The sequence below is a fragment of the Collinsella aerofaciens ATCC 25986 genome (assembly GCF_964239575.1).
GTDB classification, from domain to species: domain Bacteria; phylum Actinomycetota; class Coriobacteriia; order Coriobacteriales; family Coriobacteriaceae; genus Collinsella; species Collinsella aerofaciens_BQ.
On the sequence record NZ_CAXSQQ010000008.1, the window covers coordinates 1 to 57,377 of the forward strand.

At 60.3% G+C, this 57,377-nt stretch carries 50 protein-coding genes and 1 tRNA gene (1 of these 51 running past the window's edge); 31 read left to right on the forward strand and 20 right to left on the reverse strand.

What is annotated here, in order from left to right:
- Window positions 1-285: 285 nt before the first annotated feature.
- On the reverse strand, window positions 286-1,458 hold the full coding sequence (locus tag ACESUZ_RS05630; RefSeq protein ID WP_035136612.1) for a Fic family protein: 1,173 nt from the start codon (window positions 1,456-1,458) through the stop codon (window positions 286-288).
- A gap of 576 nt (window positions 1,459-2,034) precedes the next feature.
- Between ACESUZ_RS05630 and ACESUZ_RS05635 the strand changes: the two genes are divergently transcribed.
- Complete coding sequence (locus ACESUZ_RS05635; protein WP_055285321.1) at window positions 2,035-2,571, forward strand: PTS sugar transporter subunit IIA; 537 nt, start codon at window positions 2,035-2,037, stop codon at window positions 2,569-2,571.
- 236 nt (window positions 2,572-2,807) lie between these two features.
- Window positions 2,808-3,365: a hypothetical protein gene (locus tag ACESUZ_RS05640; RefSeq protein ID WP_368144668.1), complete on the forward strand. Its 558-nt coding sequence runs from the start codon at window positions 2,808-2,810 to the stop codon at window positions 3,363-3,365.
- 478 nt (window positions 3,366-3,843) lie between these two features.
- On the opposite strand, the gene ACESUZ_RS05645 is transcribed toward ACESUZ_RS05640, so the two are convergent.
- From ACESUZ_RS05645 to trxA, 8 genes are all read right to left on the reverse strand, one after another.
- Entirely contained in the window at window positions 3,844-4,512 is a 669-nt protein-coding gene (locus ACESUZ_RS05645) for an HAD family hydrolase (protein ID WP_373198945.1), read from the reverse strand.
- 104 nt (window positions 4,513-4,616) lie between these two features.
- Complete coding sequence (gene hypE, locus ACESUZ_RS05650; RefSeq protein ID WP_373198946.1) at window positions 4,617-5,651, reverse strand: hydrogenase expression/formation protein HypE; 1,035 nt, start codon at window positions 5,649-5,651, stop codon at window positions 4,617-4,619.
- 84 nt (window positions 5,652-5,735) lie between these two features.
- Window positions 5,736-6,848, reverse strand: a complete 1,113-nt coding sequence (hypD, locus tag ACESUZ_RS05655) for a hydrogenase formation protein HypD (protein ID WP_373198948.1) — start codon at window positions 6,846-6,848, stop codon at window positions 5,736-5,738.
- Window positions 6,848-7,108: a HypC/HybG/HupF family hydrogenase formation chaperone gene (locus ACESUZ_RS05660; protein WP_373198950.1), complete on the reverse strand. Its 261-nt coding sequence runs from the start codon at window positions 7,106-7,108 to the stop codon at window positions 6,848-6,850. The genes hypD and ACESUZ_RS05660 overlap by 1 nt, the downstream gene beginning before the upstream one ends.
- Window positions 7,109-7,239: 131 nt before the next feature.
- Complete coding sequence (gene hypF, locus ACESUZ_RS05665) at window positions 7,240-9,708, reverse strand: carbamoyltransferase HypF (RefSeq protein WP_373198951.1); 2,469 nt, start codon at window positions 9,706-9,708, stop codon at window positions 7,240-7,242.
- Window positions 9,709-9,824: 116 nt separating this feature from the next.
- Window positions 9,825-10,337 (reverse strand): nickel-responsive transcriptional regulator NikR, encoded by a 513-nt coding sequence (gene nikR, locus ACESUZ_RS05670; RefSeq protein ID WP_373198953.1) that lies wholly within the window; start codon window positions 10,335-10,337, stop codon window positions 9,825-9,827.
- Window position 10,338: 1 nt separating this feature from the next.
- Entirely contained in the window at window positions 10,339-10,587 is a 249-nt protein-coding gene (locus tag ACESUZ_RS05675; RefSeq protein WP_006235225.1) for a hypothetical protein, read from the reverse strand.
- A 231-nt stretch (window positions 10,588-10,818) separates the two neighbouring features.
- Window positions 10,819-11,139 (reverse strand): thioredoxin, encoded by a 321-nt coding sequence (gene trxA / locus ACESUZ_RS05680; protein ID WP_035137123.1) that lies wholly within the window; start codon window positions 11,137-11,139, stop codon window positions 10,819-10,821.
- Between the two features lie 136 nt (window positions 11,140-11,275).
- Between trxA and ACESUZ_RS05685 the strand changes: the two genes are divergently transcribed.
- The gene (locus tag ACESUZ_RS05685) at window positions 11,276-11,851 is read left to right on the forward strand and encodes a hypothetical protein (protein WP_373198955.1); all 576 of its coding nucleotides are present in this window, start codon (window positions 11,276-11,278) and stop codon (window positions 11,849-11,851) included.
- 64 nt (window positions 11,852-11,915) lie between these two features.
- Here ACESUZ_RS05685 and ACESUZ_RS05690 read toward each other — a convergent pair whose 3' ends face one another.
- Window positions 11,916-13,175, reverse strand: a complete 1,260-nt coding sequence (locus ACESUZ_RS05690) for a GHKL domain-containing protein (protein ID WP_373198957.1) — start codon at window positions 13,173-13,175, stop codon at window positions 11,916-11,918.
- A 17-nt stretch (window positions 13,176-13,192) separates the two neighbouring features.
- Window positions 13,193-13,915: a LytR/AlgR family response regulator transcription factor gene (locus ACESUZ_RS05695; RefSeq protein ID WP_373198959.1), complete on the reverse strand. Its 723-nt coding sequence runs from the start codon at window positions 13,913-13,915 to the stop codon at window positions 13,193-13,195.
- 292 nt (window positions 13,916-14,207) lie between these two features.
- Between ACESUZ_RS05695 and nadA the strand changes: the two genes are divergently transcribed.
- Genes nadA through ACESUZ_RS05715 form a run of 4 tightly spaced genes read left to right on the forward strand, consistent with a single transcriptional unit; the run spans window position 14,208 to window position 18,075 of the window.
- Entirely contained in the window at window positions 14,208-15,233 is a 1,026-nt protein-coding gene (gene nadA / locus ACESUZ_RS05700) for a quinolinate synthase NadA (RefSeq protein ID WP_373198960.1), read from the forward strand.
- A gap of 56 nt (window positions 15,234-15,289) precedes the next feature.
- Window positions 15,290-16,666: an L-aspartate oxidase gene (locus ACESUZ_RS05705; RefSeq protein ID WP_373198961.1), complete on the forward strand. Its 1,377-nt coding sequence runs from the start codon at window positions 15,290-15,292 to the stop codon at window positions 16,664-16,666.
- 3 nt (window positions 16,667-16,669) lie between these two features.
- Window positions 16,670-17,530, forward strand: coding sequence for a carboxylating nicotinate-nucleotide diphosphorylase (gene nadC, locus ACESUZ_RS05710; RefSeq protein WP_373198963.1), 861 nt, complete (start codon window positions 16,670-16,672; stop codon window positions 17,528-17,530).
- Window positions 17,530-18,075, forward strand: coding sequence for a transcription repressor NadR (locus tag ACESUZ_RS05715; protein ID WP_373198964.1), 546 nt, complete (start codon window positions 17,530-17,532; stop codon window positions 18,073-18,075). Before nadC ends, ACESUZ_RS05715 begins: the two co-directional genes overlap by 1 nt.
- Before the next feature lie 92 nt (window positions 18,076-18,167).
- Here ACESUZ_RS05715 and ACESUZ_RS05720 read toward each other — a convergent pair whose 3' ends face one another.
- Complete coding sequence (locus tag ACESUZ_RS05720; protein WP_373198966.1) at window positions 18,168-18,353, reverse strand: DUF362 domain-containing protein; 186 nt, start codon at window positions 18,351-18,353, stop codon at window positions 18,168-18,170.
- Window positions 18,354-19,010: 657 nt separating this feature from the next.
- Here ACESUZ_RS05720 and dnaK point away from each other — a divergent pair.
- From dnaK to ACESUZ_RS05745, 5 genes are all read left to right on the forward strand, one after another.
- Window positions 19,011-20,903 carry a molecular chaperone DnaK gene (gene dnaK, locus ACESUZ_RS05725; RefSeq protein ID WP_373198968.1) on the forward strand — a complete coding sequence of 631 codons (1,893 nt, stop codon included), beginning with the start codon at window positions 19,011-19,013 and terminating at the stop codon, window positions 20,901-20,903.
- 2 nt (window positions 20,904-20,905) lie between these two features.
- On the forward strand, window positions 20,906-21,748 hold the full coding sequence (locus ACESUZ_RS05730) for a nucleotide exchange factor GrpE (protein WP_373198970.1): 843 nt from the start codon (window positions 20,906-20,908) through the stop codon (window positions 21,746-21,748).
- Between the two features lie 108 nt (window positions 21,749-21,856).
- Window positions 21,857-22,822: a DnaJ C-terminal domain-containing protein gene (locus tag ACESUZ_RS05735; RefSeq protein WP_373198972.1), complete on the forward strand. Its 966-nt coding sequence runs from the start codon at window positions 21,857-21,859 to the stop codon at window positions 22,820-22,822.
- 72 nt (window positions 22,823-22,894) lie between these two features.
- Window positions 22,895-23,311 (forward strand): heat shock protein transcriptional repressor HspR, encoded by a 417-nt coding sequence (locus ACESUZ_RS05740; RefSeq protein WP_117746523.1) that lies wholly within the window; start codon window positions 22,895-22,897, stop codon window positions 23,309-23,311.
- A gap of 312 nt (window positions 23,312-23,623) precedes the next feature.
- A complete protein-coding gene (locus ACESUZ_RS05745) occupies window positions 23,624-25,924 on the forward strand; it encodes a hydratase (RefSeq protein WP_373198974.1) in 2,301 nt (766 codons plus the stop codon).
- A gap of 473 nt (window positions 25,925-26,397) precedes the next feature.
- On the opposite strand, the gene ACESUZ_RS05750 is transcribed toward ACESUZ_RS05745, so the two are convergent.
- The gene (locus tag ACESUZ_RS05750) at window positions 26,398-27,066 is read right to left on the reverse strand and encodes a hypothetical protein (protein WP_195232853.1); all 669 of its coding nucleotides are present in this window, start codon (window positions 27,064-27,066) and stop codon (window positions 26,398-26,400) included.
- A gap of 195 nt (window positions 27,067-27,261) precedes the next feature.
- Here ACESUZ_RS05750 and ACESUZ_RS05755 point away from each other — a divergent pair, with 195 nt between their 5' ends.
- From ACESUZ_RS05755 to ACESUZ_RS05770, 4 genes are all read left to right on the forward strand, one after another.
- On the forward strand, window positions 27,262-27,972 hold the full coding sequence (locus tag ACESUZ_RS05755) for a hypothetical protein (RefSeq protein WP_373198976.1): 711 nt from the start codon (window positions 27,262-27,264) through the stop codon (window positions 27,970-27,972).
- A gap of 446 nt (window positions 27,973-28,418) precedes the next feature.
- Window positions 28,419-31,046, forward strand: a complete 2,628-nt coding sequence (clpB, locus tag ACESUZ_RS05760; RefSeq protein ID WP_373198978.1) for an ATP-dependent chaperone ClpB — start codon at window positions 28,419-28,421, stop codon at window positions 31,044-31,046.
- A gap of 133 nt (window positions 31,047-31,179) precedes the next feature.
- Window positions 31,180-31,374, forward strand: coding sequence for a hypothetical protein (locus ACESUZ_RS05765; protein WP_229055616.1), 195 nt, complete (start codon window positions 31,180-31,182; stop codon window positions 31,372-31,374).
- Window positions 31,375-31,696: 322 nt separating this feature from the next.
- Window positions 31,697-33,049 (forward strand): ATP-binding protein, encoded by a 1,353-nt coding sequence (locus ACESUZ_RS05770; protein WP_373198980.1) that lies wholly within the window; start codon window positions 31,697-31,699, stop codon window positions 33,047-33,049.
- A 73-nt stretch (window positions 33,050-33,122) separates the two neighbouring features.
- On the opposite strand, the gene ACESUZ_RS05775 is transcribed toward ACESUZ_RS05770, so the two are convergent.
- From ACESUZ_RS05775 to ACESUZ_RS05785, 3 genes are all read right to left on the reverse strand, one after another.
- Complete coding sequence (locus ACESUZ_RS05775; RefSeq protein WP_373198982.1) at window positions 33,123-34,619, reverse strand: hypothetical protein; 1,497 nt, start codon at window positions 34,617-34,619, stop codon at window positions 33,123-33,125.
- Between the two features lie 233 nt (window positions 34,620-34,852).
- Window positions 34,853-35,860, reverse strand: a complete 1,008-nt coding sequence (locus ACESUZ_RS05780; RefSeq protein WP_373198984.1) for a DUF5692 family protein — start codon at window positions 35,858-35,860, stop codon at window positions 34,853-34,855.
- 63 nt (window positions 35,861-35,923) lie between these two features.
- Window positions 35,924-36,586: a TetR/AcrR family transcriptional regulator gene (locus ACESUZ_RS05785; RefSeq protein WP_138340865.1), complete on the reverse strand. Its 663-nt coding sequence runs from the start codon at window positions 36,584-36,586 to the stop codon at window positions 35,924-35,926.
- Window positions 36,587-36,774: 188 nt separating this feature from the next.
- On the opposite strand from ACESUZ_RS05785, the gene ACESUZ_RS05790 reads away from it, so the two are divergent.
- From ACESUZ_RS05790 to ACESUZ_RS05830, 9 genes are all read left to right on the forward strand, one after another.
- Complete coding sequence (locus ACESUZ_RS05790; protein ID WP_373198986.1) at window positions 36,775-39,552, forward strand: FAD-dependent oxidoreductase; 2,778 nt, start codon at window positions 36,775-36,777, stop codon at window positions 39,550-39,552.
- Window positions 39,553-39,648: 96 nt separating this feature from the next.
- Window positions 39,649-40,077 (forward strand): hydrogenase maturation nickel metallochaperone HypA/HybF, encoded by a 429-nt coding sequence (locus ACESUZ_RS05795; RefSeq protein WP_373198987.1) that lies wholly within the window; start codon window positions 39,649-39,651, stop codon window positions 40,075-40,077.
- Between the two features lie 402 nt (window positions 40,078-40,479).
- Complete coding sequence (locus tag ACESUZ_RS05800; protein WP_154518426.1) at window positions 40,480-41,469, forward strand: PTS sugar transporter subunit IIB; 990 nt, start codon at window positions 40,480-40,482, stop codon at window positions 41,467-41,469.
- Between the two features lie 18 nt (window positions 41,470-41,487).
- A complete protein-coding gene (locus tag ACESUZ_RS05805) occupies window positions 41,488-42,306 on the forward strand; it encodes a PTS mannose/fructose/sorbose transporter subunit IIC (RefSeq protein ID WP_271739911.1) in 819 nt (272 codons plus the stop codon).
- 16 nt (window positions 42,307-42,322) lie between these two features.
- Window positions 42,323-43,243, forward strand: a complete 921-nt coding sequence (locus ACESUZ_RS05810; RefSeq protein ID WP_271739910.1) for a PTS system mannose/fructose/sorbose family transporter subunit IID — start codon at window positions 42,323-42,325, stop codon at window positions 43,241-43,243.
- 120 nt (window positions 43,244-43,363) lie between these two features.
- Window positions 43,364-43,762 carry a DUF956 family protein gene (locus tag ACESUZ_RS05815; protein ID WP_373198988.1) on the forward strand — a complete coding sequence of 133 codons (399 nt, stop codon included), beginning with the start codon at window positions 43,364-43,366 and terminating at the stop codon, window positions 43,760-43,762.
- A 292-nt stretch (window positions 43,763-44,054) separates the two neighbouring features.
- Window positions 44,055-44,130 (forward strand) — tRNA-Arg (locus ACESUZ_RS05820).
- A gap of 257 nt (window positions 44,131-44,387) precedes the next feature.
- Window positions 44,388-45,536: a DNA (cytosine-5-)-methyltransferase gene (gene dcm, locus ACESUZ_RS05825; protein ID WP_117763364.1), complete on the forward strand. Its 1,149-nt coding sequence runs from the start codon at window positions 44,388-44,390 to the stop codon at window positions 45,534-45,536.
- Window position 45,537: 1 nt separating this feature from the next.
- Entirely contained in the window at window positions 45,538-46,752 is a 1,215-nt protein-coding gene (locus tag ACESUZ_RS05830; protein ID WP_195361543.1) for a type II restriction endonuclease, read from the forward strand.
- Here ACESUZ_RS05830 and ACESUZ_RS05835 read toward each other — a convergent pair.
- Window positions 46,657-46,989 (reverse strand): AAA family ATPase, encoded by a 333-nt coding sequence (locus ACESUZ_RS05835; protein WP_368146379.1) that lies wholly within the window; start codon window positions 46,987-46,989, stop codon window positions 46,657-46,659. The genes ACESUZ_RS05830 and ACESUZ_RS05835 overlap by 96 nt on opposite strands.
- A gap of 783 nt (window positions 46,990-47,772) precedes the next feature.
- Here ACESUZ_RS05835 and ACESUZ_RS05840 point away from each other — a divergent pair.
- The 5 genes from ACESUZ_RS05840 to rpiB all read left to right on the forward strand — a co-directional run bounded on the left by ACESUZ_RS05840 (window position 47,773) and on the right by rpiB (window position 52,527).
- Window positions 47,773-48,711, forward strand: coding sequence for a sugar phosphate isomerase/epimerase family protein (locus tag ACESUZ_RS05840; protein WP_373198990.1), 939 nt, complete (start codon window positions 47,773-47,775; stop codon window positions 48,709-48,711).
- A 3-nt stretch (window positions 48,712-48,714) separates the two neighbouring features.
- A complete protein-coding gene (locus tag ACESUZ_RS05845) occupies window positions 48,715-50,091 on the forward strand; it encodes a PTS transporter subunit EIIC (RefSeq protein WP_271748624.1) in 1,377 nt (458 codons plus the stop codon).
- Window positions 50,092-50,273: 182 nt separating this feature from the next.
- Window positions 50,274-51,059 (forward strand): DeoR/GlpR family DNA-binding transcription regulator, encoded by a 786-nt coding sequence (locus ACESUZ_RS05850; RefSeq protein WP_229055615.1) that lies wholly within the window; start codon window positions 50,274-50,276, stop codon window positions 51,057-51,059.
- Between the two features lie 265 nt (window positions 51,060-51,324).
- Window positions 51,325-51,978 (forward strand): ribulose-phosphate 3-epimerase, encoded by a 654-nt coding sequence (locus ACESUZ_RS05855; RefSeq protein WP_195361539.1) that lies wholly within the window; start codon window positions 51,325-51,327, stop codon window positions 51,976-51,978.
- A gap of 72 nt (window positions 51,979-52,050) precedes the next feature.
- Window positions 52,051-52,527, forward strand: a complete 477-nt coding sequence (gene rpiB / locus ACESUZ_RS05860) for a ribose 5-phosphate isomerase B (protein ID WP_373198992.1) — start codon at window positions 52,051-52,053, stop codon at window positions 52,525-52,527.
- A 99-nt stretch (window positions 52,528-52,626) separates the two neighbouring features.
- Here rpiB and ACESUZ_RS05865 read toward each other — a convergent pair whose 3' ends face one another.
- A complete protein-coding gene (locus tag ACESUZ_RS05865; protein ID WP_368151691.1) occupies window positions 52,627-53,610 on the reverse strand; it encodes a LacI family DNA-binding transcriptional regulator in 984 nt (327 codons plus the stop codon).
- Window positions 53,611-53,704: 94 nt separating this feature from the next.
- Between ACESUZ_RS05865 and ACESUZ_RS05870 the strand changes: the two genes are divergently transcribed.
- On the forward strand, window positions 53,705-53,887 hold the full coding sequence (locus ACESUZ_RS05870) for a hypothetical protein (RefSeq protein ID WP_373198994.1): 183 nt from the start codon (window positions 53,705-53,707) through the stop codon (window positions 53,885-53,887).
- Window positions 53,888-54,064: 177 nt separating this feature from the next.
- On the opposite strand, the gene pknB is transcribed toward ACESUZ_RS05870, so the two are convergent.
- Window positions 54,065-56,011 (reverse strand): Stk1 family PASTA domain-containing Ser/Thr kinase, encoded by a 1,947-nt coding sequence (gene pknB, locus ACESUZ_RS05875; protein WP_373198996.1) that lies wholly within the window; start codon window positions 56,009-56,011, stop codon window positions 54,065-54,067.
- A 132-nt stretch (window positions 56,012-56,143) separates the two neighbouring features.
- A protein-coding gene (locus ACESUZ_RS05880) for an FtsW/RodA/SpoVE family cell cycle protein (protein ID WP_373198997.1) crosses the window boundary here: on the reverse strand, window positions 56,144-57,377 show its 3' portion. It continues 1,637 nt past the right edge of the window; 1,234 of the gene's 2,871 nt are visible here — the last part of the coding sequence; its start codon lies beyond the right edge, outside the window — the gene reads right to left on this strand; it ends in the stop codon at window positions 56,144-56,146.

Consider the following 57,377-nt stretch of genomic DNA (forward strand, 5'->3'; position numbering starts at 1 on the left):
TTGTCGCAGCCCCGACCCGCGGTCACGAGCGGGGGCTCCTGTCGTTTCCGTGCCCTCGGATTGGGTCATAGTGTCTGTCCGTTCTCTACCTGCGGCGTCGTCTTGCTCCGAATGCGGCCCGTTCGCTGTCGTTGCCGAAACATCGGCGATGCCGGAGTAGTCATTGGGGACGTTCATAAATGACTACTCAGGAATGAGCGTGGATAATCTCCCGGTTTTGGCCTGTGTGCGGGCTCAAAGTGGGAGATTATCCACGCTCGTTTTAATTTGCCTGGGCTGCGATGCCTATCTAATCGGCTCGGCGTCTTCCCTGAGAATCGAAAGATACTCTTCATACCCGTACTGCCGGTATCTCTGTCTTGACTCGTCGAGAGGACGGAGGATACCCAATTCTTCAAATGATTTGACGAGCGAGCTCGCGGTACTCCTGCCGATATCGAGTTGGGCAGCGATGAATGCGGTGTCGACGATGGGGTGCTCTTCAAGAATGCCCAACAGCCTTTGCCCGTTTGCAGCAGTCCTTCCGAGATTTTCGGTAATGGTTGCTGTGGAACGGTTATGGAGGTCAACAAGGTTTTTTAAGGACCCTACCGAGTCCTTCGCACTTTCGAGAAGACTGTTGCAGAAAAACTCTATCCATTCCTCGTAAGTGCCTCTCTCCCTTACGGATGTGAGTTGCCGGTAGTACTCGCTTCGATTTTTCTTGAACTGGAACGATGGATAGAACAAGCAAGAATGAAGAACGCCATCATTGATGAGCATAAGTGTAATGAGAAGCCTGCCCAGGCGACCGTTTCCGTCTAGGAATGGATGGGCAGTTTCAAATTGGTAATGGACGAGCGCCGCCCGCACAATCGGATCCATTTCGACTTGAGGCTCATTGATAAAGCGTTCGAGGTCCTGGAGCGTGTTACTCAAATCTTCAATGTTTGGAGGGACAAACGATGCGGTTGCAATGGTGCAGCCTGAGGGGCCAATCCAGTTTTGTGAGGAGCGCAGCTCGCCTGGATTCTTCTCCGTTCCGCGCACTCCGTCCAGCAGGACCGCATGAACTTGCCTAAGAAGTCTCGTGCACAAGGGCATCTTTTTGAGCAGTTCTACGCCGCGGTCGACAGCACGGACGTAATTCACGACGTCTGCGACATCTTTATGATGGAGTTGTGTTTGCGATGGACTAAGTAGGTCGTCAAACGTGCACTGGGTTCCCTCAATTTGCGAAGAAAGGAGTGCTTCTTTGCGCACGTACATTGTCAGATACATGTCGGCGTTGGGAACAAAGTAGAGCATGCCTTCAAGCTCTCCAAGCTTTCGTGAGCATGCGGAAAGCGTGCGATAGGTTTCCTCGGTGAGGTTTAGCTGCCTCAATGATTGCAAGGGCGTTGGAAAAAACGAATAGTAAGCCAATTTCCCCGATAGATTATTGCGGAGCGTTCCCTGGCCGTTCTCCTCGATTTGCATCGCGCCCTCCATATCTTTAGTGCCGGAAACTCGTTATTAGGCTAATCATATCAATTCTAATAACGAGTTTAAGGATTAAATAGTTATTAGAATTGATGTAAACAATCTAATGATGAGAAGTCGTTATTACTTGACCATGGAGCTCGGCTTGGTACAAGGGGGGTTATCCAAAATGAGAGCGGATAATCTCCCGTTTTTGGCTCGGTGACGGCCTCAAAGTGGGAGATTATCCACGTTCGCTAGTTAAGCGTCCAAAAATCCACACTCGCCAAACGTACCAAAAAGGACAGGTTTATTTTGGCACGCTTCGGTCGGCGTCAGGAAGTGTTAGGGACAAGGCGGCGACAGGACTCGAGAGCGAAAAGAAGTGTCGGGTTTGGTGCGCCCGCTTCTGCCCGTCCCGTGCGCGGGCGATACCCGGCTTATCGACCAGCGATGCAAAGGAGATGCTCGTCCCACGAGCACTACCGGGAAGGGCTCGCGATTCGAGTCCCCACCTTAGCATTTGAACCATTTGGCACTATAATTATCGTAGGCATGCGCACAACGTTGCGCTTAATCAAGAGGAGAAAACGTATGGGTCTGTTTGACATGTTCAAGAAGAAGGCTGAGCCCGCGGCTGCCGCTGCTCCGGCCTCTATCTCTGCTTCTGCTGGCGCCGACGTGCTGTGCTCGCCCGTCAAGGGCAAGGTCATCAAGATGGCTGACGTGCCCGATCCCGTCTTTGGTGGCGAGGTTCTGGGCAAGGGCTGTGCCGTGTGGCCCGAGGACGATCTGGTCTACGCTCCCTGCGACGGTAAGGTGACCGTCACCATGGGTCACGCCGTGGGCTTGCAGTCCGATAGCGGCATCGAGGTTCTGGTGCACGTTGGCGTCGATACCGTCAACATGAACGGCGACGGCTTCGAGGGCTTCGTCAAGGCCGACGACGTCGTGAAGGCCGGCCAGCCCATTCTCAAGATCGACCGTGCCAAGATCGCTGCTGCCGGTTACAAGGACTGCGTCGTCGTGGCCGTGTCCAACACCGCCGAGTTTGCCGATGTCGAACTCGCCGTCGAGGCCGACTCCGCTGTCGCCGCCGGTGACGCCATCGTTAAGGTCGTCCGCAAGTAAATTGCGGCATCCAAAGGATGTGCAAGGGTGGTCGGGTTTTCCGGCCACCTTTTTTATTGCACCGCGGGAAAGCGTTTTATTGCACGTTGGGCGGGCTTGCAAACCGTTCGGACGCTAAAACGAACCGACCGTGCCTTCGCGTTGCCGAGGGTGTTCATAAGCGGATAGTATGGGCTTACTTATTACAACGTGCGCCGCGTCTGGGAAGCGCAGTGCCGCTCATTGGGAGGAACAACATGAAAAAGAAGCTGCTGCTTGCACCCCTCATGGCCGTCTTGGTTGCATGTGTGGTCGTGCTTTCCGGCTGTGGAGGTCCTTCGGTTGAGGAGCTCATCACCGAGGATCTTACGACTCAGTTTGACGAGGTCAAGAACGGTGGCGACGACTTCCTCTCTGGTCTGGAGGAGGCTTCGGGCGACGAGTTCGAGCAGCTGGGTATCGATCCCAAGGAGTATGCCAAGACCTATCTCGAGGGCTTTGACTACAAGATCGGCGACGTGACGGTCGACGAAGACAAGGGTGTCGCGACCGCCGAGGTCTCCATCGCCTGCAAGTCTATGAACAAGATCGTCGAGGACTTCTCCACCCAGTATCAGGAGAAGGTCGCTGCGCTTGACACGGTTCCTTCCGATGACGAGCTGTACAAGATGGCCGGTCAGGTTATGGTCGATGTGACCAAGGCCACCGAGCCCAGGAAGACCACGGTTATCTTCAAGTACACCTGCAACGACGATGGCGAGTGGTCTGCCGACGACTCCGTCAACTCCGAGATGATGGATGCAATGCTGAGCTAGGGGGTTACGCGGTTCTACGAACCGCGTAACCAGTTGACGCTGCGCGCCGCCCAGGACGACAATTTGTCATTCAAAAGGCGAGGCATGACCAGAAGGTCTATGCCTCGCCTTTTTCATGCCAACTTGTTCGTCCTGGACGTCGCTCGCTGTCCATCCTCTACCTGCGTCGTTGCCATGGTGCGGCGCTTGTAGTCATTGGGGACGTTCTTAAATGACCAGGCGGCAGTTGGGGACACTCCTTGTGCCAGCGTTGCATCGAGTGCTTGGGAAACCGCGACCCGGTTTTTGGCCGAATAGTGGGTCGCATTTTCCGGATGGGGTGGGTTGCGGAAAGTGCGACCCGGAATATTGTTCTGAAACGGGATGCGGTTTCCCTGATGTGCCTCAAACGGAAAGCATATCCCATTCCGGAGCTCCAAAACGGGATGCGCTTTCTGCGCGGAAGAATTGTCGCAGCTGCGTTAAGCAGTGTCGCTCGTTACTCGCCCAGGATCAGCGCTGCGAGCTCGTCCTGGGTGTCCACCACGTAGTCGGCGCCGGCGGCTTCCAGCTCTGCGCGGCCGCGGAAGCCCCAGCTGACGCCCGCACTCTTAAGGCCGGCGTTGTGACCGGTCAGGATATCGACATTGGAATCGCCCACATAGAGCGTGGTCGACGGATCGGCGCCTAGCTCTTTCATCACATGCAGTGTAACAGGCGCCTCGGGCTTGGGCGGAAACGCATCGACGCGGCCCTGCACCAGCGCAAAGCGCTCGGAACCAAAATACTTCTCGATAAGCGGAGCCGCCGAGACGTGGTCCTTGTTAGTGAGCACGGCAAGTTGCACACCCGCGGCGCGCAAGCGGTCGAGCATCTCGATCGTGCCGGCATAGGGGGCGGTGTGGTCCTCCTTGTGCTCGCCGTAGTAAGCCCTAAACTCGGCAAGCGTCTGCTCAAACATGCGGCCGTCGCCCGCATACTCGGCGGGCATAAAGCGCTCAACCAGCTTGAGCATGCCGTTTCCCACCTTGTAGCGGTACTCGTCGACGGCAAACGTAGGCCAGCCGTGCGTCTCGCAGGTATGGTTGCCGGCGGTCGCCAGGTCCTCGAGCGTGTTGAGGATGGTGCCGTCCAGATCAAAAATCACATGGGAAAAAGCTGCTGCCATGAAAGCTCCCGTCATTGGGTTCCAAAACGCACCTCATAATACTGGGCATGCGTGCCGGGCATGTTTGGAATCTGAATATCTTTAATAGCCCTGAGCCTTTGTCGTTAGCAAATCCTCGGCAGCTGCTCTCCCACGAGCATGTCGAGGATGCGGGTCGAGCCCCAGCCGGTGCGCACGCGCACGGCGGGACGGGCGCCCTCGGCAAGTGGCAGCACGCGACCGATGATGGCGGCGTTTTCGCCGTAGTGGGCGGCGCGCATGGCGGCTAGGGCCGCATCGGCCTGCTCGGCCGGCACGACGGCAACCATCTTGCCCTCGTTTGCCACCTGCAGCACATCGTAGCCGAGCATCTCGCAGGCGGCCTGCACGTCGGGACGCACGGGCACGGCATCCTCGTCGACCTCCATGGCAACATTGCTGGCCTGGGCAAACTCGTTGAGTGTGGACGCCAGGCCACCGCGCGTGGGGTCGCGGAAGCAACGCGTGCCGGGTGCTGCGGAAAGCACATCGGCAATCAGGTGGTTGAGCGGCGCGGCGTCGCTTTCGATGGTGCTCGAAAACGCCAGACCCTCGCGCTGACTCATGATGGCGATGCCGTGGTCACCCAGTGTGCCCGACACCAGGATGACGTCGCCGGGCCGGCAGTTTGCGCCGCTGAGCGCCACGCCCGCGGGTACCTCGCCCACACCGGCGGTATTGATATAGACGCCGTCGGCCCCGCCGCGCTCGACCACCTTAGTGTCGCCCGTGATTATGGACACGCCCGCTTCGTGCGCCGTTTCGGCCATCGTCTGCACAATCTGGTGGAGCTTATCCATGGGATAGCCCTCTTCGAGGATAAAGCCGCACGATAGGTAGCGCACGTTGGCGCCCGAGGTCGCGACGTCGTTGACGGTTCCGCATACAGCGAGGCGGCCGATGTTGCCACCGGGGAAGAACTGCGGCGAGACTACAAAGCTGTCGGTCGACATGGCGATGCGCCCGCTCGCGGGCAGCGCGGCGACGCCGGCGTCGTTGCCTTCGAGCAGCTCGGGCGACCCAAAGGCATCCAAAAAGACCTCATCGATGATGCGCTTCATCATCTGTCCGCCGGAGCCGTGGCCCAGCAGGACGGTGCTATCGGTAACGCTATGGGACATATCGAAAACTCCAATCGTGGGTGGAATTATATGGGTGAGGCGCAGCGTCGACTGGTCCGCCGTTCGTTAGAACGGCGGAACCTATTAGCCTCGGTAGCGGAAATATGCTGCGCAGCTGCCCTCGGAGCTCACCATGCAGGGGCCGACGGGATGCTCGGGCGCACAAGCGTGGCCGAACAGGGGGCAGTCGCTCGGCGTAATGGCCCCGCGCAGCACGTCGCCGCAGCGGCACCCGCGTGGCTCGACCGTCGGCTCGATGGACACGTCAAAGCGCATGCTGGCATCAAAGTGCGAAAACTCGGGACGAATGGCGAGTCCCGAAGCCGCAATCGATCCCAGCCCGCGCCACGTGGTATCGCACGGCTCAAATACCTGCTCGACCAGCTGGCGCGCTACGGGATTGCCGTCGGCATTGACGCCGCGACGGTAGGCGTTGTCAATCGCCGGCCTGTCCTCGACAACCATCTGGACCAGCATGCAGATGCCCTGCAGGATATCGACGGGCTCAAATCCCGTGACCACGCCCGGGGTATTGAATTCGTCGACCAAAAAGCCAAAGGGGGCCAAGCCCGTGATGGTGGCGACGTGGCCCGGCAGGATAAAGCCGTCGATGGCGGTCTCGGGGTCGTTGGCGATGGCGCGCAGCGCCGGCGGCGTGGTCTTGTGGGCGCAATAGACCGAGAAGTTCAAAAGCCCGCGTGCCTCGGCCTCCAAGATGGCGACGGCGATGGTGGGCGTCGTAGTCTCAAAGCCCACGCCCATAAAAATGACCGGGCGATCAGGGTTTTGCTCGGCAATGTCGAGCGCGTCGAGCGGGGAGTACACAATGCGAATATCGCGCCCCGCCGCCTTTTGCGCAGCGAGCGAGGTGGATGATCCGGGCACGCGCATCATGTCGCCAAAGGTGGTGATGATGGCGCCGTCTATGTTGGCGAGCGCGATTGCGTGGTCGATGTCGCGGTTGGCGGTGACGCAGACGGGGCAGCCCGGGCCGCTCAGCAGCTTGAGCCCTGCCGGCATAATGGAGCGAAAGCCATAGCGCCCGATGCTCACGGTATGCGTGCCGCAGACTTCCATAAGGTTGATGGTGCGGTCGCCGACAAGCTCATGAATGCGCTCGATGAGCTCGCGAGCCAGCTTGGGATCGCGGAATGCCGAGAAATCGATACCGGAGCGAGCCGGCTGCTCGGGCGCCACTAGTAAGCCTCCGCCGGGTTGGTGGCCAGCTGGTCTTCTTCGACCAGCTCGGACATGGCATTAACAAGCTCGAGCGTTTCCTGTGCTTCCTGCTCGTCGACAATCTGGATGCCAAAGCCGGCGTGTACGAGAATATAGTCGCAAACCTGCGCCGTCGGCACGAGTCGCAGCGACACGGGGCGCTCGATGCCCATCATGTCGACGGTGGCCTTGAGGCCGTCGTCGCGTTTGACTACTTTACCGGGAACGGCAAGGCACATATTGTTCCCCTTGTATACGCTTTGCGCTGGATGAGCGCTCAATAATCCATCAGTTGATGGTAGCGCTCGCGGGGTTCGCGGGCAAACGCGTTACGCCTGTGAGACGGCGGCTTGCGGGCTGGCCGAACAGCCTATTGTGGCGCGACCTGTGCGAGGCGAGTGCGTGCGACTGCTGCCTGACCGTAGGCGATGCAGCCGTCATTGACGGGTACGGTGTGGGGGACAAGGACAGTAAAGCCTGTGCTTTTGAGCTCGCGGGTGAGAAGCTGAAGCAGAAGTCGGTTCATGAACACGCCGCCCGAGAGCGCGACGGTGTCGATGCCCTCGTGCACGCAGATATCGCTGGCGATGCGCGCCGAGGAGCGCGCGACGGCGACATGGAAGTCGAGTGCGAGCCTGTCGGCGGGCGCTCCGGCTTCAATTCCTCCCAAAAGTGCCTCAAAGAGTGCTTTCTGGTCCAGAACATAGGGGCCGTCCAGCCACGATGGGCCAGATGCGAAATAGCCGGCGTTGTCGTCGGGAAAATGGGCGATTTCGTTGTCGAGCGCGCGCCAGGCGGCGGCTTCGAGTTCTATGGCGGGTTCGCCCTCGTAGGTTGCCTTGTCGCAGATGCCCAGAATTGCTGCCGCGGCATCAAAGAGACGCCCCATGCTGCTGGTACGCGGGCTGTTGATGCCGCGCTCGATCATGGTGGCTGTCACGCTGCGCGTTTGTTCGTCGAGGCTGTCCAAAAGCCGAGCGGCACCTGGGTGCTCGAGCAGGCCGAGCTCACTGAGCAGGGCGAAGGCGTTGCGGCGGGCGTCGCGCACGGAGGCCGCCCCACCGGGGAGCGCCCAGGTGCGCAAATGCGCGGCGCGCTCAAAGCCGCCAAGGCTGGCAACAAGAAACTCGCCGCCCCAAATGGTCCCATCGGTGCCGGCGCCGGTGCCGTCAAAGGCGATGCCAAGGACGCGCGCGTCGGTTGTAAGCTGGCCCGCGGCGATGGCTTCGGCCATTATGCTCGCGATATGCGCATGATGGTGCTGCACCTCGACGAGCGGCAGATTGCATTTTCGCGCCTGCTCGCGCGCCCACTGGCCCGATAGATAACTGGGGTGTACATCGCAAGCCAAGGCGGCGGGCACCAAATCAAAGAGATCTTCCAAGCGCGTGCGCGCAGCGTTCCAGGCATCGAAGGTCCCGCCGTTTTCAACATCGCCGATATGCTGCGACACAAAACAGGTTGCCTCGCCGCTCGTCCCTTCACGCGTGAGCGCAATCGTGGCCTTTTGTTGTGGCCCGCAGGCGAGCACGCAGGACGGAGCGCCGTCGAGCTCCGGCAGCGGCAACGGCCGAGGCGCATATCCGCGAGCGCGGCGCACGGGCATAATGGCGCCGTCGACCACGCGCACTACAGAGTCGTCGTAGCGCGAGAGGATCGCGCGGTCGTTACCGAGCAACGCGTCGGCAATGCCGGCGGCAACGAGGTGTTCCCAGGCAAGGTCGTCGTCGGTCTCGATGGGTTCTTCGCTCAGGTTTCCGCTGGTCATGACGAGCGCGTGCATACCGCGGGCTTCTGCCGCGGCAAGTAACAGATGCTGAAGCGGGGTGTAGGGGAGCATAACACCGAGCTCAGGAAGGTCGCGCGCGACGGACGGCGCGAGCGCGAGGGCGTCGGGGGAGCCGCCGCTCTCGCAAACAGCACGTCGGCGCAGCAGCACAATGGGACGGATACTGCCGGCGAGAAGCTCGCGCTCAGCGTCGTCGATATGACACAGGCGCTCGGTATCAGCAAGACTGCGTACCATGACGGCAAGTGGTTTGTTGCTGCGGCGTTTGCGACGGCGCAACTCGGCCACCGCCTGCTCGTTGGCAGCGTCACAGGCTAGATGGAATCCGCCCAGGCCCTTGATGGCGACGATGCCACCGCTGGCCAGCAGCTCAACGCAGCGCTCGATGATAGCGTCGCTGGCCTCGCGTGTGGTGCCGACGGCCGGTGTCGCGGACGAATTCCCGCACGCATTGCCGTTTACAGCCTCGCGCCACGTAATATGCGGCCCGCAATCAAAGCAGGCATCGGGCTGCGCGTGAAAACGCCGGTCGAGTGGGTCGACATACTCCGCAGCGCACTTGGGACACATGGGAAAACAATCCATCGACGTGGCCGCTCGGTCATAGGGCAGCGATCGGATGATGGTAAAGCGTGGGCCGCAGTTAGTGCAGTTGATAAAAGGGTAGTGATAGCGTCGGTCGGCGGGATCGAACAATTCGCGCAGGCAATCGTCGCAGGTAGCGATGTCGGGCGAGACGAGCGTCGTGTGCGCGGTCTGGTCCTGCGATGCTACGATGCGAAAGCCCTGTTCATCGGCGGCATCCCAACCGTTGGCTACCAGGTCCACAACCTCGACATGCTCTACGCGGGCTGCCGTAGGCGCATGCTCAGAAAGCGCGGCGACAAATCCGTCAACCGCCTCGGCACAAGCGTGCGCCTCGATATGCACGCCGTCGCCCGCATTGAGCACCCATCCGCAAATGCCATACGCAATGGCCTCGCGATACACAAACGGCCGCATGCCAACGCCCTGCACAATGCCCGTCACATGAATATGCACATGCCGCATGCGACACCCCTCATCAAAACCGACCAAAAAAGGACAGGTTTGTTTTGGTAGGTAAAACGCTAAACCTGCCAAAACAAACCTGTCCCTTTTTGGCAGGTGCGCTGCGGGAAATCCCGCTACAGCCCCAGGCTCTGCTTGGTGGCGGCGCACGTGAGCTCGCCGTGCTTAACGCCGCGCAGGCCCAGCAGGCGATCGGCTAGTTCGTAGACGCGCTCGCCGCGACCCTTGAGCGCCAGAATCTCCAAGCAGTTGTGGTGATCCAGATGCACGTGCATGGTCGATACGATCTCGTTGGTGTAGTCGTGCTGCACCTCGTCCAGACGGCGCGTCAGATCGCCGGTGTGATGGTCGTAGATCATGGTGAGCGACCCGATAACGTGCTCATCGGGCGTGCGCATCTGCTCCTTGGCGATCGAGGCGCGAATCAGGTCGCGCACGGCCTCGGATCGGTTGGCCACGTCGCCGCGGCGTGCGATCTGCTCGTCAAAACGGCGCAGCAGGTCGTCGGGTGCGGTAACCGAAAAACGGACCAGCTCGGAGCCGGAACCACTACAGTGGCAGCCCGCGTCACCGTCCGCCCCGTGCGGATGCTCGTGCTCGTGCCCGCAGCTGTGCTCGTGTTCGGCCACCTTACACCAGCTTCACGGAGCCGACGGAGTTGTGGTCGGCCTCGATGGCCTCTTCGTAGCCCTCGAGCGCGTCATGCGCCTCGTGCAGCGCGGCCATGGCGGCCTCGAGCTTGGCGCCGATGCGCTCCATGTCAAAATTCTCGGTCGCATGCAGCAGCTGATGGCTCCACTCGTGAGCGAGCTCGATGGTGTCGTCGACCTGCTTGACGCTCATGGCAAGCTGGCTCATGTTCATTCCGACGTCATGCATGGAAAATCTCCTTTTGTATGGGGCAGTTCAGTGGTTCAGATTTTACTACGCCCGCTCTGTGCGCAGCTGCATAAGAAAACGGGTGCGAGTCTGTGCGACCCGCACCCGTTCACTGGGGGCTGTTTGTGACTACCATACTATCCGTGGTTGCACTCGGTGCATCCAGAAGTCCGGCGAGCGGTGCAAAAGCGCTCATGGACGGCAGGCAGACGGCAACATGTAACAAGCGTATTACAGATGCTTCTCCAGCAGCGCCTGCAGCCTCGCCTTGGGCAGAGCGCCAACCGAGCGGTCAATCTCCTCGCCGTTCTTAAACACAACCAGCGTGGGGATGCTCATGACGCCATACTTCATGGCCAGGTCCTGGTTGTCGTCGACGTTGCATTTGGCAACGGCAAGCTTGCCCGCCAGCTCATCGGCAACCTCGTCAACGATGGGCGAGAGGGATCGACAGGGCCCGCACCACGGTGCCCAAAAATCGACCAGCACGGGCAGACTGTCGTTAACGATGGAATCGAAGTTCTCGGGGGTAATCTGATTAATGTCAGCCATGGTGACCTCCATAATGCGACGCGGCTCGGCCGCGTAAAACTCAGTACGACCGTGCTTATACCCAGCCGCCCGCAAAGCAACCACTCGCGGGCAGCTCTTTTATATAATGGTGGGCACGCAAACGATTGGAGAGCGCATGTCCACGTCACAAAGCCAGAAAAAAGAAGCCATCGCCCAGGCGGCCGAGCAGGAGCTCGCATCGCTCGCGGGTCGCGGCGTGCGTATCGCGGGCAACGCGTGCTCGCCGATCGTACTAGTCAAAGGCGACTTGGACGAGGCCGAGCGTTCGGGTGGCGAGCTTGCCGCCGGCCCGGATGGCGCGGCGTTGCGCAAGGCGCTTGGGGCCATCGGCTACGCGCCCGAGGATTTTTGCGTGCTGGCAAGCGTCGCCGGCGTGGGTGACGGAGCGGTCGCGGTGGGCGAGGCTCTGCCGTGCGAGCTGTTCCGCGAGGCGCTCGAGGCCTTGGACCCCGAGGCGGTGCTACTGCTCGACAACAACGCGGCCGATGCCATGCGCGAGACCTACGCCGATATGCTCGTGGCGATCGATGACTTCGACACCGCCATGCTCAAGCCCGGCCTGGTCGCCCATGTGCAGGGCCGCCGCGTGCTCGCGCTCGACGGCTTTGAGGCGGCACTCACCGACAAGGCCGCTAAGCAGCGCATGTGGGCCTATATCAAGCAGCTGACTCCGGCGACCGCTCCGCTGTAGCGGATTGGCGCCGGCGAGCGATTGCCTGGCGGGCAAGGCACGCCTCGAGATCGGCGCCGCACTTCTACATCACAGCGCGCAGCTCAAACCGATCGCCGTTAATGCGGAACTGGCAGTTACCATTCATGCGTTCGACGGCAAGCTTAATGCTCTTGGTTCCAAAGCCGTGTCCGGTGTGCCCGGCTACGGGCATGCCGTCGACCATGCGCGGCGCGCGGTCAAACGTATTGGAAACTAACAGCAGCAGCTGGCTGTCCTCTAATCGCAGGTCAAGGTCGACGAATCGCTTTCCTTGGGGTGCGGCGCTTGCGGCGGTGATAGCGTTTTCCAAGGCATTTGAGAGCACGCTAAACAGGTCGGCGTCGCCTACGTGGATGGTTTCGGGTACGGCGGCGCGCAGGTTGGCGGTAATGCCGTTTCTATTGATATCCGAGTTAAATGACGAAAGCGCGATGTTTACGGTCTCGTTGGCGCAGAAGCGGCGTACGGCGGTGCGATCGCCGGCTTCGCAGAGTTCATCGATGCGTTTGAGCGCCTCGTCGGTGTGGCCCTCCTCAATTAAAGCGGCCAGGCCGCGTAGGAAGTGGCGCATGTCGTGGCGCAGAATCGACAGCTCGCGCCCAGATTGACGCCAAGCCTCGAGCTCTTTGATGGCGGCGCTGTCGCGGGTCTCGAGCATCCAACGCTCTCGCTCGGCGGTTTCCTTTTCTTCGTATTCGCGCAGGTAAACGGCAAGAAACATAAGATAGAAGGCACAGAGCGCAAATGCCAAAAACTCAACCGTCACCACCGAGCCCGAGTGGAACAGCGTGGTGTAGACGTTGGTGGCATAGTCAAAGACGTAATAGACGAGCGGCAGGATTAAAAGGATGCCCAGCTCGGTGGTGCTTTTAATCGCCAAGCGCGGACCGATGTCGCCGGCCCAATGCAACAGGACGGCAAAGACGGCGAGTGTGGTCGCGATACGCGCCAGATAGTACGCAATCTGCGAATCGGTTGCGGCAAAGGCGGCGATGCCCATCCAATTGCTGAACTGGCAGCTCAGATAGGCACTCGTAATGCCGAGCGCGGCAAGCAGCGGGCTCAGGCGGTAGCGCGCACACAAATAGATGATGAGCGGCAGATGCACGACGAGCGGATATACCTGGCGGGCGAAAAGCTCGCCGCCGACGGCATTGGCGAGGCCAAATGCGCATCCGGTTACGGCACCGACCAGCACCAGTTCAAGCGCATGACGCCGGTTGATCTCGATACCGCACAGCGCCGCCGAGGCAAAGACGCCAAAGAGTAGCGTCGTGGCGTGGTGGATTGCCCAAAGGATCATTTCGACCGAGGAGACCATCAGCGCCTCCCGCCCTCAAAGCGCACCGCAAAGTAGGCGTCTTGGAATCCCTGCTTGCAGCTGCGCGAAAGCGGGATGCACGCGCCGGAGCGCATGACGATGTCCGTGCGATCGAAGTGGTCGATGTTGCGCAAGTTGACCTGGTAACTACGGTGGCATTTAAAGAAGGTGGCATTTTGCGCCAAACGGTCCTCGACGCTGCGGAACGACTCGAGTGCCTCGATGTCGCGTCCGTCGCGCAGGTGGAAGACCACGTGCTTGTTGCGCGCCTCGGCATATTCGATGTCGGACAGGCGCAGGGCGTGGTAGCCAAAGGAAGTTTTGATCACGAGCTCGTCGGTTGCCGCCGGGCGCATGCTCGAAAGCTCGTCGAGTAATCGCGCTAGGCGTTCGTAAGTCACGGGCTTGAGCAGATAGTCGAAGGCGCGGACCTCGTAGGATTCCAGCGCGAACTCGGGCGACGAGGTGAGGAACACCAGGCGCACGGCGGTGTCGGCCTGGCGCAGTTCGCGTGCGGTGTCCATGCCGTTGACGAGCGGCATGATCATATCGAGCAAGATGATGTCGGCGCGCGATGCGGCATGGCGGGCCAGCAGGTCCTCGCCGCGCGTGACGAGCGCAACATCGACCGCCGTGCCCGTCTCGGTCGACCAACGGTCGATCATCCGGTGCAGTCTATCTAGAAAAGCGACATCATCGTCGCAGGCAATAATCTTGAGCATTCGGCCCCCTTAAGTAGTTCGATTTTGCCACATCGGGCACGCGCCGCTTGCGGGGGTGCGGACCGTTTGCGCCCCACGGCGTGCAGCTCGCGCCAAGCGGTGTTGCGGTGGCGAAAGATGCCTCCTGCGCCATCGAGAGCTCAGCTATCCTCAGCTTGCCAGTTCGAAAATGGACCTGCCACATGATTGAATCTTTATTTCAACTTTACACCTAGGTTTACAGCTGTCTTGTCAGCTGTAAACCTAGGTGTCATACTAAAGCCCCAAGATTCGCCAAAAGAGAGGGGCCTTGATGGCACAGAGCGCGAACATGGATGCATCGGAGCTTGCACGCGATATTGCGGCCGGCCTGGCATCGGCAACGACGGCAACGGAGCGCGCGGCGCTGGTGCCCGCAGAGCTCGTCGAGGCCATTCAGCAACTAAAAACCCAACGTGACGCGGTGATCCTAGCGCACTATTACGTGGCGCCCGAGGTGCAGGCCGTGGCTGATTACGTCGGCGACAGCTTCTACCTGGCTAAGCTCGCTAAAAGCCTGCCGCAGCAGACCATCGTGCTGTGCGGCGTGGAGTTTATGGGCGAGAGCGCCAAACTGCTCAATCCCACTAAGACCGTGCTGCTGCCCGAGCCGGGCGCGGACTGTCCCATGGCGCACATGGTCAAGCGCGAGACGGTCGACGCGGCGCGCGCCGAGTACGGCGACGACCTGGCTGTCGTCTGCTACGTCAACTCCACGGTCGAGATCAAGAGCTGGAGCGACGTGTGCGTCACCAGCTCCAACGCCGTCAAGATCGTGTCCGAGCTGCCGCAGCAGCATATCCTGTTCATTCCCGACCAAAACCTCGGTCGCTTCGTAGCCGAGCAGGTGCCGCAAAAGCACGTCATCCTCAACAACGGCTACTGCCCGCGCCATCACATCATCACCGTCGAGCAGATCGTCGACGCGACGGAGGCCCACCCCGACGCGCTCGTGCTGGCGCATCCTGAGTGCAAGGCCGACGTCCTGGCCGAGGCCGACTACATCGGCTCCACCGCCGGCATCATCAAGTATGCCGAGGAGTCCGACGCGAGCGAGTTCATCATCGTGACGGTCCGCGGCGTGCTCTACGAGCTCGAGCGCCGCTGCCAAGGCACCGGCAAGAAGTTCTACTTCCCCGCGGTGCAGCCCACCTGCGTCAACATGGACTTCATCACGCTCGAAAAGCTCGTGCGCTGCCTGGAGACGGGCGAGGGCGAGGTGCAGATCGGCGTGTCGGACGAGGCTGCCGACCAGGCAAAACTCACGCTCGACCGCATGCTCGAGTACGCGGCGCGTTAGAACGATGTGACATAAGGGGCAGTCCCTTATGCCACATTACAAGGGAGAGGATTCCTGTGGAAACCAAACAATACCCCGACATGGAGTGCGACGTCGTTATTGCCGGCTGCGGCGTAGCTGGCTTGTACGCGGCTCTCAATCTGCCGACGAGCACGCGCGTGATCATGCTCTCCAAGGGCGCTGTCGACGAGTGCGATTCGATGCTCGCGCAGGGCGGCATCTGCGTGTTGCCCGAGGGCTCGGACTACGATGCCTTCTTTGAGGACACCATGCACGCCGGCCACTACGAGAACCGCCGCGAGAGCGTCGACATCATGATTCGCTCGAGCCGCTCGGTCATCAACGACCTGCTAGCGATGGGTGTGGATTTTGAGCGCAAGGCCGATGGCAGCCTCGACTTTACCCGCGAGGGCGCGCACAGCCGTCCGCGCATTGCCTTCCATGCCGATATCACCGGCAAGGAGATTACGACCAAGCTGCTCCAGGCCGTTCGCAAGCTGGATAACGTGCAGATTTTGGAGCACGTGGCCATGACCGACATCCTGACGGCCGTGCGCGATGGGGCCACGGTGTGTGCCGGTGTCGTCGTCGTTTCCGTGGACGAGGACAACTCGGTTCGTCCCGCCGACGAACTGGCAAATGCCGCCGAGGGCGTGCATGCCGGCGAGCCGTTTAAGATCCATGCCCGCCACACGCTGTGGGCGACGGGCGGCATCGGTGGCGTATACGACCACTCGACCAACTACCCGCAGCTCACGGGTGACGCCTGCTACATCGCTCAGGAGCATGGCATTAAGATGGAGCACCTGGACTACGTGCAGATTCACCCCACGGGACTGTTCTCGCCGCAGCCGGGCCGCACCTTCCTGATCAGCGAGAGCTGCCGCGGCGAGGGCGCGATTTTGCTCAACGCCGCCGGCGAGCGCTTTACCGACGAGCTTCAGCCGCGCGATGTGGTCGCTGCCGCCATTCGCGAGCAGATGAAGCAGGATGGCACCGAGCACGAGTGGCTGAGTTTTGCCCCCGTCGAGCGCGATGTGGTGACCGGGCACTTTGCCAACATTCGCGCGCGCTGCCTGGAGGACGGCCGCGACATCTTGGACGAGCCCATCCCCGTTACGCCCACGCAGCACTACTTTATGGGCGGCGTATGGGTCGATAAGGACGGCCGCACCTCGATGCCCGAGCTCTACGCCGCGGGCGAGACGGCCTGTAACGGCGTTCACGGCAAGAATCGCCTGGCTTCAAACAGCCTGCTCGAGGCGCTGGTCTGGGGTCGTCGCGCCGCGTGGTACATGCGCACCGGCGAGTCGCTCGCAGTGGAGCAGGCGGGCAATCCCGCGCTCGATGGCCGTCATCGCGCCCTGAGCGCCGACACCCTGGCAATCGATGATTTGGCCCGTGCCGCCGGCACGCAGGCCGTGGAGGAGTAGACCATGAATCCCATTACCATGAAGCTCGTCGTCGATGATCTGATTCTGCAGGCCCTGCGCGAGGACATCACGTTTGAGGACGTGAGCACGGCGAGCGTGTGCCCCACGGCGCGTCCCGCCACGGTGGAGCTTATCGCCAAAGCCGATGGCATCATCGCCGGCCTGGACGTGTTCGCTCGCACCTTTGAGCTGCTGGATTCGCAGAGCTCGGTGCTGCTCGACGTTGCCGATGGCGACGAGGTGCACGCCGGCGACCATGTGGGTCAGGTGCGCGGCGACGCGCGCGTGCTGCTTTCGGGCGAGCGCGTGGCGCTCAACTACCTGCAGCGTATGAGCGGCATCGCTACCTATACGCACAGCATGGCCGCGGCGCTCGAGGGCACCAAGACCGTGCTTGTCGACACGCGCAAGACCACGCCGGGCATGCGTGTGTTTGAAAAGGCGGCAGTCGAGATCGGCGGTGGCAGCAACCACCGCTATAACCTGTCGACGGCTGTCATGCTCAAGGACAACCACATCGACGCCGCCGGTGGCGTGGCACGCGCGATCGAGATGGCGCGCGCCCATGCGTCGTTTACCACGACGGTCGAGATTGAGTGCGAGAACCTGGACATGGTGCGCGAGGCCGTGGAGGCCGGCGCCGACATCATCATGTTCGACAACATGACCCATGACGACATGGCCGCCGCTATCGAGCTTATCGCCGGTCGCGCCAAGACCGAGTGCTCGGGCAACGTGGACGCCAACAACATTCGCGCCCTGGCCGACCTGGGCGTTGACTTCATTAGCTCGGGCGCCCTGACGCACTCCGCGCCGATCCTCGACCTCTCGCTTAAGCACCTGCGTCTGCTGGACGGTAAATAATGAACGCCCGCGAGCGTCGCCGTGCCATCATGGCCGTGCTCGAGGGAGCCAAGGGACCCGTATCGGGCAGCGCGCTTGCCCACGAGGTGGGTGTGAGCCGCCAGGTCGTGGTGCAGGACATCGCCCTGCTGCGCGCCGATGGGCACGATATCGTGGCGACCAACCGCGGATACGTGCTGCAGGAGGCCCCCAGCAGCCCCGCCGTGCCTACGCGTCTTGTTAAGGTGCGCCACAGTGTGGAGCAGGCGGGCGACGAGCTCACGAGTATCGTCGACGCGGGTGGCGCCGTGCTCAACGTGATCGTCAACCATCGTGTGTACGGCAAGATCACGGCCGACCTGGACATCCGCAACCGTCGCGATGTTGAGCGCTATCTGCGCGATATCGAGAGCGGCAAGAGTTTCCCGCTACTAACGGTGACGAGCGGCTATCACTTCCATCGCATCGCGGCGGAGGACGAGCAAACCCTCGACGAGATCGAGGTCATGCTCAAGGAGAAAGGCTACTTGGCGGAGCTAATGCCCTACGAAGACGATTTGTCCTAGTAACGACGAATGCAAAAGGAGGCCTCCGCGGCGATGCGGAGGCCTCCTTTTTTGTGCACGGTGTACTTTTGAGTGTGCAAGTGGGGGAGTTGTTACTCCTCGACGATCTCGGTGATCGCGCCGGCGGGGCAAGCGTCCTGGCAAGCGCCACAGGCGACGCAGGAGTCCTCGTCAGCGACGGTAGCGACGCCCTGGAGCTCCAGAACGCCAGCGGGGCAGGAGTCGACGCAAACGCCACAAGCGATGCACTCGTCGGCATCAATTACGGGATGAGCCATGGTAGTTTCCTCTCTGTTGACCGACGCTACAGACGATGCGCGCCGGTTTGATTCGGGCAAAAACATACCACGGGAGCGACCGTTTGCAATACCCTCTGGCCGGCATCTTCATACCGTTCGCCGAGTATGCCAAGGTTTACTAAAAAACGTGCAGGTGGGGCCGTTGAGCTGCGCAAATGTTAGCTAAAGGTGACTTGAAATATTGAGCTATTGAGCGCGCCTGCGGAAAGGGCATCCCGTTATTTGGCCGAAAACCGGGTCGCAGTTTCCGGTTAGGCCCGCTAGCGGAAAATGCGAGCCGGTATCAGCTCTCAAAACGGGATACGGTTTCCGGTTGAGTCTTCAGACGGAAACTGCGACCCGGAATCCACGCTCAAACCGGGACGAGCTTTCCACAAGGCAGCCCCAGGCGCCCCCGGACCCAAACCTCAGCCATCTCTACATAGATCTCGATAGATTTGCCGAGAACTCAATCAGCGCATCTACCTGCGCATTTAAGAACCTAAACTCTCAGCAATAAGAAATCTTATATGAATTGACTTAGATTTTGTATATTCCGACCCATAAGGGGATACACTACATCCTGAAAGACAAGCCGAAACACCGCTCGGCAGACCGTCGAGGCGGCGCGAACGCACAAGAGAGAGGGAATTTCTAATGAGTAAGATTCTTGGTATCGACCTTGGTACTACTAACTCCGCTATGGCCGTCCTCGAGGGCGGTTCTCCGACCATCATCGTGAACGCCGAGGGCGACCGCACCACCCCGTCCGTTGTTGGCTTCCGTGCTGACGGCGACCGTGTCGTGGGTAAGGCCGCTAAGAACCAGGCTGTCACCAACCCCAAGAACACCGTGTTCTCCATCAAGCGCTTCATGGGCCGCAAGTACTCCGAGTGCACCTCCGAGATCAAGACCGTGCCGTATGAGGTCAAGGAGGGCCAGGGTGGCCGTGCCGTCGTCAACATCGAGGGCAAGGATTACACCGCCGAGCAGGTGAGCGCCATGACGCTCGCAAAGATGAAGGCCGACGCCGAGAAGTATCTGGGCGAGACCGTCACCGACGCCGTCATCACCGTCCCGGCCTACTTCAACGACGCTCAGCGTCAGGCCACCAAGGATGCCGGTAAGATCGCCGGCCTCAACGTCAAGCGTATCGTCAACGAGCCGACCGCTGCCGCTCTTGCCTATGGTCTGGACAAGCAGGGCACCGACCAGCGCATCCTGGTCTTCGACCTGGGCGGCGGCACCTTCGACGTCTCCATCCTCGACCTCGCCGACGGCGTGTTTGAGGTTCTGTCCACCTCGGGCGACAACCACCTGGGCGGCGACGACTGGGATCAGCGCGTCATCGACTGGATGGCCGACAAGTTCCAGCAGGAGAACGGCGTCGATCTGCGTCAGGACCCCATGGCCCTGCAGCGTCTGAAGGAGGCTGCAGAGAACGCCAAGAAGGAGCTCTCCGCGGCGCAGCAGTCCACCATTAACCTGCCGTTCATTACCATGAACCAGTCCGGCCCGCTGCACCTCAACTACACGCTGACCCGCGCCGAGTTCGAGAAGATCACCCGCGACCTGCTCGAGCGTTGCAAGCAGCCTGTCACCAACGCCCTGCGCGACGCCAAGCTCAAGCTCTCCGATCTGACCGAGGTCATCCTCGTCGGCGGCTCCACCCGTATGCCCGCTGTCCAGGATCTGGTCAAGACCATGACCGGCAAGCAGCCCAACATGTCCGTGAACCCCGACGAGGTCGTTGCCGACGGCGCTGCCGTCCAGGGCGGCGTGCTCACCGGTGACGTCGAGGGCATCCTGCTGCTCGACGTTACCCCGCTGTCGCTGGGCGTCGAGACCATGGGCGGCATCATGACCAAGATGATCGACCGCAACACCACGATCCCGACCTCCAAGACCGAGGTCTACTCCACCGCTGCCGACAACCAGACCAGCGTCGAGATCAACGTGCTCCAGGGCGAGCGCGAGCTTGCCCGCGACAACAAGTCGCTCGGTAAGTTCCAGCTGACCGGTATCCCGGCTGCCCGCCGCGGCGTGCCGCAGATCGAGGTCACCTTCGACATCGACGCCAACGGCATCGTCAAGGTCTCCGCTAAGGACAAGGGCACCGGCAAGGAGCAGCAGATCACTATCTCCGGCTCCACCGCTCTGTCTGACGACGAAGTCGATCGCATGGTCAAGGACGCCGAGGCTCATGCCGAGGAGGACAAGAAGCAGAAGGAAGAGGTCGAGGTCCGCAACCAGACCGATAGCCTTTGCTACTCCACCGAGCAGACCCTCAACGAGCTGGGCGACAAGGTTTCCGCCGATGTGAAGTCCAAGGCCGAGGCCGCTATCGCCGACGCCAAGAAGGCGCTCGAGGGCTCTGACGTCGAGGCCATCAAGGCCGCTGGTGAGTCCCTGCAGTCCGTGGCCTACGAGCTGGCTCAGGTTGTCTACGCCGACGCTCAGCAGCAGACCGACGGCGCCGCCGGTGCCCAGCCTGCCGACGATGACGTTGTCGACGCCGACTACGAGGTTGTGGACGACGAGGACAAGTAATCATGTCCGCCCGTAAAGCTCGCATGGAGGCGGCTGCCGCTGGCGCCGCCCCCGTTGACTCTGAGGAGAAGGACGTGAAGATTCCCGTAGAGGCCGTCGACGATACCGAGGTCAACGAGACCGAGGCCGCCGAGGCTGCCGAGAACCAGGTAGAGGATTCCAACAAGGAGGCGACGATGACCGAGGACGAGATGGTGGAAGCTGCTATCCGCGCCGGTGAGGAAGCCGCCGATAACGACTTTAAGCTCAAGTTCGAGCAGGCCCAAAAGGAGCTCGCCGACGTGCGCAGCGAGCTCGATGCTGCGGCAGAGGCCCAGAAGGCCGCCGAGGACAAGGCAAAGGACGCTACCGAGCGCACCGCCCGCCTGCAGGCCGACTGGGAGAATTTCCGTCGCCGCACCGCCAACGAGCGCATTGCCGAGCGCGAGCGCGCGACCGAGAAGCTCGTCACTGCGCTGCTGCCGGTGGTTGACGATATCGAGCTTGCAATCGACCATGCCCGTAGCCAGGAGCTTTCCGACGATTTTAAGCAGTTCGTCGATGGCGTTGACGCGGTGCATGCCAAGCTGCTTGATGTGTTTGCGCACGAGGGCGTTGAGCCCATCGACCCCAAGGGCGAGGCGTTCGATCCGCTCGAGCACCAGGCCGTGGGGCGTGTCGAGGACGCATCGCAGTACGACGAGACCGTCAACGACGTGTACCAGAAGGGCTACCGCATGGCGGACCGCATCCTGCGCTCCGCGATGGTGACGGTGACCTACGGTGGCGATAAGCGCCCCGCACCGGAGCCCGAAGCGGCGCCCGAGGATGCCGCGGCCGATACGGCCGAGAGCGCCGAGGAGTAATTGAGAAGGGCCCCGGGGCAACACCCGGGGCCCTTTCTGGCCTAGTGCCATATGAAAGCATGAGCCGCCGTCCGCAGGGGCGGCGGATATAACAGGAGAGGAGCTACGATGGCTGCAGGCAAAACCTTCTATGACATCCTGGGCGTATCCAAGAGCGCCTCCGACAAAGAGATCAAGAGCGCGTTTCGCAAGCTCGCGCAAAAATATCACCCCGATGCCGGCGGCGACGAGGCCAAGTTTAAGGAGATTAGTGAGGCCTACGAGACGCTTTCGGACGTGAAGAAGCGCAAAGAGTACGACCAGATGCTCATGTTCGGCGGCATGCCGGGCGCGGGCGGCGCGTATAGCGGTGGCTACGGCGCCGGTGCCGGCGCGAGCGGTTGGGGCGATATCTTCGACAGCATCTTCAGCGGCAACGGCGCCTGGGGCAGCGACTGGGGCTCGGGCTTTGCCGGTGCCGCGGGTGCTGCCGGTGCGGGCGCGGGCCGCAACCGCGCACGCAAGGGCGGCGACCTGTCGCTGACCGTCGATGTGACGGCCGAGGACGCGTTTCGCGGCGTGACGCACAAGGTTACCTACCGCATTCCCTCGACGGGCGAGCAGCAGACCATTACGGTCTCGGTGCCTGCGGGCGCGGTCGACGGAGGCAAGCTGCGTTACAAACGTCGCGGCGAGTACGGCGTTGCCGGCGGCGAGCGCGGCGACCTGGTCGTGACCACGCACGTGGAGGAGCATCCGCTGTTTAAGCGCAAGGGTGCCGACGTGACCATGGAGGTGCCGATCTCGGTCTACGAGGCGGCGCTCGGCTGCACGGTTGATGTGCCCACGCCCGGCGGCGCGACGGTTCGTCTGAAGGTGCCCGCTGGCACCCAGACGGGCAAGAAGTTCCGCTTTAAGGAAATGGGGGCGCCCGACGTTAAGCACCGTGGCCGCACGGGTGCGCTGCTCGTCGAGATCAAGGTGCAGGTTCCCTCGAACCTGTCCGACGATGAGCGCGATGCCATGACCAAGCTGCGCGAGGCCGACACGCGCGATTATCGCGAGAAGGTCAACCGTTACAAGGCGACGTTCTAGGGCGGTCGTGGCGCACGCCCGCGCCCGCGGGCTTATGATGGACGATAACGAGACGGAAAGGGGTCAGGTAGCATGGCCGAGGACAATAGGAACAAACCGCTGTACATGATCAGCGTGGCGGCCGAGCTGACCGGCATGCATCCGCAGACTCTGCGCGTCTACGAGTCCAAGGGCCTGGTGAACCCCCAGCGCTCGGGCGGCAACACGCGCCTGTATTCGCGTGCCGATATCGAGCGCCTGGAGCTCATCAACCAACTGACCGACGAGGGCATCAACCTCGCCGGCGTGGTGCGCATCCTCGATATGAAGGAGCGTGCCGAGGAACGTGAGCGCGAGAACGAAAAGCTCCGCGCCCGCGTGCGCCAGCTCGAGGACGAGCTGCACGAGTACAAGATGCAGAAGAAGATCACCGCCCTGGCCCCGCGCGACGGCTCAGTCAACCCCGAGCAAGTCATGCGCAAGCTGCTAGGCGCGGGAACCGATCTTTAGTTACGGCGGCTCTACGACGCAAATCCTAACAATATGAGAGTGGATAATCTCCCACTTTTGGTCCGCTTGAGGGCTAGAAACGGGGGATTATCCACTCCCATTTTTGGCTGGCGCTTGGGGACGTTCCTTTTGTGCCGGCACTTTGGGACACTCCTTGCACCAAGTCTGATGTCACTACACCGGGCTCGTTCTATGCTTTACCGAGATAAAGTGAACGTGCAGATTCGTGACCCACTTGCAACCGTTCTATGGCACGATATTGAACGAATGTATGCTATGAGCCCAAATCTTTTGGGCAGAGTGGGAGACAGTATGGTCAAGCTGTACGAGGACGGCATCTACCTGCGCGGCGGCAGCGAGGTTGTGCCTGCGGCCGAGGCTGCCGAGCGCGGTATTACGCAGACGCCCGAGGACGCCAAGCGTGGCACCATCGCGTATTCGATCCTTCAGGCACACAACACGTCCGGCGACCCCGAGGCGCTCAAGATTCGTTTCGATGCCATGGCGAGCCACGACATCACCTTTGTCGGCATCATCCAGACGGCGCGCGCCTCGGGCATGGAGCAGTTCCCACTGCCCTACGTGCTCACCAACTGCCACAACTCGCTGTGCGCCGTGGGCGGCACTATCAACGAGGACGACCACGTCTTCGGTCTCTCGGCTGCCAAAAAGTACGGCGGCATCTTCGTTCCGCCCCATATCGCGGTCATCCATTCCTTTATGCGCGAGAACTTCGCCGGCTGCGGCAAGATGATTTTGGGCTCCGACTCGCACACCCGCTACGGCGCCCTGGGCACCATGGCCGTGGGCGAGGGCGGCGGCGAGCTGGCAAAGCAGCTGCTGCGTGACACCTACGACGTCGCCTATCCCGGCGTCGTCGCCATCTACCTCACGGGCGCCCCGCGTCCCGGCGTCGGCCCGCACGATGTGGCGCTCGCCATCATCCGAGCCGTCTTTGCCAAGGGCTACGTTAAGAACAAGGTCATGGAGTTTGTGGGCCCCGGCATCGCGAGCATGACGACCGACTACCGCAACGGCGTCGACGTCATGACCACCGAGACCACCTGCCTTTCCTCAATCTGGGCAACCGACGAGGACACGCACGCGTTTTTGACCATGCACGGCCGCGGCGACGACTACCGCGAGCTCAAGCCCGCCGATGTCGCCTACTACGACGGCTGCGTCGAGGTCGACTTGTCGAGCATCAAGCCCATGATCGCGCTGCCGTTCCATCCTTCCAACGGCTTTGAGATCGACGAGCTCAACGAGAACCTCGAGGATATCCTGCACGAGGTCGAGCTCGAGGCCGCCAAGATCGGCGAGGGCAAGACGCACTTTAGCCTGCTCGACAAGATCGTCGACGGTAAGCTGCACGTGCAGCAGGGCGTTATCGCCGGCTGCTCGGGCGGCAACTACGACTCCGTGGTCCAGGCTGCCCGCGTGCTCAAGGGCGCCAACACCGGCTGCGGCGAGTTCTCGCTGTCGGTCTATCCCACGAGCCAGCCCGTGGCGCTCGAGCTCACGCGTCGTGGCTACATCTACGACCTTATGGAGGCCGGTGCGATCGTGCGCACGGCGTTCTGCGGCCCGTGCTTTGGCGCCGGCGATACGCCCGCCAACAACGGCCTGTCCATCCGCCACACCACGCGCAACTTCCCCAACCGCGAGGGTTCCAAGCCGGGCAATGGCCAGCTGAGCGCCGTGGCCCTGATGGACGCTCGCTCCATTGCGGCGACGGCTGCCAACGGCGGCGTCCTGACGCCGGCGACCGATCTGCCCGAGGAGACTTGGGACGAGGCCTGCGAGTACACCTTTGACGACGCGCCGTACAAAAAGCGCGTGTATTGGGGCTTTGGCAAGGCGGAGCCTGCCGACGAACTGGTTGAGGGTCCCAACATCAAGCCGTGGCCCGCGATGGAGCCCCTCGGCGACGATATCCTGCTCAAGGTGTGCTCCAAGATCATGGATCCGGTCACCACGACCGACGAGCTCATTCCCTCGGGTGAGACGAGCTCCTTCCGCTCCAACCCGCTGGGCCTGGCAGAGTTTACGCTCAGCCGCCGTGACCCGGCCTACGTGGGCCGCTCCAAGGAAGTCGACGCCGTTGAGAAGCGCCGCGTGGCCGGCGAGGCCGCGGGCGACCTGGCGGCGCTCGATGCCGAGCTTGCCGGTGTTTTTGAGGCACTGGCCGGCGCGGGTGTCGCTGCCGATGCCAAAACGACCGAGTACGGCTCCATGCTCTATGCCAAGAAGCCCGGTGATGGTTCTGCCCGCGAGCAGGCCGCGAGCTGCCAGCGCGTAATTGGCGGCCTGGCCAACATCGTCCACGAGTACGCTACCAAGCGCTATCGCTCCAACGTGATGAACTGGGGCATGGTGCCCTTCCAGATGGAGGCCGAGCCCAACTTTGAGGTGGGCGACTACGTCTTTGTGCCGGGTATCCGTACCACGCTCGACGGCGACCTGCAGAACATCGCCGCGTACGTAGTGCGCGCCGATGGTGCGGTCGAGCAGATTGAGCTCTATATTGCCGATATGACGGCAGAGGAGCGTGCCATCGTCAAGGCCGGCTGCCTGATCAACTACAACAAGTTCAAAGCCGCTGCCGAGTAACGCACTTAATTGTCCGCCCGGGGCTTACCCTTTCCCGCCCGCTCACGCGCTTCGCGAGGGTCGCGTTCGGGAAAGGGTAAGCCCCGGGCTACATTTCTGCGTTCTCGTTGGGCCTTGAGGGACGCTAAAAATAGACTTGTTTGATGCCGCCTCTTTTTATTGGGGCGGCTTCTTTTTGTCGAAGACCGCCACAAAGGGGACAGACGCCTTTGTGGCGGCTCGATTCGTCTTAATCTGTAACATCTTGGCCGCTAAAAGTGGGCTTGGTGTTACAGATTGAGACAAACAATCGCCGCCGATCATCTCATCTCAATCTGTAACATCTAGGATCGAAAAGGGCCGCTAGATGTTACAGATCGAGACAGTCGAGTGCCAGAGTCGAAAACCACCACAAAGGCTCCTGTCCCTTTCGTGATGGTGGGGGGCGAGCTCGATGTTGCCGTGCTCGTTGAACGACATTCTAATGAGCGTCCCTACAGGATTTCATCCGGGCTGGCGGGTTTGGTTGTTTTGGGGATGCCGAGTTTGGATGACGCGAAATCGTCAACATTGTCCTTAATTCCGTCTTTGGTGTAGACAGTGACCATATAGGTGCTGTGTCCGAATTCGCCCTTGTCGCGTGTTGCCCAGGCATCCCAGTAGGCGGCCCCGTTTCGCCCTTTGATTTTTCCGACACGGCGGAGTTCTGTTCGCTTTAATTTCCGGTTGCTATAGATGGTTCGACCGGCTTCCGCGGTGAGCCCGCACTGTCCAAGCAGCTTGTCGAGGACTTGGTTCATGTGGCGCTCATCGGTGTTTGGTGCGTAGTCGTAGGCGAGGGTGATGGAGTCGAGTGGCTGGTCGTCGATCAGATAGTTTAGCGCCTGAGGTTCAAGGCAGAAATAGGGGGAGCATCCGTCGACCTTGCCGAGCAACGGTAACTTGGACTGCCAACTTCCGGTGGGAATTGCATATTCGTAGAACACGCCACGGCAGACAAAGGAGAGCGAGGTGGCACGCGAGCCGGCGTCGATCATCCCGCAAAGATCGAAGGGCGAGGCGATACCAAAAGAAAAGGGCGTGATGACGATAAGGAAGAGCATCACGATGGGTATGGCGAGAATGGCGATGACGTTGCGACCGGTGGAATGAGACGGCTTCATATGCGCTCCTCGAGACAAAGATCTGTTGAGGATAGGCAGAAATGGATATGTTCAGAGAACAATTCAAGTTTAATCTCATGGCGCGAGATGGTCGACCGTTAGCGTCGAAAACCACCACAAAGGTGCCTGTCCCCTTTGTGGTGGTGAGGAGCGCGCGGCTTCTTTTGGTAATAGTGTTAGCTGGCGGTATCATTAGTGCAGGTGGCGAAGGTTTGCATTGTGGGGTGTTTTGCCGTGAGCCGTTCTACCCGTATTGGATTGATTGTCTTGGCGCTTGCGATCGCTGTGGTTGGCGCGGGCGCTGTCGGTATGGCATTTCTACCTGCTGCGGTGACGGAGCCGTTGGTCAAGCCTGTGGCTCAATCTGTCGAACTTCTGACCGGCGACGACAAGCCCGAGACCATTACCGTTGATTTTGATGAGCAGCCGGCTGTGCTGGGTATTAGCAATTATCCGAGTATTCAGCTTGGGGCCATGCGCTATACCACGGATACAAGCCTGATCGATAGGGCGTCCGAGCTACTCAAGGGCAAAACATTTAAGCGTTGGTACGGATATGCGTCCTATCGGGCAAAAGCGAACGACATGGTTGGCGGATGTCACTCTTCCATCGAGCTGGACACTGCAAACGGCGCAAAGTTATGTGATGTCTCGTACGATCCGGGTTACGAGGGCAATGAGGGTCCGGGTATTTACATCATGGCCGGCGATGCAGCCTATGTCATGGAGGGCGACCAGGCCGAGCTCAACGATTTTATGGGTCAGTGTATCCAAGATGCCTATGAACAGACCTGCTTGCCCGACCCGCAGACTGCACGCGATAGTGGGTCTGCCCGTATATGGCTCTTCGAGGATGAGATGCCCTGGAGCGGCGAATCGGGAAGCACGGGTTCGGCAAGTAAATAGAGACTGCAACCACCACAAAGGTACCTGTCCCCTTTGTAGTAGTTCTCGGTTTGTCTCGATCTGTAACATCTTGGCCGCTAAAAGTGGGCCTGGTGTTACAGATTTAGATTTTCGATTCGGGTGTCTTCTGTTCGTCTCGATTTGTAACAGATAGAGCTCTATTTGCCGAGTAGATGTTACAGATTGAGACAAACGGGTGCCGCTGAACAATTCGTCTCGATCTGTAACATCTGGAGCCAGAAACGGTCGATAGATGTTACAGATTGAGACGGTAGCGCACCTGTGCGGCGGCGGGCCGACATCTTTACCCCTATCTCTCAATCACTCAGAAAATCTTATATATAGAGACTTAGATTTGTGTATAAGATCGCGCAAAGCTGGCAACAATACTTCTCGAACAACGTGAAGCCGCCCCGTAGGGCGGCCGCCCCAAGAGAGGTGATTCCATGAGAATCGATAAGCTAGCAATGACGTCGCGCGAGGCGCTGCAGACCGCCATGAGCACGGCCGCTGACGCGCAGGCCGGCGCGGTGGAGCCGATTCATCTGCTGTCTGCCCTGCTCGGTGCCGGCGAGCGCAATATCTCCGTGATCATCGAGCGCATCGGTGCCGACCCGGCTCAGCTCGCACGCTCCACACAGGATGCCATCGACCACGCGCCCAAGGTTTCGGGCGAGGGCCAGCAGATGGGCCTGTCCAACGAGCTCGTCCGCGTCATCGAAAAGGCCGAGAAGAAGGCCACCAAGATGGGCGACAGCTTTGTGGTGACTGAGCATCTGCTGATGGCGCTTGCCGAGGACAAGGGCGAGGCGGGCCGCGTGCTGCGCGACGCCGGCGTCACCAAGGAGCGCATCGAGCAAGTCTACGAGGAGCTGCGTGGCGATGACCGCGTGACGTCTGCCGAGGACAAGACTCAGTTTGAGGCACTGGAGCAGTACGGTCGCAACATCTGCGATCTGGCCCGCGCCGGCAAGCTCGACCCGGTCATCGGCCGTACCGATGAGATTCGCCGCACCATCCAGGTCCTGTCCCGTCGCACCAAGAACAACCCCGTGCTCATCGGTGAGCCGGGCGTCGGCAAGACGGCCATCGTCGAGGGCATCGCCCAGCGTATCGTGGCCGGCGACGTGCCGAGCACCCTGCGCGACCGCGACCTTATCGAGCTCGACATGAGCGCGCTGGTCGCCGGCGCCAAGTACCGCGGCGAGTTCGAGGACCGCTTGAAGGCCGTACTCAAGGAAGTCCAGAAGTCCGAGGGCAAGGTCATCCTGTTCATCGATGAGCTCCACACCATCGTGGGCGCGGGTGCCACCGAGGGCTCCATGGACGCCGGCAACATCCTCAAGCCGGCGCTCGCCCGTGGCGACCTGCACGCGATCGGCGCGACCACGCTCGACGAATACCGCAAGTACATCGAGAAGGACGCGGCGCTCGCCCGTCGTTTCCAGACCGTTATGGTGAGCGAGCCTACCGTCGAGGACACCATCTCGATCCTGCGTGGCCTCAAGGAGAAGTACGAGATCTTCCACGGTGTGCACATCACCGATAGCGCGCTCGTGGCCGCTGCTGACCTCTCCGATCGCTATATCGCCGACCGCTTTCTGCCCGACAAGGCCATCGACCTGGTCGATGAGGCCGCAAGCCGCCTGCGCATGGAACTCGACAGCATGCCGGTCGAGATTGACGCCACCACGCGTCAGCTCACCCAGCTGCAGATCGAGGAGCAGGCGCTCATGAAGGAGACCGACGACGCCTCCAAGGAGCGTCTGGAGGCCCTGCGCCAAGAGATCGCCGAGGTCCAAGAAAAGCTCAACGTGCAAAAGGCCGGCTGGCTCAACCAGAAGAACGCCATCGACCACGTGCAGGAGCTTAAGGGTCAGCTCGACGAGGCCAGAAGCGAGGAGGAGCGTGCGACGCGCAACGGCGATTTGGGTCGTGCGTCCGAGCTGCGCTACTCCGTGATTCCGGGCCTGCAGCAGCAGATTCAGGATTCCGAGGCCGCGCTCGAGGCGCAAAAGCAGCAGGACGGCGAGGGCCTCAACGAGCAGGTGACCTCCGATGAGATCGCCGAGGTCGTGAGCGCCTGGACCGGCGTGCCCGTGTCCAAGATGATGCAGGGCGAGCTCGACAAGCTCAAGGGCCTGGAGGGCGAGCTGCATAAGCGCGTCATCGGCCAGGACGAGGCCGTCTCCGCTGTCGCCGCGGCCGTGCGCCGCAGCCGTGCGGGCCTCTCCGATCCGGACAAGCCCATCGGCAGCTTCTTCTTCCTGGGCCCCACCGGTGTAGGCAAGACCGAGCTCGCCAAGGCGCTGGCCGAGTGCCTGTTCGACGACGAGCGTGCGCTCGTGCGTATCGACATGTCCGAGTACATGGAGAAGTTCAGCGTCCAGCGTCTGATCGGTGCGCCCCCGGGATACGTGGGCTACGACGAGGGCGGCCAGCTCACCGAGGCCGTGCGCCGTCGTCCGTACTCCGTAATCTTGCTCGACGAGATGGAGAAGGCCCATCCGGATGTCTTTAACGTGCTGCTGCAGGTGCTCGACGACGGCCGCCTGACCGATGGCCAGGGTCGCCAGGTGTCCTTCAAGAACACGATTATCATCATGACGTCTAACGTGGGCTCCAAGGCCATCGCCGATCTGTCCGGTAAGGACGAGGAGGAGATGCGCCATCAGGTCGACGCCGCCATGGCTCAGACCTTCCGCCCCGAGTTCCTCAACCGTATCGACGATATCGTGGTGTTCCATCCGCTTGGCATGGCGCAGATCGAGAAGATCGTCGACATCCAGCTTGCCGACGTCCGTGCACGCCTGGCCAAGGAGCGCATGACGCTTGCCATCACCCCGGCGGCCAAGCAGATGCTCGCCGTGGGTGGCCTGGACCCCGTGTTCGGTGCCCGTCCGCTCAAGCGCCTGGTCCAGCGCGAGGTCGTGGACGCCATCGCCGCCGCCATCATCGACGGCACGGTGCGCGAGGGCGATCAGGTGACGGTCGATGTCGACAAGGACGGCGGCTTTACCGTCGTTTGCGACAACACGCCGGCGGCTACCTATGAGGTTCCCGACGCCGAGTAGATTTTGGGCCATGCCTTAAAATCTGCCAGCCGCCTCTAAACGCCAAGGGTGGCGGATCCAATTGGGTCCGCCACCCTTTTTCGTGCGACAATCGATGATGTTGAGCACGATTGCATGGCAAGGAGATATGCAGATGATAGACAAGAACAAGACGAACACGTCGGCGACCGATGCTGCACCCGCCGCACCCAAGCCTGCACCTAAGCCGGCACCCAAGCCGCGCGACCCCTACATCCGTGCCGAGAACGAGGACGATGACGGCTACGATCCCTACAGCGACCGACGCCCCGAGCGTGAGCCAATGTTCGAAGCCGACCCCTGGCGCTGAGTGCCACCCAAAAGGCCACCAATAAGTTGCGGTGAAATAGGGACTGTTTTGCGGTTTGACCAGCAAAAACAATCCCTATTTCACCGCAACTGCGTTAGGGATTTTTCTACAGGGGGAGGGTAGTCAAAAAAGCCCCGTCCCAAATCGACTGTCCAGGGAGTCGCATTCGAGCTCGGTTGTCCTCTTAGCCACTCGATATCCTTCGGAGCAATAACGGTGATAAAACTTGCTTAAGTGCTAATCAAACTACACACAATCTTGCTCTCTAGCTAATCAAGAATCAGTATAATTTTGATTAGCTAGAGAGCAAGATTGGAGAATAATGGCATTCAACGACTTGATCGCCCAGAAAATAAAGGACTTTGAACAGCAGGGGGTTCCGCAGGTCTTTGAGCGAGACCTTGATCTAGGAAACCCACAGGAGCCAAAGCGCGACAACATCGTAAATGTGATTGTGGGGGCCCGCCGTTGTGGAAAGACGTATCGCCTGTATCAGGAGATGTGGCGGCTTCAGAACCGGGGCGTCGAGCTTGACCGGATGCTTTACTTCAATTTTGAGGATGAGCGCTTGCGCCCGTATGAGCCATCGCTGCTGGCGGACGTGCTCGACACGTTCTATGCGCTGTATCCTGTTGCTCGAACCGAGGGCGCTTACATTTTCTTTGACGAGATCCAGGAAATTCCCGAATGGGGTGCGTTTCTGCGGCGTGTAGTTGATACGGAGAAAGCGACCGTCTATGTGACGGGATCTTCTTCCAAGATGCTGTCCTCAGAACTTAAGAGCGAGTTCAGGGGTCGTTCTCTTGTGCGAGAGCTTTTTCCGTTGAGTTTTTCGGAATACGTTCGATATAAGACGGGGAGCGTTCCCGAGCCAGATGCGACCTTTTCCCCGAGCGATGCAGCGCTGCTTCGACATCATCTGATCGGGTATCTTGAACAAGGGGGATTCATCGCGACACTTGAGCAGACGCCTGCAGACGCGATTCAGCTGCTACAGGAATATGCTTCGCGAACGGTCGCCATGGACGTCGTTGAACGTTACGACGTCAAGAACCCTCGCCTGGCATCGCTGTTCTTGACGCGGTGTATGGCATCTTCGGGACGAGAGCTGTCAGTGAACAAAGTGTACAACGAGTTCAAGAGCAGACAGATACCCGTCAGTCGTAATTCGCTCAGCGATTTACTTGAGTATTATGAGGACGCCTACCTGTTATTTTCTGTGCCGGAGTTCACGCGTTCACTGGCAAATAACATGCGGTCTGCGTCTAAGGTCTACGCTGTCGACCCTGCGATGTTTGGAGCATTCTCTCCCGCATCGGCATTGGACCAGGGCCAGAGGCTCGAGACCGCAGTGTTCAATGCGCTAAGAAGAAGGACTCCCGCGGTGAGGACCGGCTCGGTCTGCCGCCTGCTAATCAAAGAGAAGAGCAAAAGCCATGAGGTGGACTTTGTGGCTGGGGACGCGCTTCTCATGCGGGCTTATAGCCTGATTCAGGTGAGTGCGGATATGGCACGTGAGAAAACGCGCGAGCGCGAAATTGCCGCGCTTGATGCCTCGATGGCCCATTTCGATCTTAGCGAGTCGGCAATCGTTACCATGGATGAACAGACCGATATTCCATGCGAGCACGGTGTGGTACACGTTATGCCCGCATGGAAGTGGCTCCTTGCCTAATCACCTATGGACCTGTGGGGTCAGGACCTCCTGGCTCCCTCATCACGGTTGGGGAGCACCTTGCTGCGCCAGGCTAGTCCTGGGCTTTGATACTCGGCAGGAGAATCTGGGCGAGGTAGTCGGTCTCGAGTTTGGTCGCGGCGTCGGCTTTGCCGTCTTTGCCGACCAGTACGTTCTTGATCTGGCTATAGGTGTAGCGGTTGCCGGTCGTAAGCTCGACAAGCTCAATGGCCGTGTCCACGGGGTAGGTTGACACGGGGTTCTGCGTCTGTCCGTTGATGGTCTGGGGCACCACGTACGGATAGACGGGGCCGCTGGCGTAGACGGTATAACCGTTGCCCAGGCTGACCGTGCCCAAAACCGTATCGCCGTCATCGGGCGTAAAGGTCTCGCCATCGCGCACGGCGACGAGCGTCACGAGCGGCGTATTGGCGTCGTCGCCCAGATAGATGCATAGCGTGCTGCCGTTTTGCCAAGTTGCGACCTTGCCGTACCACTCGACGGGAATATCGAGCTGGTAGAGGTCGGTTGCCTTGTGGCGAGCGTCAGCATCACGGGATGCCTGTGCCTTTTGCGCGCTCACGGCATTGACGGCGGCGTCGCGCCGCGCGGTTGCTGCCTGCTGGAGCACCTTGGCAGCCGCGGCGGAGCTCGCACCGCCCTCTTCGGCATACTTGGCGGCGGCATCGATCTGGTCGTCAGTCACCGTGTCGGCCGAAGGCACCTTGAGCTTAAAGGTGGCCTGGGCACTTAAATCCTGTCCATCGCTCTTAACGGTGACCTGCGTCTTGGTGGTCGGGACGGTATAGATGGTGCCGTCGGCCGCGATGGGGGAGGCAGCGATGGAGAACGTGTAATCGCCGGGCAGCAGTTTGATGCCGCGGCCGCGCTCGTCAACATAGAGTGTTTCGCTCACGGAGGAGCCATCAGCGTCCTGACCGCTCACCTGTACGGGAATCTTGGAGCCGGTGGAACAGTCGAGGCCCGCGGCATGCACGCCAATCTGCACTGACATCATCGTGTGGGCATTGGCGGCGACAGCGGCAGCCTGCTCTTGCTGATATCCGTTCCAGGCGGCATAGCCTGCGCCGCCTGCGACGAGCGCGACGGCCACGACACCGGCGACCATCAGATTGCGGCGCTTGGGCGACATCTTGCGATGGCGAACCTCGGCCTCGCGTGCTGAGGGAACGGACGGTAGGGGGATATCGCCCATGGCGATGGTCTCGTCCACGGCAGGCGCAGAGCCCAGGCCGGGAAGCTCGCGGGTCAGCGAATCTTCGGCCGGCAAGCTGTCGAGCAAGATGGTTTCCTCGCTCGTGTCGGATTCGGGCTGGTCGTCGGCCTCGCATTCGGTGTCTTCGTGATCTGCCTCATCTTCGGCAGGCTCAACGTCGTCTGCGTCCTGATCATCGGACTGCGCCTCGGCTTCCGACTCATCCTGCACATCAACGCCCGAATCGTCAAACGCAATCTCATCGAGTGAAATCCGGTCTAAGCTCTCCAAGGCCTCAGCGCAAGCTTCTGCATCTTGGGCCGCATCCTCTTGGCCCATCGTCTCATCTTTCATATATCCCCCAAGCTCAATATCGGGACAACACTGTACCCAAAAATGGAGCCATATAAAGCGCGTGCGAAATATAAGATCCGATTTAACTCGAGCGCATCGTTCGGCCGCATCCTCGCGGCAGCAAAAGGCCCCCGGAACGCGAACGAATCACATTCCGGGGGCTCTGCAATGCGTTGAGTTGCGCGGAGCCGGCTATGCTGCTTCGCGCTCAAGCGATGTCTGCGTCAGGCGCGTTACTCGGCGTGCGCGTAATCAACCTTGGCGCGGCGAGCGGTAGCCTTCTCCCAATCGCTGGTGCCCTCAAAGACATCCTGCTTGTAGGGATTGCGACCGAGCTTCTTGGCGCGGTAGGCGATGTAGATGATCGCGGCGACGTTGGCGATCAGCGCGGCAATCGAGACCGCGGTAGCGGCGCCGGGGTCGAGCGTGGAGTGGGTCACAAAGATGGACTCCTCCTGGAAGTACGGGAACACTTGGGCAAACATGCACCAAATGGCCAGCGTAAAGGCGCGGTTCTGGATCCAGCCGCCCTTGTTCCAGATAAAGGCGGCGACGGTGGGCGCCAGCAGCAGCGCAAAGCCGCAGAACCAGGAGTGGGTGGGCAGGCAGTTGTAGGTGTAGCAGAAGTTCCAGATATCGTAGGCGATGATGTAGACCCAGGTCATGTCGGGCCACAGCATGTCGGTCTGATCCTCGGAGGCGTAGACGCTCCACCAACCGGTCATGCAGAAGATGTTGATGATACCGGCAATGCCGTTGAACACGTTGTTCCAGCCGGCCAGCTGCGTAGCACCTTCGGAGGTGACCCAGGTGGACTCGCCCAGGACAAAGAAGTGATAGGCGCTCTCGAAGTCGGATACGACGGCAATCATGATGTTGATGGCGACGATCACAAACGGCCATGCGCGGAACCAATGTGCCTTGCCGATCTTGCCCCACTGGTACTTAATGGCAATGAAGCCCCAGCAGCCGGCCAGCGCCGCGTATACCTTGGCGTAGTGGAACCAGCTGTTCTGGTACACATGGGTGGGGTTGGTGAGCGCCCACTCGGCACCCTGCGAGACGCCGATGGCGATGGCGGCGCAGTAGATGGTCATGGCCAGCGGAGCCACGCCAAAGATGATTGCCGCGCCCAGCTTGGTGCGGCGGCCGACCTCGTTGAGCACGATCAGGCCAATAAAGACCATGGCCCAGCCGGCCCAGTGGATAAGGGTATCGCTACCCCAAACATCGAACAGCATGCTGCTCTCCTTTCACACGCCCGCGGCCCCTCTTCTGATCGCGGACAGTTTGGCCAAATGTCGTCAGTTCTGGGGCTTGCGCTCCGGATACTTGGCGGTATAGCCCTCGATGTGGAGTGTCGAGGCGATGATTTCCTTGACCGTCTCGTCGGGCACATCGGGGTGCGTGCGGATATACATCAACAACCCCATGATGAGGGTGTAGAACGTCTCGTAGACATGGTCGATGCGTAGCTCATGATGGGCGACAAAGTCCACCACGGTGGTGTCGCAGATATACTGCGCCACGCGCTGGACCACGTTGTGCAAAAAGCCGCCGTAGAGCGCGCCGCTGCTCGAGGTAAGCGTGCTCGGCAGCTCGTGGCCGCTGGCGACCAGGCGCTTAAAGAGCGGGGCGACGGTGTCGAGCGCGCCCTCGATATCACCGACGGTGCGGTCGGCGTTCCACCGCTCGAGTTCGGAGATAAAGCCGTCGATCGCCTCGTCCATAACAGCGGTGACGGCGGCGTCCATGTCGGCGAAGTAATGGTAGAACAATGAACGCGTGCAGCCGGCTCGCTTGGTCACGGCCGATACCGATAGGTGGGACACGCCCAGCTCGGAGCTTACGGTGCGCACGGCATCGAGGATCTCGCGACGGCGTTCGTCGCCCGTCAGGCGCTTTGCCGCGCTATCGGATGCGGGGACGGCATCGACCACAGAGGTACCTGCTGTGTTGTTGCCCATGTTTTGCCGCCTTTCATCCTCTTTTGCCTGACCGTTCGCCTAACAGTCTTGAATATTGTTGACGGTTCGTCAATACTATTTTTGACACAATGTCAACAATGGCGGGTGAACGGCATGGGGCATGCCCGGCCTGCAAAAAAAGAGGGGCGCTGCGGCCTCGTCGGGCTGTGGCAAGAGAAGGGACAACCATGATTCTCAACGGACCGGGGATTAGCTACACCGAGCCCGACATCGGTTCGGAGTTCGTGCCGCCGCTGCCGGAGCATCCGCGCGAGGCCATCGTCAAGCTGTGCGAGCACTGCACCAACCGTCTGCTGCATCGCGACGAGCTGTTGGGCTACGAGTACTGGTCGTTTGCCGAGGCCGCGACCGACGAGCAGGCCGAAGTGCTCTGCAAGATGAAGATGCGCCGTCCCTATACGCTGCCCGAGATGGCCAAGCTCACCGGCATGCCCGAGGCCGATATCGAGAAGATGCTCGACGACATGAGCTACACGGGTCTGCTCGAGTACAACTGGGAAAACCCCGAGCGCGCCAAGCAGTGGGTGCTGCCCATGCTGGTGCCGGGCTCTGCCGAGTTCCTCAACATGCGCGTGAGCCAGCTCGAGGAGCACCCGGTCTATGCCAAGTTCTTTGAGCAGGCGTCCAAGGGGCCGCTGTCCAAGGCTACGCCGATGGTGCCGCCCGGTGGCGCCGGCATCGGCATGCACGTCATTCCGGTCGAGAAGGCCATCGACGCCGCGAGCACCTCGGTGCCGATCGAGCATATCGAGCACTGGCTCGACAAATACGATGGCAAATATGCCGCCAGCACCTGCAGCTGCCGCGCGAGCCGTCGCGTGATGGGTGAGGGCTGCGCCGACGACTCCGCCGACTGGTGCATTGCCGTGGGCGATATGGCCGACTATGTGGTTGAGACCGACCGCGGCCATTACGTGACGCGCGAGGAGGTCTACGACATTTTGCGCCAGGCCGAGGACAACGGCTTTGTGCACCAGATCACCAACATCGACGGCGAGAACAAGATCTTTGCCATCTGCAACTGCAACGTCAACGTGTGCTATGCCCTGCGCACCTCGCAGCTATTCAACACGCCCAACCTGTCGCGCTCGGCCTATGTCGCCAAGGTCGAGAAGGACAAGTGCGTTGCCTGCGGTCGCTGCGTTGAGGTGTGTCCGGCCGGCGCCGCCAAGCTGGGCCAGAAGCTCTGCAGCAAAAAGGCGGGCGGACGGGTCCCCGAGTATCCGCGCCAGGAGCTGCCCGATGCCACCAAGTGGGACCACACCAAGTGGTCGCCCAACTACCGCAACGACAACCGCATCGAGACGCATGAGTCCGGCACCGCTCCCTGCAAGACGGCCTGCCCCGCGCATGTCGCCGTTCAGGGCTATTTGAAGCTCGCGGCTCAGGGTCGCTATGACGAGGCCCTAGCACTCATTAAGCGCGAGAACCCGCTGCCCGCTATCTGCGGCCGTGTGTGCAACCGCCGCTGTGAGGATGCCTGCACTCGCGGCCGTGTGGACGCCGCCGTGGCTATCGACGAGGTCAAGAAGTTCATCGCCCAGCGCGATCTGGATGCCGCGACCCGCTATGTCCCACCTGTGGTGACCCCGACGCGTGCCGGCGGCTTCGACCAGAAGATCGCCATTATCGGTGCCGGCCCGGCCGGTCTGTCCTGCGCTTTCTACCTGGCCGAGAAGGGCTATAAGCCCGTCGTATTCGAGAAGAACGAGCGCCCGGGCGGCATGCTCACCTACGGTATTCCCAGCTTTAAGCTGGAGAAGGACGTTATCGAGGCCGAGGTCGAGATCATTCGCCTGATGGGCGCCGAGTTCCGCTATGGCGTGGAGGTCGGTCGCGATGTGACGCTCGACGAGCTGCGCGAGCAGGGCTTTAAGGCCTTCTACGTGGCTATTGGCTGCCAGGGCGGCCGCCTTGCCGGCATTCCGGGCGAGGATGCCGAGGACGTGACCGTGGCCGTCGACTTTTTGCGCGAGGTCAACAGTGGCAAGATCGACGCGCTGTCCGGCCGCACCATCGTGGTGGGCGGCGGCAACGTGGCTATCGATGTCGCGCGCAACGCCTGCCGTTTGGGTTCCGAGCACGTTGAGATGTTCTGCCTGGAGAGCGAGGCCCAGATGCCCGCCAGCGAGGAGGAGCGTCGCGAGGCCGTTGAGGACGGCGCTCACATCAGCTGCGGCTGGGGTCCCAAGGAGGTTCACCTGGACGAGGCCGGTCGTGTGTGCGGTATCACCTTCAAGCGCTGCACGCGTGTCTTTGACGACGAGGGCCGTTTTGCGCCCGAGTACGACGAGAACGATCTGCGCCGTGTCGATGCCGATCGTGTGGTCATGTCGATTGGCCAGTCCATTGTGTGGGGCGACCTGCTGGCTGGCTCCAAGGTGGAGCTTGGCCGCGGCCAGGGTGCCCTTGCCGACCCCCAGACCTATCAGACCGCTGAGCCCGACATCTTTGTGGGCGGCGATGTCTATACTGGCCCCAGCTTCGCCATCGATGCCATCGCCGCCGGCCACGAGGCCGCCGTGTCCATCCATCGCTTTGTGCAGCCGGGCTCCACGCTCACCATCGGCCGCAACCAGCGCCGCTACACCGCGCTCGACCGCGACGATGTCGTGATCGAGAGCTATGACAACGCGAGCCGCGAGGTGGCGCATGTTAACCGCGACCGCGAGAAGGCTGCGCCCTTTAGCGAGTACGTCGAGACCTTTACCGAAGACCAGGTGCGCGCCGAGACCGCCCGTTGCCTGGGTTGCGGTGCCTCGATCGTCGACCCCAACAAGTGCATCGGCTGCGGCCTGTGCACCACCAAGTGCGCGTTCGACGCCATCCATCTGGATCGCGACCGCCCCGAGTGCTCCACGATGGTCAAATACGAGCAAAAGCTCCCAAGCCTCGGCAAGTACGCGCTCAAGCGTGCCATTAAGATCAAATTTGGTCGTAAATAGGTAACCATGACGGGTAAGGGGACGGCGCAGACTAGATTTCGCCGTCCCCTTGCTTTGAGTTTGCATCGAATCAACCTCTGCAGAAAGGGTTTCGCCTTGCATGAATTGGGAATCGTTTATCACATCATTCGCGATGTTGAGAACGTGGCGCGCGCCAATGGCGTGCGTCGCGTTTCGAGCGTGACGTTGCTGCTGGGCGAGGTCTCGGGCGTCGTTCCCGACTTGCTGCTCGACGCCTGGCGCTGGGCGGCGGATAAAAAGCCTATCACGCAGGGCGCGGAGCTTATCGTGGAGCCTGTCGAGGCCGTGACGCATTGCGAGTCGTGCGGCCGCGACTACGTGACGGTCGAGCACGGCAAGACCTGCCCCCATTGCGGCAGCGGCGAAACATATCTGCTGCAGGGCCAGGAGGTCATGATCAAACAGATTGAGACCCCCGACGAGGATCCGGCAGACGCTGCTCCCGACGGCCTCTCCGACGCCCCCGATGCCGTCGACGCCGCCAACCCCCTCCATATCGCCTAACTTGGTCGTTGGGGACGTTCTTAAACGACTAGTCAAACAAGAACGTCCCCAACGACTAGTCGTTTAAGAACGTCCCCAATGACTACTTGCGCTAGAGCATAAGTCACGATAATAGTCAAGTCATGTCTGTTTAAACAAAATAGCGGCAGTACAAGCGCATTCGCGCTTGCCAAAATCGATATTAATGAACAGCCTGTTTGTATCTGTAAAATGCATGGCTTGATGTGCGACGCCTTGGCGTGTAATGAGTCAAAAAGCGGTAACGTAATCAATTTGTAACAAACATAGACGTTTAAACAAATAAACCAACCTTTTGCGAATTTAGCTATAATTCCACAAACCAAACAGGTATACTTCCTTAATGTCGTGTAGGAAATACGTAGACAAAAAGGAGGTTATGTGATGGTAAGTATTGTTCTTGCTAGCCACGGGGACTTGGCTGCTGGAATCAAGCAGACGGGCTCGATGGTCTTTGGCGATCAGCCGTCTGTAGCCGTGGTCTCGCTCGAGCCGAGCATGGGCCCCGACGACTTCCGTGCCAAGGTCGAGGAAGCAATCGCTTCCTTCGAGGACCAGGAGCAGGTGCTCTTCCTCGTTGATCTGTGGGGCGGCACGCCGTTCAACCAGATCAGCGGGCTCATCGAGGGCCACGATTCCTGGGCTATCGTCACCGGTGTCAACCTGCCTATGCTCATCGAGGCATATTCGCAGCGCTTTGACGCAAAGAACACTGCACATGCGATCGCAAAACATCTTGTGACTGAGGCTAAGGCTGGCGTGCGCGTCAAGCCCGAGTCTCTGGAGCCCGAGGAGAAGAAGCCGGCTACGGCCGCCGCTGCTCCTGCAGGCGCCATCCCTCCGGGAACGGTCATCGGCGACGGGCACATCAAGATCGCCCACGTCCGTATCGACACCCGTCTGCTCCATGGCCAGGTGGCCACCACGTGGACCAAGCAGATCAACCCCAACCGCATCATCGTGGTTTCCGACGGCGTTGCTCACGACGAGCTCCGCAAGACCATGATCGAGCAGGCTGCCCCTCCGGGAGTCCATGCCAACGTCGTTCCCATCAAGAAGATGGCCGAGGTCGTCAAGGACACGCGCTTTGGTGACACCAAGGCCATGCTGCTCTTCGAGAACCCGCAGGATCTGCTCAAGGCCATCGAGGCCGGCGTCGACATCAAAGAAGTCAACATCGGTTCCATGGCTCACTCCAAGGGCAAGGTTGTCGTCACCAACGCCGTCGCTATGGGCGATGACGACGTTAAGACTCTCGAGGCCCTCAAGGCCAAGGGCGTCAAGTTCGAGGTCCGCAAGGTTCCTTCGGATTCCTCCGAGGATCTCGACGCCATGTTGAAGAAAGCTAAGGCCGAACTGGCCGCTCAAGCATAGTAAAGGAGGGTCCGATACATGTCTGCAATCACTATTCTGCTTGTTGCGATTGTCGCGTTGCTTGCCGGTATGGAAGGCATTCTGGATGAGTTCCAGTTCCATCAGCCGCTCGTGGCATGCACGCTTATCGGTCTCGTAACCGGTCACCTTCAGGAGGGCATCCTCCTGGGCGGTTCGCTCCAGATGATGGCCCTTGGCTGGGCTAACGTCGGCGCCGCCGTCGCGCCTGACGCCGCTCTGGCCTCGGTCGCCTCTTCGATCATCATGGTGCTCGCCCTCAACGGCGGCGCTACCGATCCGTCGAAGGCCGTTACCGCCGCCATCGCCGTCGCCGTCCCGCTGTCGGTCGCTGGTCTGTTCCTGACCATGATCTGCCGTACCCTGGCTACCGCTATCGCTCACGCCATGGACGGCTGCGCCGAGAAGGGCGACTTCGCCGGCATCGAGCGCTGGCAGTACATTGCCATCCTTATGCAGGGCCTTCGTATCGCCATTCCGGCAGTACTTCTGTGCATCATCCCGGCCGAGGCAGTTACCAACGCGCTTAACGCTATGCCCGACTGGCTGTCCGGCGGCATGGCTGTCGGCGGCGGCATGGTCGCTTCCGTCGGTTACGCCATGGTCATCAACATGATGGCCACCAAGGAGACCTGGCCGTTCTTCATCCTCGGCTTTGTCCTTGCTGCCATCCCTCAGCTCACGCTGATCGCCCTTGGCCTCATCGGCATCTCCCTTGCCCTCATCTACCTTGGCCTTAAGGATCTGGCCAAGCAGGGTGGCGGCATGGGCGGTGGCTCCGGCGACCCGCTCGGCGATATTCTGAACGATTACGAGTAGGAGGGGAGTGATACATATGGCAGAGAACAAGATTCAGCTCACCAAGGCTGACCGCAAGAAGGTTTGCTTCCGTCATCAGTTCCTTCAGGGCTCGTGGAACTACGAGCGTATGCAGAACGGCGGCTGGTGCTTCGCAATGATCCCTGCGATCAAGAAGCTCTACACCAGCAAGGATGACCAGATTGCCGCTCTTAAGCGCCACCTGGAGTTCTATAACACCCACCCCTATGTTTCCGCCCCCGTCATTGGCGTTACCCTCGCCCTCGAGGAGGAGCGCGCCAACGGTGCTCCGATCGACGACGTCGCCATCCAGGGCGTCAAGGTCGGTATGATGGGCCCGCTCGCCGGCGTCGGCGACCCTGCCTTCTGGTTCACCCTTCGCCCGATTCTGGGCGCTCTGGGCGCTTCCATGGCCCTGTCCGGCAGCATCGCCGGTCCGCTGCTGTTCTTCTTCGCGTGGAACATCATCCGTTACGCCTTCCTGTGGTACACGCAGGAGTTTGGCTACAAGGTCGGCTCCTCCATCGCCAAGGACCTCTCCGGCGGTCTGATGGGCAAGGTCACCGAGGGTGCTTCCATCCTGGGTATGTTCATCATCGGCGCCCTGGTCGAGCGCTGGGTGTCCATCTCCTTCACCCCGGTCGTCTCCAAGGTCACGCAGTCTGCTGGCGCCTTTATCGACTGGGCTAGCCTGCCCTCCGGCTCCGAGGGCGTCAAGGAAGCGCTGACGATGTACAACTCCATCGGTGCTACCGCCCTTGATCAGGTTAAGGTCACCACGCTTCAGGCTAACCTCGATCAGCTCATCCCCGGCCTTGCCGCTGTGTGCCTGACCCTGCTGGTCTGCAAGCTCCTCAAGAAGAAGGTCAGCCCGATCGTCATCATCCTGGCTCTCTTCGCCGTCGGCATCATCGGTCGCGTCTGCGGCTTCATGTAAGCACGCTTCGGCTTAAGACCGAGAGTTGCTAGGCAAGGGCTTTTGAGCCATTGAAACGGACCGCACCCGGTGGGTACACTGGATGCGGTCCGATTGTTTTTATTGGAGGGCGAGGCGCGTATGGCGCAATCTCAGAACAGCAAGGTCGATCTGGCAACGCCGGCAACCTGCCTGATGGGGCTTACCAGCCACGGTAACGTGATGGTGGGCAATAAGGCGTTTGAGTACTATAACGAGCGCAATCCCGAGGATTATATTCAAATCCCGTGGGACGAGGTCGACTATATTGCCGCCGAGGTCTTGCGCGGCACCAAGAAGATTACGCGTTTTGCCATCTTCACCAAGGACAACGGTCACTTTACGTTTTCGACGCGCGACGACAAAGAGACGCTGCGCGCTGTGCGCAAGTACGTGGACGAGGATAGACTCGTGCGTTCGCCCGACTTTATCGACGTAACGACCAAGGGCGCCAAGAGCATCCCTGCTGCCATCAAAAGCCTCTTTCACAAAGGCGACTAGTCGTCTGCGATAGATGGCGGAAAATGCATCCCGGAATTCGTTCTCATTCCGGGATGCATTTTCCTTTTGAGCGCCAGTTGGGAAAGCTTGTCCCATTTTTTAGCCGAATACCGGGATGGAATTTCCCTTACATGTGGTTAGAGGAAACCTCATCCCATTATTTTGCGTTATTCTGGGTTATAATTTTCCGCTATTGAGAAGGCTCTACGGCGATAATTCGCTGCAGAGCCTTCTTGATGAGTGGCCATGCGCTACATGGCCAAGGGGCAAATCTGCTACACTAGTACAACATGCCTCCGTAGCTCAGGGGATAGAGCACCGCTCTCCTAAAGCGGGTGTCGACGGTTCGAATCCGCCCGGGGGCACCAGGGAATATGACGGCGTCGCGGGAGCGGCGCCGTTTCTGGTTTGCGGGGGCCGCCGGCGGATTCGGGCCGTCGACACCCGCGTCACCAATTGCGTCTAGAGCCCTCCGGTAGAGTGTCCAAGCCCTAAAGCCCAGTTGATGCTACGGGGTTTAGAGGCGGACTGAAGCAAGGGGAAGACATGTCCGCTCGGGGTGATAGACTAACGCTGTGGTAAATACAGGACAGTTTGACCGTTTTTCAACCAAGATAGGCGTCCCATGCAACTAAATGCAGCTGATATAGCGCAAAAGAGAATTGACCTCGGCCTCACCCAAAAGGAGTTCGCCGCCGCCCTTGGTATGGGCTCGTCTGGCGAACGCACCGTTCGGCGCTGGGAGTCTGGGGATACTAGTCCAACGGCGGCTGAATGCGCCTTTATCGCATCGCTCGATGCGGGGGCTCCATTTGACCAAGGGGAGCGCAGCGACGCGCCTTTTACCTTCTGCGATCTCTTCGCGGGCATCGGCGGTATACGAATGCCGTTCCAGGAGCTTGGCGGTAGGTGCGTCTTCTCTTGCGAGTGGGATAAGTTCGCCCAGAAAACCTACCGGATGAACTATGGAGAGACCCCGGCGGGCGACATCCGTCAGGTCGCATCAAACGATATACCGGACTTCGATGTCCTGCTCGCAGGCTTTCCTTGTCAGCCATTCTCCCTTGCAGGCGTTTCGAAGAAGCAATCTTTGGGGAGACCCACCGGCTTTGAGGATAAAACGCAGGGAACCCTCTTTTTCGAGGTCGCTCGCATCATACGCGACAAGCGCCCGAAGGCCTTCTTGCTTGAGAACGTTAAGAACCTTACGAGTCACGACGGCGGGAAGACCTTCAAGGTCATACGACAGACGCTTGAGGAGGACCTTGGATACCATATTTTCTGGAAAGTGCTTGATTCAAAAAACTGGACGTGCCAGCACAGGGAGCGCATCTACATCGTGGGGTTCAGGGAGGAAGTTCCCTTCTCGTGGGATGACCTTGAGGTGCCGGGACCGGGACATACGCTAGGGGAAATCCTCGAAGAGCAACCAAACGAACGCTACACCATTTCGGATAAGCTATGGGCCTATCTGCGCGCCTATCGCGAAAAGCATGAGGCGGCGGGTCACGGCTTTGGATACTCGATGGTCGGCCCAGAGGACACGACAAGGACGCTTTCCGCCCGGTACCACAAGGATGGCAGCGAGATTCTGGTCGGGCAGGAAGGAAAAAACCCTCGTAAACTCACTCCCCGCGAATGCGCGCGCCTGCAAGGATTTCCCGATGAGTTCATCATCCCGGTGTCGGATACTCAGGCATACAGGCAGTTCGGCAACTCCGTGACCGTGCCGGTCGTGCGCTCGGTCGCGAAGTTGATGATGGAGGTGTTCTAGGATGGACTATGGAGTACTTGGCGCGTATTTTGACGGTGCTGTCGCGAAAACCCTCGCGGGCGTTGACATCATGGGGGCCAATAAAAGCCACCAGCACGAATTCAACGGCGTGGGGCCTTTGCGCGCGCTTTTCGGAGACGATGACATAAAGGGGATGCGAACTACCTTCGCATATCTCGATGATGGTGCAGACCCTATATTCGACCATGGTTATACCACTTGGTACGACGCCCGCAGGAAGCATCCAACTAGAACTGAGTATAGGCTCTACTACAACGATAATGCTGCCATGGGCATGGCCCGTCCGGGCGACCTCATGGTTTTGGCCCTACACGAAGCCAAGGAGGTCGTAATCCTATTTGCCCGAGCGGGGAGTACGGCGGAATCTCAAGTTCGCTGGCTCTTCGCGCTCGACGGGGTTGGCGAGAAGGGTTTTACGCCCTCTGCTCGGGAGGATACGCGCATCACGTCGATCGCCGCAAGGATTTTGGAGTCCATCGGCATCGAAGTTAGCATGCCGATCGCAGCGGAGAACTTCCTCGACGGTATGATCGAGAAATTCGGCGAGTCCTTCCCCAAAGGGGCAGACTTCTCAGCCTACTCAGCTTCCACCCTTGGAAAGCTCGATTGGACGGGCGACCCGGATGGCTGCTTGGTCGCTTGTTACGAACGCGAAGAGATGCTGTTCCGCGTCTTCGAGCGGCATCTCTTGGAGCGCGACCTCGCGCCATACCTTGGCTCGGCGCTTGATGTTGATGGCGTGCTGCGCACCACTATGTCGGCCTTCCAGCGCCGCAAGTCCCGTGCGGGGACGGCGTTCGAGAATCAACTCTCGATGCTATTCGATGCTAGGGGCATACGCTACTCGGCGCAGAAATACACCGAGGGCAAATCAAAGCCGGATTTCATCTTTCCCTCTATTGACGATTACCACGACCCCAAGTTCCCTGTCGCTCGACTGACGATGCTCGGTGCCAAGACAACCATCAAGGAGCGTTGGCGTCAGGTGCTTGATGAGGCTGACAGAATCGAGGACAAGCATCTTGTAACACTTGAGCCCGCCGTAAGTGAGGATTACACACGAGCTATGGCTAAGGACAGGCTCAGCCTCGTTGTGCCCTCATCGCTGTTCGAAACCTACACGCCCGCGCAAAGGGAATGGCTCATGAGCGTCAACGACTTCTGCAGGCTGGTAGAAGCCCGACAGCACGAGTAGAACCACGAGACGTTTTTTAGAAATGAGGCCGGAGACCAGTTGAGTCTCCGGTCTTCTTTTTTCACTCGCAACAGATTCGTCGATCACGAGGTGGGATTTGTATTTGGACTGCGCAAACTCTTGGGCAAGGGTGCTTTTTCCAACGCGGCGGGCCCCCTCGAGCATGATGGCTCGGGATCCATTGCTCGCTTTCCAATCGAGGAGTTTATTGTAGGCCGTACGTCTGAATACTGACATGATTGCCCAATCTAGCTGCTGTATACACGAAATGGGAAGTGTGGTTACCTGATTCAATACACGAAATGGGAAGTATATACAGGCCCTTTTCTACACGAAATGGGAAGTGCGGGTACCGCTGGAGCTTGTTGGGATAGATGGAGCGCATGTGTTGCGTCGCTCAGGTATGCTCATATGTGCCTAGAGTTTCACATGCCGAGAAAGGTTGATGGCTGCCATATCCACATACCAAAACACGGAGCGCTCAGCGCCGTCGACACCCGCGTCACCAATTTCCCCGCGGGGGGGAGTTATCGAATCCGCCCGGGGGACCAGGGAATATGACGGCGTCGCGTGAGCGGCGCCGTTTTTGGTTAGTGGGGGCCGACGGCAGATTCGGGCCGTCGACGCTCGCGTCACCAATCGCGTCATTCGAATCGGCGCTGGGAATTCAGTGCTTTTCCTCATGCAAGTATCTTCCATCTTGCGTCGCCGTCAGCCGTGAGCGGTCGATTTTTACCGATAAACCGCAAATTAATTCAGAAAAAATCAGGTAATTTCAAGAATGGTCAAACTTGATTAACAGCAAAACCACAAGGTAGATGGCTTTATACGGTGAAAAACTCTGACACAATGAGAAAAAGAGTGAAAAATACTGATTGAAAATGAACTTATGTGGCAGTAATCTACATGTCACAGGGTAAGCCCCGGCGCGCAGGCGGCGGCCCTTATCGAATTACGGATATAGATCAGGTGCTCGAACGGGCAGAAACGATCAAGGACGAAGGTAAAGGACGTAGAAGCATGAAGCTTGCAACTCGTATCAACTCCTATTTTCGCGATGGCGACAAGAATCTTGATCGCGTGTTCGCGGAGTTCCAGAGCGTGGGCCTCACGCACGTCGACCTCAACTACCCCGAGCACTGCACAGGTGTCACGGCTGAGGACATGGCCGCCAAGCTCGCAGCTCACGACCTGCAGCTGAACGGCTGCGCGCTGCGCTTCCGCAACGCCTTCCTCAACGGTGACCTGGGCAATGCCGATGATGCCCTTGCCGCGGAAGCCCTTGAGCTCTGCTACGAGGCGTGCGACTACTGCCGCACTGCCGGTGGCAACACGGTGACCATCTGGCTCGGCCACGACGGCTTTGACTACAGCTTCCAGATCGCCTACGCTCGCGTCTTCGACCAGCTCGTAGCCGCATTCCAGAAGGTTTGCGACTACGCGCCCGACCTCAAGATCTCGATTGAGTACAAACCCTACGAGGAGCGCGCGTACGCGTTCATCGACTCCATGGGTATGACCGGCATGATTCTCAACGCTGCAGACCGCCCGAACCTGGGTGTCACGCTGGATTACTGCCACATGCTCATGAAGCACGAGAACCCTGCCATGGCCGCCGACCTGTTCGGCCGCGAGGGCAAGCTCTACGGCATTCACCTAAACGACGGCAACGGTCGCTTCGACGATGGCCTTATGATTGGTACGTCCACGCCGGTGAAGACCCTCGAGTTCCTCTACTACGTGAAGAAGCACGGTTACGACAGCGCAATCTACTTCGACACGTTCCCGGTCATCGAGCCCGCTGCCGGCGAGGCTGCACAGAACGACCAGATGATCCATCTGCTCAACGACGCCATCGAGACCGTAGGCATGGAGAAGATCCAATCCGTTATCGATGCAAACGACGCGATTAAGGCAGCCGAGCTTGTCCGCGAGCTCTTCTGCGCAATGGGGAGGTAACCAATGAAACGCGACTGGAACGCGATGGCTCAGGGGATTCTGGACGCCGTCGGTGGTCCCGAGAACATCTCGGGCATGACGCACTGCGCGACGCGCCTGCGCCTCAATCTCAAAGACGACGCGGCTTGCGACGACGCTGCGGTCAAGGAAGTCGAAGGCGTTGTGAACACGCTGAACAAGGCCGGTCAGTACCAGGTTCTCATCGGCACTGAGGTCCCGAAGCTGTACGAGAAGTTTGAGCCGCTGGTCAAGGGTTCGGGCGTGGAAATCTCCGCTGCTACCAAGGACGAGGGCGAGAGCATCGTCAGCCAGATCTTCTCCGCGATTTCCGGCATCTTTGCCCCGCTGTTGCCCGCCATGGCCGGCTCTGGTATCCTGCGCGGCTTTGTCATCCTTGCCGCCCAGCTCGGCATCATCGCCGAGGGCACGGGTACCTACACTATCCTGTACACCCTGGCCATGAGCGTGTTCTACTTCCTGCCCGTGCTGCTCGGCTTCTCCGCCGGCAAGCGCTTCGGCGCGAGCCCGTACCTGTCGGCGCTGCTCGGCGCGTGCCTGCTCTACCCGGACTTCATCGCCCTCATGGGCGACGCGGGCAACGGCGCCATGACGGACTTCTTCGGCATCCCCGTGGTTCTCATGAACTACAACTCCACGGTTATCCCTGCCATCTTGTCTGTCTGGGTCTACTCGTACCTGTACAAGTGGCTCGATGAGCACGTTTCCGAGATGCTCAAGCTCGTCGTGCTGCCCGCCATCTCCCTGATCGTTATGGTTCCGCTCACCATGCTCGTCATCGGTCCCCTGGGCGTCTACGCTGGTGAGGCCATCGCCTTCGTGGTCAACTGGCTGATCGAGCGCAGCTCCGTGTTCGCCGGCGTGCTGGTTGGCGGCGGCTGGTCCGTGCTGGTGTCCATGGGCATCCACTGGGCCGTGAACCCCATCATGATCAACAACATCGCTCAGAACGGCTTCGACTACATCTGCCCCTTCACCTTCGCCTGCAACTTCGCCGTTATCGGCTGCGCCTTCGGCGTGTTCCTCAAGGCCCGCGACCAGAAGCTCAAGAGCTTCGCGATGACCGGTGTCGTATCGATCGCCCTGTCCGCCATCATCGAGCCCACGCTGTTCGGTATGCTCGTGAAGAACAAGAAGGTCTGGCTTGCGCAGATCATCGGCGGTGCCGTCGGCGGCGCGTTCCTCGGTATCATGAAGGTCGTCACCACTGCGTTCACCTTCGGTTCCGTCACTACGTTCCCGGCTTTCGTGAGTTCCGACCCCATGAACTTCGCTTGGGCTATGGTCGGCATGCTCATTTCCGCCGTCGTGGCCGGTGTTCTTGCCTTCGCCTTCACCGGCAAGGAGGATCAGCTCGCCTAAGAGCCCCGGATGCGCCGCCTCTCCTAGGGTCGTTCTCTTCGCTTGAAGAGCGTCGCGCTTACGCGAGGTGTGTCAACCTCGTTCAAATTGTGAACGAGAGGGTAGGTCAATCGATTAAGCGGTCGTCATCGCAACAGGTGGCGGCCGCTATTCTGCTTGTGCGTTACACTTTTCGAAAAGAAATGAACGAGCGTGAAGCAGAGTGGTTTGGAGAGGTTCCCAATATGATTCCGTATGAGCGCCAGGAGCGAATTGTAGAGTGCCTGCAGAAGTCGGGCCTCGCGAGGATTTCCGAGCTGCAGGAGGAGCTGCCGGGCGTCTCTATTTCGACGCTACGTCGCGACCTCAAGGAGCTGGAGGCGCTTGGCAAGGTTGAGCATCTTTCGGGCGGCGCGGTGAGGCTCCTCTCGGCTGTCCACGAGGTGAGTATCTCGACGCGTTCGGGCCTACACGGGAGTGAGAAGGAACAGATTGCCCAAGTCGCCTTGCGTTTTGTTGAGGACGGGGACACGCTCTACTTGGACTCGGGTTCCACCTGCACGGCGCTGCTGCGTCTGCTGCTCGACCGCGACGTGACAATTTACACGACGGATGCCTCGGCGTGCCTGATTAAGAGCGAGACGCGCGCCCAGCTCATCGTGGTGGGTGGCGAGTTCAACTATGTGAACTCCTCGTTCTGCGGTTCTATGACCGAATCGATCCTGCGCGATCTGTACTTCGATAAGGCGTTTATCGGGACCAACGCGATTGACGAGGACCGCGGCGTCATGACGCCCTCCTACGTTGAGGCGGCGAAGAAGCGCATCGTGCGCGAGAATTCGAATAAGGCGTACGTGCTGTGCGACAGCTCGAAGTTCCATCAGTTCTCGAATGTTCGCGCGTTTGGGTTCGATGGTGTGTCGATTATCGCGGAGTCCTATGACGAGAAGATCGCCCAGTGCGCGCGCCTGATCACGCCTGGAGCGTAGGGGGTCCGGGCTCAGGTCTGCGGATTGCGGCCCCTGGCTGCTGCTGTCCGCGTAGCGGGATTTCTTCCTAGGGAATACGACAGCGTTTCGTGGTGCGGGCTCCTGCATGATACCAGCTAGATAGGCAAATATGGCAACGTTGTGAATCTGGAAAAGCCTGCAGGTTAACAACGTGGTTAAACGATTAATCAGCCAGACTGTAGATAAAGGTTAAACGATTAATTACCACCGAGTAGATAATCACCGAGCGGATAAGGAGTTCACTATGCTGCTCTGCCCCAGTCTCATGTGCGCCGACTACGGCAATCTGCGTGCGACCGTCGAGGATCTCGACGCCGCCGGCATCGACATCTTCCATTGCGACGTGATGGACGGCAGTTTCGTTCCCAATTTCGCCATGGGTCTCGAAGACATCAAGGCCGTGCGAGCTGCCACCAACAAGCTCGTCGACGTGCACCTTATGGTCGAGAATCCTGCCAGCAAGGTTGAACTTTTCGCCTCCGCCGGCGCGGACATCATCTATATCCATCCGGAGTCCGAGCGTTACGTGGTCAAGACACTCGCCGCGATTAAGTCCCTCGGCAAGAGCGCCGGTATCGCCGTGAACCCCGACACCTCTATCTCCGAGATCGAGGAGATGTTGAACCTCTGCGATTACGTGATGGTCATGACGGTGAATCCGGGTTTTGCCGGTCAGAGCTTTATCGAGTTCACGAACGACAAGGTGCGTCGCCTTGCCGCGCTGAAGGAGCGCTTTGGCTTCAAGCTCATGATCGACGGCGCCTGCTCGCCCGAGCGCGTGCGCGACCTGTCCGCCATTGGCGCGGACGGATTTATCCTGGGCACCAGTGCGCTGTTTGGCAAGGACGCTGGTTACGAGGAGTGTCTGCGCCGTTTGCGCGCCGGCGAGGTGTATTAGAAGCGGAACGGCGAATTAGGACGGATTGAGCGCGCGGCATGCGCGAATGGTTCTTATGGAAAGGGGTCTCTTTTGAAGATCGGTATTGGAAACGACCACGTCGCAGTCGAGTACAAGGAAGCCATCACGGCGTATATCCAGGAGAAGTACGGCTACGAAGTCGTGAACTTCGGTACGGACAGCACCGAGCGCTTTGACTATCCCATCGCGGGTGAGGCCGTGGCGGACGCTGTCATGTCCGGCGAGGTTGATCACGGTATCGTTATCTGCGGTACGGGTGTGGGCATCTCGCTTGCCGCCAACAAGGTGCGCGGTATCCGTTGCTGCACCTGCTCTGAGCCGTATTCCGCTCGCCTGTCGCGCGAGCACAACAACACCAACATGCTCGCATTTGGTGCTCGTGTGGTAGGCATCGAGCTGGCCAAAATGATTGTCGACGCCTGGCTCACCGGCGAGTTCGAGGGCGGCCGTCACCAGCGACGCATCGATATGATTCGCCAGATCGAGGCTCGTCAGCTCGTACGTGCGGAGGAAGCACGCGGCTGGTAGCGGAAAAGCCCGTCACCCGTGTGGTGGCGGGCTTTTTGCATGTCGCGCGTGGGATAGAGCACATGCGAGAGAAAAACGCGGCTATTCGCTGCCCGCTGTCTAGCTGCTCGCGCGTTGCACGAGCTTAACGGGGACAAGCGTCTCCATCTCGGGCTCTTCGCCGCGCAGCAGGGCGAGCAGGGCCTGACATCCCTCGTGCGCGAGGCGCTCGGGGAAGCGGCGGATGGTGCTGATTTGCGGCGTCGGAAGCTGCGCGTAAACGGAATCGTCGAAGCCGATGAGACGGACGTCTTCGGGTACGCGCTTGCCGGCGGCAACGAGCGCACGCAGCGCGCCCACGGCTGCGTGGTCGCTATGGGCGAAGACGCCGTCGACGGGGTAGCCCGTGGAGAGGAAGTCGGTCACGAGCTCTTCCGACTCGATGATGCTCGGCTGCTTACCCGAGACAAACAGCTGGTAGTCGCGGCGTAGCGGCATTCCGTGCGCGGCGAGCGCCCGCTCGTAGCCCATCTGGCGCTCGTTGCCGGGGTAGTTGGCGGTAAAACTCGAGATGCTCAGGATGTCCTTGCAGCCGCGCTCGATGAGGTGCTCGGTCGCCATGTAGCCACCGCCGATGTTGTCGGAGCCCACGTGTGGGAAACCGAGGTCGTTTTCGGGCGCACGGTCGATGCAGACCACGGGGATTCCGTGGGGGACGAACTCGCCGTCGAGCCTGCGCAGGCCGGAGATACAGATGATACCGTCGGCCTGCTTGCTTGCCAGCGTGCGGAAGTAGTCACGCTCGCGGGCGGGGTCATTGGCGCTGTTGCAAACAAAGACCGAGTAGTCCTCGGTTGCCAGCTCGCGCTCCACATGCAGGGCGATCTTGGAAAAGAAGTCGTTGGAGATGTCCGGCACGATCATACCGATGGTCCGGGACTGGGCCATACGGAGGCTCTTCGCCGCCATGTTCGTGACGTAGCCGTATTCCTTTAGGGCGGCTTCCACGCGTTTGCGGGTGTCTTCGGAAAAACGGCCGCTGCCGTTGATGACGTGGGAGACCGTGGCGACGGATACGCCGGCCGCGACGGCAATCTGGCGCATGGATGGGCGCTTGCCTGGTGTGGGCATGGGGCCTCCTGCTGCTTTCGGGTGGTTAACAGATTAACCGAGATTGTAGCGCATGCGCGATGCCGTAATGGGTCGCTTCGAAGTCGTTTTGTCGCGCTCGGTCTGCACCTTGGATAAGAAGGAGTTCGTCGAGCACTCCGATCCGGAGCACACGCGCGCCAACATCCCGCTGTTCCAGCAGGGCATCATGATACAGCAGCTCAACTCCGAGAAGCTCGTGGTCGAGATCATGGTGAAGTTCTGCGGCTAGTAATTACTGCATTACATATTCTGTTGTCACCTGGGAGGCTTGTTTTTGCGGGCCTCTTTGTGTTGCTATGGAGCCCTGGCCTGTCGATAAACAAAGCGCCCGCTTGCCGGGGAGCAAGCGGGCGCTTCTGAGCGAATATGTTTGCGGCCATAGCCGCTGCAGGTGATGGGTTGTCGACTAGTTAGTCGTCGTGCCGGAATCGTCACCCGAGGTGGAGCCAGAAAGTGCGACCGTCAGCGTGATCGTGCTGTCGGTGGACTGCTTGCCGGTGGGGGAGACACCCGTAACGGTGGCGTTTTCGTTGCCGCTCACGGGGTTGCCGTTCTGATCGCAGAATGCGATGTTGTAGAAACCGGCGTTGTTGAGCGCGGTGACGGCGGCGGAGATGCTCTTGCCGTACAGGTTGCCCGGGACGCTGGCCTTGCCGGACTTCTTGGCGATGACGACGGTGATCGTGGCGCCGGGCTTCTGCTTGCCGCTGGGGTTCCAGCTAATTACGGTGCCCTCGGTAACCGAGTCGTTTTCCTGGTAGCTCACGTCGACGCCAAAGCCAGCCATGTCGAGAGCGTTGCGCGCCTGGGCCTCGGTCATGTCGGTCAGATCGGGCACAGAGGTGGTGTCCGGGCCGCCAGAGACCTTGTACGAGATGGTCGTGCCCTTCTCGACCTCTTTGCCGGCAGCAGTGCTCTGCTCAAAGACCTGGCCCTCTTCGGCCTCATTGGCTTCCTCCGAAGCGCTGCCCTTCAGGCCCACGCTTGCCAGTGCGGCCTCGGCCTGGTCCTTGGTCAGGCCGACGAGCTGCGGAACCTCAACCTTCTCGGAGGGCTTGGGGCCCTTGGAGATTACCAGGTTCACCCTTGTGCCCTTGGCCTTCTTGGTGTTGCCGTTGGGGGTCTGCTCGGCGACCTTTCCCTCGTCGACATCGTCGTTGTAGCTCTGGTCGACGGTGCCAACCTCAAGGCCTGCTTCCTTGATCAGCTCAATAGCGGTTTCCTGGTCCTTGCCCAGCACGTCGGGCACCGTGACCTGTTCGCCACTGAACATGCCCGTGGCAAAGGCCACTACAACGCCAATTACGGCGACGGCGGCAATCACGGCGGCGATGATCTTGTTCTTGTTGGACTTAGGCTTCTCGACCTCGTAGGAGCCCGTGGAGCCCGAGACAGCGCTACGGGCGGTATTCTGACCGCTCACGCCCGAGACGGGACGAACCATAGCGCGCGTTGAGTCGGAAAGCTCACGGGTCTTGGTGGCACCCAGGTCGCCGGCGGCACCAATGATGCGCGTGGGCTCCGAGACGTTGACGGCACGGCCGGACAGGTAGCTGTTGAGCACCTGGCGCAGCTCGTCGGCCGTCTGGAAGCGGTTTGCCGGGTCCTTCTCCATGCACTTGAGGATGATGCGTTCCAGGTCGGCATCGACGCCGGAGTTGATCTGGCTCGGCGGGATGGGGAGCTCGTTGACCTGCTTGAGCGCGACCGAGATGGCGTCGTCGCCGTCAAAGGGTACGCGGCCGGTGGCGCACTCGTACATGACGACACCAAGCGAGTAGATATCCGAGGTGGGGCCGAGGTCCTGGCCGCGGGTCTGCTCGGGGCTTACATAGTGGGCGGTGCCCAGCACGTTATTATCCTGCGTGAGATGGCTGTTCTTGGCGCGTGCGATGCCAAAATCCATTACCTTGATGTTGCCGTCGGGCAGCACCATGATGTTTTGCGGCTTAATGTCGCGGTGGATGATCTCGTGCTTGTGTGCGACCGAAAGCGCGGAGCTGATCTGCGAGCCGATCTGCGCGACCTTCTTGGGATCGAGGGCGCCGTGGCTCTTGATGCCGCTCTTAAGGTCGGTACCGCGCAGGTACTCCATGACGATGTAATAGGTGTCGCCGTCCTTGCCCCAGTCGTAGACGCCCACGATATAGGGGGAGGACAGGCCGGCAGCTGCCTGGGCCTCCTGCTTAAAGCGGGCGGCGAAGGTGGCGTCGCCGGCATACTGCGGCAGCATGATCTTGACGGCAACCGTGCGGTCGAGAACCTGGTCCTGTGCACGGTAGACGGTCGCCATGCCGCCTGTTCCTACCTTATCCTTGAGGAGGTATCTTCCCCCGAGGACCCTCTGTTCCATTCCTGCTCCTAACATAACTATTCGCTCAACGATGTGTGTAGTACCTATGATGTGGCCGCTGGGGCCGTGTGACGCGTTGCCGCTAGCTCATCGGCCGTGGCGTGCCCCAAGTATCCGCCTTGATCACGGGCATCACGCTCCCTGTGCGGCGAGCGCCGCGGTCAGGACGATGCCGGCAATCTTGGCCGCCTTGACGTCGTGTTTGTCGTAATCCTCCAGGGCCACCGAGATGGCAACCGTGGGTGAATCGTAAGGTGCAAAGCCAACAAACATAGAGTTGACGTTGGTGCCGCCGATCTCGGCCGAACCGGTCTTGCCGGCAACCTTGACGCCCGGAATCTGGGCATCGGTGCCGGTGCCGGACTGGAAGACGGCGAGCATGGCCTGCTTGACCTGGTCGGCCGTGGTAGAGCTGACAGCCTGGCCCAGCGAGCGGGACTGCGTGGTCTTAACCACGGTCCCGTCCGGGGCGAGTATCTGGGACACAAAGAACGGGTCCATGACCACGCCGCTGTTGGCGATAGCGGCAGCGATCACGCAATTCTGCATGACGGTGGTCTGCGGGCCAGGTGTGTGGTCCATGCCGACGGGCTGGCCGGCGCCTGCCCAAGCGGTCTCCCACTCGGTCATAAGCGACGGGTCGGCCATGATGGAAGCCGCGGTGGTCAGATCCTGACCGAGCTTTTGACCGTAGCCAAAGGCGTTGGCAAACTGGACGAGCGAGTTGGCGCCGACCTCGTTGGCCACCTGGCCAAAGACGACGTTGGACGACACGGCGAAGGCCTGCTGCAGGCTGATGGTGCCGTAACTCTCGTTGGCATAGTTGGTGACCGGCGCGTTGCCAATATCCATGGAGCCGGGCGCCTGGTACGTGCTGGTAAGGCTGGCAGTGCCGGTTTCGAGCGCCGCGGAGAGTGTGACGACCTTAAAGGTCGAGCCCGGGGTGTACAGCGCGTCCATGGCGCGGTCGTACATGGAGCCGTCCTCGCCACCGCCCGACTGCATCAGGGCGTCGATGTTGGTGTTGTCGTAGGTGGGCGAGCTCGCACACGCAAGGACCGCACCGGTGCGCGGATCCATGACCACCACAGCGCCCTTAAAGCCCTTGAGCGCCTGCTCGGCAGCCGTCTGGATGCGCGAGTCGATGGTGAGCTTGGCGGTATTGCCCGGCTGGGTCTGCCCCGCGAGCGACGCGATGGCGTTGTTCCAGCTGGAGTAATCCTTGGAGCCGGTGAGCGTATCGTTCATGACGCTCTCGATGCCTGCGGTGCCGTATTGCTGGCTCACGTAGCCCACCACATGCGCGGCCATGTTGCCGTTGGGGTAGGAGCGGGCGTAGGTGCCGTCCTCCTGTTGCAGCGACTCG

What these genes read in the sequence shown, in the direction of transcription:
- trxA (WP_035137123.1), bottom strand. Translation starts at nt 11,139, where the DNA reads ATGGCTGACATTAATCAGATTACCCCCGAGAACTTCGATTCCATCGTT.
- ACESUZ_RS05645 (WP_373198945.1), bottom strand. Translation starts at nt 4,512, where the DNA reads ATGGCAGCAGCTTTTTCCCATGTGATTTTTGATCTGGACGGCACCATC.
- ACESUZ_RS05780 (WP_373198984.1), bottom strand. Translation starts at nt 35,860, where the DNA reads ATGCTGTTCGATGTTTGGGGTAGCGATACCCTTATCCACTGGGCCGGC.
- ACESUZ_RS05785 (WP_138340865.1), bottom strand. Translation starts at nt 36,586, where the DNA reads ATGGGCAACAACACAGCAGGTACCTCTGTGGTCGATGCCGTCCCCGCA.
- ACESUZ_RS05855 (WP_195361539.1), top strand. Translation starts at nt 51,325, where the DNA reads ATGCTGCTCTGCCCCAGTCTCATGTGCGCCGACTACGGCAATCTGCGT.
- ACESUZ_RS05720 (WP_373198966.1), bottom strand. Translation starts at nt 18,353, where the DNA reads ATGGCTCATCCCGTAATTGATGCCGACGAGTGCATCGCTTGTGGCGTT.
- ACESUZ_RS05775 (WP_373198982.1), bottom strand. Translation starts at nt 34,619, where the DNA reads ATGAAAGATGAGACGATGGGCCAAGAGGATGCGGCCCAAGATGCAGAA.
- pknB (WP_373198996.1), bottom strand. Translation starts at nt 56,011, where the DNA reads ATGGAACAGAGGGTCCTCGGGGGAAGATACCTCCTCAAGGATAAGGTA.
- ACESUZ_RS05805 (WP_271739911.1), top strand. Translation starts at nt 41,488, where the DNA reads ATGTCTGCAATCACTATTCTGCTTGTTGCGATTGTCGCGTTGCTTGCC.
- ACESUZ_RS05850 (WP_229055615.1), top strand. Translation starts at nt 50,274, where the DNA reads ATGAACGAGCGTGAAGCAGAGTGGTTTGGAGAGGTTCCCAATATGATT.
- ACESUZ_RS05800 (WP_154518426.1), top strand. Translation starts at nt 40,480, where the DNA reads ATGGTAAGTATTGTTCTTGCTAGCCACGGGGACTTGGCTGCTGGAATC.
- ACESUZ_RS05835 (WP_368146379.1), bottom strand. Translation starts at nt 46,989, where the DNA reads ATGTCAGTATTCAGACGTACGGCCTACAATAAACTCCTCGATTGGAAA.
- ACESUZ_RS05685 (WP_373198955.1), top strand. Translation starts at nt 11,276, where the DNA reads ATGTCCACGTCACAAAGCCAGAAAAAAGAAGCCATCGCCCAGGCGGCC.
- ACESUZ_RS05765 (WP_229055616.1), top strand. Translation starts at nt 31,180, where the DNA reads ATGATAGACAAGAACAAGACGAACACGTCGGCGACCGATGCTGCACCC.
- clpB (WP_373198978.1), top strand. Translation starts at nt 28,419, where the DNA reads ATGAGAATCGATAAGCTAGCAATGACGTCGCGCGAGGCGCTGCAGACC.
- hypF (WP_373198951.1), bottom strand. Translation starts at nt 9,708, where the DNA reads ATGCGGCATGTGCATATTCATGTGACGGGCATTGTGCAGGGCGTTGGC.
- ACESUZ_RS05770 (WP_373198980.1), top strand. Translation starts at nt 31,697, where the DNA reads ATGGCATTCAACGACTTGATCGCCCAGAAAATAAAGGACTTTGAACAG.
- ACESUZ_RS05745 (WP_373198974.1), top strand. Translation starts at nt 23,624, where the DNA reads ATGGTCAAGCTGTACGAGGACGGCATCTACCTGCGCGGCGGCAGCGAG.
- ACESUZ_RS05630 (WP_035136612.1), bottom strand. Translation starts at nt 1,458, where the DNA reads ATGCAAATCGAGGAGAACGGCCAGGGAACGCTCCGCAATAATCTATCG.
- dcm (WP_117763364.1), top strand. Translation starts at nt 44,388, where the DNA reads ATGCAACTAAATGCAGCTGATATAGCGCAAAAGAGAATTGACCTCGGC.
- ACESUZ_RS05730 (WP_373198970.1), top strand. Translation starts at nt 20,906, where the DNA reads ATGTCCGCCCGTAAAGCTCGCATGGAGGCGGCTGCCGCTGGCGCCGCC.
- ACESUZ_RS05870 (WP_373198994.1), top strand. Translation starts at nt 53,705, where the DNA reads ATGGGTCGCTTCGAAGTCGTTTTGTCGCGCTCGGTCTGCACCTTGGAT.
- ACESUZ_RS05845 (WP_271748624.1), top strand. Translation starts at nt 48,715, where the DNA reads ATGAAACGCGACTGGAACGCGATGGCTCAGGGGATTCTGGACGCCGTC.
- ACESUZ_RS05690 (WP_373198957.1), bottom strand. Translation starts at nt 13,175, where the DNA reads ATGATCCTTTGGGCAATCCACCACGCCACGACGCTACTCTTTGGCGTC.
- ACESUZ_RS05815 (WP_373198988.1), top strand. Translation starts at nt 43,364, where the DNA reads ATGGCGCAATCTCAGAACAGCAAGGTCGATCTGGCAACGCCGGCAACC.
- ACESUZ_RS05675 (WP_006235225.1), bottom strand. Translation starts at nt 10,587, where the DNA reads ATGCATGACGTCGGAATGAACATGAGCCAGCTTGCCATGAGCGTCAAG.
- ACESUZ_RS05640 (WP_368144668.1), top strand. Translation starts at nt 2,808, where the DNA reads ATGAAAAAGAAGCTGCTGCTTGCACCCCTCATGGCCGTCTTGGTTGCA.
- ACESUZ_RS05660 (WP_373198950.1), bottom strand. Translation starts at nt 7,108, where the DNA reads ATGTGCCTTGCCGTTCCCGGTAAAGTAGTCAAACGCGACGACGGCCTC.
- ACESUZ_RS05840 (WP_373198990.1), top strand. Translation starts at nt 47,773, where the DNA reads ATGAAGCTTGCAACTCGTATCAACTCCTATTTTCGCGATGGCGACAAG.
- ACESUZ_RS05750 (WP_195232853.1), bottom strand. Translation starts at nt 27,066, where the DNA reads ATGAAGCCGTCTCATTCCACCGGTCGCAACGTCATCGCCATTCTCGCC.
- ACESUZ_RS05790 (WP_373198986.1), top strand. Translation starts at nt 36,775, where the DNA reads ATGATTCTCAACGGACCGGGGATTAGCTACACCGAGCCCGACATCGGT.
- ACESUZ_RS05735 (WP_373198972.1), top strand. Translation starts at nt 21,857, where the DNA reads ATGGCTGCAGGCAAAACCTTCTATGACATCCTGGGCGTATCCAAGAGC.
- nadA (WP_373198960.1), top strand. Translation starts at nt 14,208, where the DNA reads ATGGCACAGAGCGCGAACATGGATGCATCGGAGCTTGCACGCGATATT.
- ACESUZ_RS05865 (WP_368151691.1), bottom strand. Translation starts at nt 53,610, where the DNA reads ATGCGCCAGATTGCCGTCGCGGCCGGCGTATCCGTCGCCACGGTCTCC.
- dnaK (WP_373198968.1), top strand. Translation starts at nt 19,011, where the DNA reads ATGAGTAAGATTCTTGGTATCGACCTTGGTACTACTAACTCCGCTATG.
- ACESUZ_RS05635 (WP_055285321.1), top strand. Translation starts at nt 2,035, where the DNA reads ATGGGTCTGTTTGACATGTTCAAGAAGAAGGCTGAGCCCGCGGCTGCC.
- ACESUZ_RS05695 (WP_373198959.1), bottom strand. Translation starts at nt 13,915, where the DNA reads ATGCTCAAGATTATTGCCTGCGACGATGATGTCGCTTTTCTAGATAGA.
- ACESUZ_RS05715 (WP_373198964.1), top strand. Translation starts at nt 17,530, where the DNA reads ATGAACGCCCGCGAGCGTCGCCGTGCCATCATGGCCGTGCTCGAGGGA.
- ACESUZ_RS05810 (WP_271739910.1), top strand. Translation starts at nt 42,323, where the DNA reads ATGGCAGAGAACAAGATTCAGCTCACCAAGGCTGACCGCAAGAAGGTT.
- nadC (WP_373198963.1), top strand. Translation starts at nt 16,670, where the DNA reads ATGAATCCCATTACCATGAAGCTCGTCGTCGATGATCTGATTCTGCAG.
- hypE (WP_373198946.1), bottom strand. Translation starts at nt 5,651, where the DNA reads ATGTCCCATAGCGTTACCGATAGCACCGTCCTGCTGGGCCACGGCTCC.
- ACESUZ_RS05740 (WP_117746523.1), top strand. Translation starts at nt 22,895, where the DNA reads ATGGCCGAGGACAATAGGAACAAACCGCTGTACATGATCAGCGTGGCG.
- ACESUZ_RS05830 (WP_195361543.1), top strand. Translation starts at nt 45,538, where the DNA reads ATGGACTATGGAGTACTTGGCGCGTATTTTGACGGTGCTGTCGCGAAA.